Source organism: Pectobacterium nicotianae, assembly GCF_023272715.1.
Lineage (GTDB): Bacteria > Pseudomonadota > Gammaproteobacteria > Enterobacterales > Enterobacteriaceae > Pectobacterium > Pectobacterium brasiliense.
In genome coordinates this window covers 4,383,037-4,439,745 of record NZ_CP096821.1, presented here as the reverse complement: position 1 = coordinate 4,439,745, position 56,709 = coordinate 4,383,037, and the positions used below count along the sequence as shown (strand labels likewise).

The window sequence follows — 56,709 nt, the reverse complement described above, 5'->3', positions numbered from 1 at the left end:
GGCGGCACCGAACGCAATTAACATCCCAATCAGGTAGTTAAGCATTGAGCCCCCTTGCACAATCGCCAGTCCCGGAAAACCGGTCAGCCCGACGGCCGTCATATTGACGTGATTGAAAACCACCCATGCGCCACCGAGTGCACCGCCTGCCAGCGCCGCCAGGAACGGTTTAATGAAACGCAGGTTGATACCAAATATCGCTGCTTCCGTGATGCCTAGCAGACAAGAAAGCCCGGCGGGAACGGCAATCGCCCGGGTTTTGGCATCGCGCGTTTTGAAGTACACCGCCAGACACGCGCCGCCCTGCGCCACGTTCGCCATCGCCCAAATTGGCAGCAGGAAGTTGACGCCGATATTCGGGTTGCCAAGCAGTCCAGCTTCAATGGCATGGAAGCTGTGATGGACGCCAGTGATCACGATGACGGAGTAGAGGCCGCCGAACAGCAAACCGGCTAGCCAGCCAGCGTGCGTAATCAATGTGCTGAGAACCAAAGAAATGCCATCGCCCAGCGCACGTCCAGCCGGACCAATGAGCAGCATGGCGACAAAGCCGGAAATGATGACGGTCAGGAACGGCGTGACGATGATGTCCAGCGCATCCGGTACGATCTTACGCAGGCGTTTTTCCACGATGCTCATGAACCAGACGGCCAGCAGGACCGGAAACACGGTGCCCTGATAGCCGATCATGGCGATGTCCATGCCGAAGAAATGCATGGTCTGGAAACCACCGGCGACGCCCCAGGCGTTGGTCAACGCTGGATGGGTTAGGATACCGCCCAGCGTCGCACCCAGATAAGGGTTGCCGCCGAATTCCCGTGCGGCGGTAAAGCCGATCAGAACCGGCAGGATAATAAATGCCGCGGAGCTGAACATATCCAGCATGACAAAGATCGCGCTGCTGGAATCGACCCAACCGTAGGTCTTGATCATGCCGAGCAGCCCCATCAACAGACCGGATGCGATAATCGCCGGCATGATAGGGACGAAGATGTTCGACAGCAGGCGCGCCAGACGTTGCAGCGGGTTCAGTTTTTTCGCGGCAATCGAGGCGGCTTCGGATTTGCTCGATTCACTGATGCCTGCCGCTTTAATGAACTCGGCATACACCTTGTTAACTAGCCCTGTGCCGAAAATGATCTGCATTTGTCCGGCGTTCTGGAAGCAGCCTTTCACGCCATCGACGTTCTCGATCGCTTTCTTGTCAGCCAGACTGTCATCATTCAGCACCAGACGCAGGCGAGTCGCACAGTGAGCAGCACTGGCGATGTTCTCTTTCCCGCCGAGAAGGGGGATGAGCGCGGCGGCAGTAGCGTTGATATCCATGTTATTCCTCTTCTTTCTATAGGATATGCGGTTTCTTTGGCGTCGATTAGCGCATCATCGACGCCAGATTCAGGCAATGATTAGAACCAGGTTTCCATCTGGATACCGAAGTTCCATTCGCCGCCTGCTTTAAAGCCGGTGGAGCCAAACGTATCTTCACTGGAGTAGTTATCCAGTCGTTTATCCCAGTCCATGTAGCTGGCAAACACGCGCAGTTCAGGGCGGCTAAAGAAGTTGCCGATATCGCCAACCTTGAACGTTGGTGCGAAGGTCAGCTTGTAGAAGCCGCCGCTAACCTGATTCAGGCTGCGATAACCGCGTGGATCGAGGTCCATGTATTGATAGCTGCCTTCATAGGCCAGTGCAAAGTTTTCGGTGATTTCCTGAATCAGGCGCGCATTAAACGTCACCCATTCGTAGCTATCACCGCTGACGTAACGGTCTTTGCTGGTTTGCGCCAGAATGGATGGCGCGAAGCTCCAGGTCTTGTTCAGCGCGGTGGTACCGTAGGTCGCAAAGCGCCAGGTGTTAGCATCGTTAGTCAGGTTGCCATCGGCACCGATATTTTTCACTTCGCCACCCAGACCGTGACCGTAGAGGATCGCGGTTTTCGATGTCCCGTCGCGCAAGCCGTAGAAGCTGTCGCCGTGGTAAGCCACCATCGCGTGATAGCCTTTGTCGCCCGCATTGGTGTTAGTAACGACGGTGTTATCGCGGCTGGTACCCGTGTTTTCTTTTACGTCGTTGTTCTTCGCGGTTAATCCACTCAGCATGAACTGGAATGGCCCGACGTAGTTGTTCGCGGTAAAGACGTAGTTTTTAATGTCGTTATCCAGCGAGGTAATCTCGCCGAGGCTGCGGCCATACAGCGAGAAGTTACTCTTGGCGCTATCCGCCCATTTCACGTCATAGATCCCGCCGCCGGTGCCCGCGAGGAAGACCACGTCGCTGTCCAGCCAATGAATATCGAAATTATCGCGATCGAAGCGTTTACCCGCCCACAGCGTGGTGTCCTTAAAGGCACCGGTGAAGGTTGGCAGTGAACCCAGCTCGACGAAGGCTTCACGGATGTTCAGGTCGCTGGTGGCCGCCGTCCAGTCGTTATAGCTGCGCTGGCCGTCCGCCATCATCACCTTGAAGCGGGTGGTTGCGCCGTTATCCAGCTTCTGTTTGTGCTCCAGTTTGATCTCGACGTAGGTGTCGTCTTCATTGCCTAAACGGCCAATATGTCCGCCAGTTTGACCCGCAGGGGACATGCCCGGCCCGATATCGGTTTTGGAACTGGTGGCAGAATCATTGATCGACAGGCCGGAACGCGCGTAGCCGTGGAATTCAAATCCATCAGCGAACGACTTCTGCTTGGCCAGCGCCGTTGTACGCTGTTCCACCTGCTGGGTTTTTTGTTCGGTTTGGGTCGTGCGGGTCGCTAACTGCTGGGTTTGCTTTTCAGCGGCATTGGCTCTGGCTTCGGCGGCCTGAGCGCGGGCTTCAGCCTGTTGCAGACGCTGTTCCATAGCGTTCAGGCGGGCTTCAATACTGTCGGTGTTGGCAGCGGAAACATAAAACGGGGAGGAAAGTAATAATCCTATCGTCACAGCAAGGTGGCTTGGCTTCATTTTTTCGTTCTCGTCGTGAAGGAGATTTATTGTTTTTGGATTTTTCGTGTTTAGCTAAATTGCTAAACCGGTTTTTCATGAGGAAAATAAAAGCCAAAAGAAGGGTTAGCAAGAAATTTCATTCACCCGATTCTGTAACTGTGATCCTGACTACAAAACCGGGCGGTAACCGTATCAAACGAGGGGATTAGGGCTTGGCTAGGGGCGTGCGTGCAACTGCTGAGCGTAGGGGAGTGCGGTCATTGCACCTTTCGCCGTGGTAGCCAGTGCGCCGCACCGCTGCGCCTGCTCGATAATTGGGTCCCAGCTGAGCGGCTGTGACAGGTCGTCATACTGCGCCAGACCGTGCAGCAAACCGGCGACGAAGGCATCCCCTGCACCGGTAGTATCGACGGGCGTTACCGACGGCGCGGTAAAGTGTTGTAGCCGGTGACGATCGTGCAGCCAGACACCTTCGCCGCCCAGCGTTACCAGCAAGAGTTGGGTAGGGTAGCGCTGTATAAATTGCTGAATCCCCGCTTCAACATCCGGTGTTGAACAGAGAAAGGCCAGTTCTTCACGCGATAGCTTCACCACGTCGGCCAGCATCAGCGCCTGTGTCAGACAGTCGCGCAGTTCCTGCTCGCTTTGCCAGAGGTCGTCACGGATATTTGGGTCAAAACTGACCCGTCCCTGCGCAGCTTTCACCTGCCGCATCGCCGCAAATGCGGTACTGCGCGAAGGTTCCTGTGAGAGTGCGATGGAACAGAGGTGCAGCCACTCTCTCTGGCTGAACACCGGCAGGTCTTCCGGCTGTAAAAACAAATCGGCACTCGGGCGCACCATGAACGTGAAGGTGCGTTCCCCTGTTTCATCGAGGCTCACGACCACGGTTGAGGTTCGGTGGAGCCTGTCGTGCGCCATATAGCGAGTATCAACGCTTTCCTGTTCCAGCACTGTTTTTAGAAAATGGCCAAAAACATCGTCACCGACACGACCAACAAAGGCACTGTTTCCCCCGAGTCTGGCAATGCCGACCGCCACATTGGCGGGCGCGCCGCCAGGGCATTTCAGATAGCGTTCCGTATCTTCCGGGATGAGATCGACAACCGCGTCGCCCATGACCCAAATTCTGTTTGCCATAACGTTACTCTTATCAATGATAATTAGACTGTTTGCTAAAATAGAAGAATCGGTTTAGCTAAGCAATACTCTTCACCGCAGAGACACATCCACATCAATAAAACGCACATTTCCACATCGCGTTGGCGAAAATTTATGCGATAGTCATCACGTTGCCACGGTCATCGGACTAAATAAACGGGCCTGTTATCCGATATCTATGGGGCGTGGCTGAATTAAGCCGCAAAAAGGACGAATGGAGAAGGATATGCATTACCCCACCTCTTTCCGGGTTTGCCCCGGTGCGTAATTACAACCTGCTTTGGGGAATATGGGCGATATGGGCTTTATTGGTTATCGTCTGGCTTATTGATATTTATAGCGAATTTCCCCTTCGATATTACGGTCAGGGAGTGGCAGCCGTACTCGCCGCAAGTGCCACGATCGCATTTTTCTACACTGTTAAAAGGAATAACACGATGTTTTCATTCGATAAAAACAAAAAAGACGCAAAAGAACCGCAAGAGCGCAGTGAAATAAACAGCTCTCCCGCTATCAGTCCATCGAACGAGTTGATTAATTCAGTGAACCCTGTGCGTGTGAAAAAAGACACCTTCATTTCTCAGGGCGCGCGCATGACGGGCTCTCTGGCCGTGGATGGCAACATTACCGTGGAAGGCCGGGTAGAAGGTGATGTGCAGTGTGATAACACGATTAAAGTGGAGCACACCGGTCAGGTAAACGGCGAAATGAAATCGCAACAGATCGTCATCAACGGTCGCGTTGAAGGACGCATAGCTGCCAGCGTTGTAGCCATTCTGGCGCAGGGAAAAGTATTCGGCGACATTTTCACCGATGAACTCTCCATCGAAAAAGGCGGTGTCTTCACCGGCCAATCCCACCCGCTGACCCCGCCAGCGCAAAGCCAGGAAAAACTGACCTACGTGGAAAAGAAAAAAGAGAAACCCGCCAAAGCCCCCGCAGAGCAAGAGAACGTCGTCGCGTTAGCGAGCAATGCGCCCACGGCGTGATATTGTCGGGAAAGGTCACTCTGACAGGTAAAGTCTATGGACAAGGAAGACATCATCGGCCGGCGCTACTTCCAGTATTGGGGAAAAGCAAAAAAATCGGCAGATGCGCTGGAAGGGGATGATTATCACCTGCTGCCTTATCACGGTTTGGATGTGGCAGCCTGTGGCTATTTCTTATTAAAGGGAAACTATTTTCAGGCTAACCATGTGCTGCGTGAACTGGCATCTGGTGATGATGATGTCGCCGCATGGTTTGCGTATTTTCTGGCCTGGCACGATATCGGAAAATTTGCCCGAGGTTTTCAGGGCAAATATGCCAACCCTGATTCCCCGTTAGTCCAGCATTCGGGGCAGTCCGGGAGAGACAGGCATGACGATCTGGGCTTCTGGCTATGGACGATGCGTGATGACATTCCCAATTTATTTCCTTTAGGGACGAAAAAGCCCACTTCGGTGGCGAAAAATACGCTGGAGATCTGGCTGAACATTGTTACCGGGCACCACGGCAAACCGGCGGCGGAATGCAAAGGCAGTCTGGCTTTTCATCGTGATGACTATCTGGCGGTAGAATATTACCTGCATGATCTGGAAACGTGCTTTCCCGACGCGTCTACGCTCCCTGCCTGCTTCGCTGACAAAGGCTGGCGAAACCGGCTGAAGCAGCAAAGCTGGGCGCTGGCTGGCTTGACGGTGCTGGCAGATTGGTTGGGCTCGCGCCAGCAAGATTTCTGCTATTGCAGCACGCCGATGCCACTCGAAACCTATTGGCGTGAACACGCGCTGCCGACGGCAGAAAGGGTCATCTCGCGTTTGCCACGAACGCCGTCTACCGCTCCTTTCCATTCTATCCAACAGCTCTTTCCGTTTATCCAGCGCCCAACGCCGCTGCAACAGCAGGCGCTGGAGGCTGATATTTCTGCTGACGGGCCGCAGCTTTTCATTCTGGAAGACGTGACTGGCGCGGGGAAAACAGAAGCTGCGATGGTACTGGCGCATCGGCTGATTGCGCAGCAAAAAGCGAGCGGTATTTATGTCGGCTTGCCGACGATGGCAACGGCGAATGCTATGTACCTGCGGCTTGCCAAGGCCTATCGCGCATTATATTCATCAGAGCACAGCCCTTCGCTGATGCTGGCGCACGGAGCGCGGCATATGTCGTCAGCCTTTATGCAATCGCTGTGGGAGGGCGACAGTCAGGGACAGACGCAGTACGACAAGAAGGAAAACGCCGCTAGCAAAGACTGCAACATCTGGTTTGCGGACTCGCGCAAGAAAGCGCTGCTGGCGGATATCGGCGTGGGGACGCTCGATCAGGCGCTGATGGCGGTGATGCCGTTTCGTCACCAGTCGCTGCGGGTGTTGGGGCTACAGAACAAGCTGCTGATTCTTGATGAAATACATGCGTATGACGCCTACATGAGCAAGCTAATCGAGCTGTTGATTGGCTTCCATGCGCAGCAGGGCGGTAGCGTGATTATCCTCACCGCGACGCTGCCGCTTAATCTGCGGGAAAAGCTGACGTGGGCGTTCGCGCAGGGGATAGCGTGTGAGGCTGTACAGCCTGACCCCGACGCGGCTTATCCGTGGATGACACAGTTAACGCGGGGGGGCCTGCGGGAAACGCTGTTGGATACGCGGGCGGAAGTGCGACGCGAGGTCAAGATTGGTTGGTTGACTGAACGGTTGCAGGGCATCGAACGTGTGAAGGTTGCCGTGGCGGCGGGGCAATCGATCTGTTGGATCAGGAATACGGTGGATGACGCCATCGCCGTGTATCGCCAACTCATTGAGGCGGGTATTGCAGAGGAAAATATGTTGCTGTTCCACAGTCGTTTTGCCTTTTGCGATCGCATGGCGATTGAGGAACAGGCGCTGACGTGGTTTGGCAAAGACAGTACGCCGGAGCAACGTGGTGGCAAAGTACTGATTGCCACGCAGGTGGTTGAGCAATCGCTGGATATTGATGTCGACAATATGATTAGCGACCTTGCGCCCATCGATTTGCTGATTCAGCGTGCAGGGCGGCTACAGCGGCATATCCGGTTTCTCGACGGGCGTCGTAAAACAGAGTCGGATACGGCGCCGCTAACGGATGAGCGCCCGGCTGCGGTGCTGCACATTATGGCTCCCGTCTGGCAACCAGAAGCGGAAGCCGACTGGCTAGGCGATGAACTGCGAAATAGCGGCTACGTTTACCCCGATCATGCTGCGCTGTGGCGTACGCAGGCGATATTACGCGAACACGGTGCGATAAAAATGCCGGAAGCGGCGCGACAGCTGATCAACAGCGTGTATGAAGAACAGATCGCGGTGCCTCCGGCCTTGGAAGCGATAGCCTGCACGGTTCTGGGGAAAAACTACGGCCAGCGTTCTTTCGCACTACAGTCTGCGCTGGCGTCGGTACACGGTTACTGTGCTCAATCCAGCGACTCTGGCTGGAGCGATGCGGTAGATATCTCCACCCGCATAGGAGAGGAAACGCTGGATCTGTATCTGGTGTGGAAACCGGAAAACGACGGCGAACTCCCGCAGCCTTACGCCACATCGGAAACCTTCGGCTGGGAGCAAAGCCGCGTGCAGGTGCGGGTAGACCAGTGGAAGAAGCGTAAAACCGGATTGCCCATATTGGAAGGTGAAGCACTGGAGCAATTTCGGCAGCAATTACACCGCCCACAGGCCGAAGTGCTGCTGCTGAATCGGGGTGAAACCCACGCGTTTTACAGTGAGCGGGTGGGATTGATGCTCAGTCAATAAATGTTTCAACAGGCACATTAAAGTAGCGAGAAAAGTCCTTAACTTGCTGTAATGTCATGGTTCGCTTACCGTTAATAATGTCAGAGATGACGCTTTGTGTTGCAATTTGCTTTAAATCTGACTGTTTCAGCCTTCTTTCTTCAATAAAAAAAGCTAAGGCTTCAGCCTGACTGACGTGGGGCACATCCCGATTTTTCTTTTCATATTCATAGACTCTGTCCGCGATTAGCTCTGCAAAAGTGGCTGGAATATCATTGACATCAGAAGAATGGAGGTAAAGTTGATTGATACACTCCATTCTTTCCTGAAGATCTTTATCGTCTTCAATAGGTTCCATACAGGCAGAGAGTAAAACAGACAGGCTGTTAAGCTGCTCAGAGGCTTCCTGAAGCAGAAGAGGTAAATTTTCGATGAGCCCGCTGATTCCTACAGAACGGTTAGAACCCAGAGATGTATTTCGCATAATTCACCTTTTTGCCTTCGTTTGAGCTTTCCACCACTTATCGTACTCGGCGTGAGAGCACACGTCTTTCACATACAAAGAACCCGTACTAGGGTTTAACCATGCTATGATTCTGCAATTGTTACCATGTATATCAAATACATATATATCAAGTGGTCCTTTGCGGCTTTCGTTTTCTAGCAATGTGAAAGGTATGCGATCGACATTCCAGCAAGATGTATTTCGCCATACATGACATAACTGTTCGTAGGACTCAAACCGCAGTGATGGCTTGTCAAAAACATCCAGCCATAACTTCAAACCAACTCTCCATTTCGCATGCTTTTTCATCGCATCGGTGATGGCCTTGGCTGAGATGACTCTCATTCTTGCTCCCTAATAATATCGCAAATTGCGATAATTGCAAAAATACGGCGCATTCGGTACCCCTGAGGGCGCGCTGTTAACATACAAAATATCCCTTTTTGCGGAATATCTTTTTCTGCTATTCCCTGTGTTTTTTGCCAATTAAATAGCGCTTGCTGAGTGAATCTGACAATCGCTTAACGATTGGCTGACGCCACGCATAGCGTGCCCGTTATCACTTTGAAGTCATTCGGATTCTCACCCCGGAAGCCGATATTTCGGCAGCGAAGCAACTATATCGCCAGATGTCGGAAGCAGGCAAACAGGAGTTTCCACTCTTATCGAACGAATTGGGGTTTTTGCGAGCAGTGCCGTAATTGGGGGGGTATCGGTTAGCTATTTGCAAGGAATATGCTGGTTTCGTGCGATGAAGTGGCTTAAGAATAGTGAAATAGCTGCGCACGAAACATTCACTACATCGACATACAGCAAACGAGTGCGAGTACAGTAGTATCCTCAGCCATAAACGTGAGCCATCTCTCTGGCGTCGCGGGCTGAATGCGTTAAAAAAGAGACTGTAGAACCAGCCGTAATCGGCTTGCCGCAGGGACGCGGCGTACACAGGAGGTACGATGTTTTCATTGATTGAAGAACCTTGGTTGCCCGCCGTCTTTGCGGATGGTCGGATGGGTAACATTTCCCCGCAGCAGCTCTCCGACGACAATATTATCGATCTTGCCTGGCTGCGTGCCGATTTGCAGGGGGCGGGCTATCAGCTTCTTATCGGCCTGCTGCAAACCGCCTATGCCCCCGTCGATGGCGATGGCTGGACCGAGGTCTGGGAAGAAGGACTTGGCTCCGACTTTTCTCAAGCGTTAGCCACGCTGGTACCGGCGATGCAGTTTGGCGTACAGAAGCCCGCGTTTATGCAGGATTTTGCCACGCTCGACAGCGATCCGACGCCAATTTCCGGCCTGTTGATCGATGCCCCCGGCGGCAACACGCTCAAGCTGAATAAAGATCACTTCATCAAGCGCGGCACGGTCAGCACTATGTGCCCACACTGTGCGGCAATGGCGCTGTTCACGCTGCAAACCAATGCGCCATCCGGCGGGCAAGGGCACCGCACCGGGATGCGCGGCGGTGGGCCAATCACTACGCTGCTTATGCCGGAAAAATCCGGTCTGCCGCTGTGGAAAAAGCTCTGGATGAACGTGGTGACGCAAGAGGTGATGCCCAAGGGCAAACCCGATGCCACGGTGTTCCCGTGGTTAGCGAATACGCCCACCAGCGATGGCACTCACCCGCCCGTGACGCCGGAAAATGCGCATCGGCTGCAAGCCTATTGGGGCATGCCGCGCCGTATTGAACTGGATTTCACCACGCTACAGACGGGTGAATGCGATCTGTGCGGCACGGAATCGACCACGCTGCTCACGCAGTATCGCACCAAGAACTACGGCATTCAGTACGACAGCTGGCGGCACCCGCTCACTCCCTATCGTCATGCGCTGAAAGGCGATGCCCCTTTTCTGTCGGTGAAAGGGCAACCGGGCGGGCTGGCGTATCGTGACTGGCTAGGATTGCTGGTGGCGGTGGAGGATAAAATCAATCACACGTATCCCGCTGCGGTCGTGCACCACAATGCCCAGCGAGATGAACTGCGTAGAGACTCTGGGCTGTGGTGTTTTGGCTACGATATGGACAACATGAAGGCGCGTTGCTGGTATGAGCACCATGTTCCGCAGTTGTTTGCCTCTGCCCGTTTTCGTGATGATCCTCTTGCGCTACGTGAATATAAAGACCATTTGCAACTGGCGGTGGAACTGGCGCGGGACAGTGCCACGCTGCTGCGTCAGATGATTAAAGAAGCCTGGTTTTCGCGCCCTAAGGACGCAAAAGGGGATTTCAGTGCCATTGATGTCGCGTTCTGGCAGGAAACGCAGCCTGATTTTATGCGGCTGTATCAGTCGCTGGCTCAGGGGAACTCCCCCGCTACGGCGCTGAAAACGTGGCAAAAGGCGCTCTATCGCTATCTGTTGGAGAACTACGATGCCCGCGTGTTTAGCAACCCAGACGAACACCGCGATCTGGTTAAGGCGGCGGGAACGCGGAAAAAGCTGAGTGCGTTTTTCTATAAGCAAAAAGCGTCAGAAACCATTAAACAAATGCAGGAGGCAGTGGATGGCAAACACGGCTGATTTTTTGGTCATCAACAAGGATGACGCAAAAAAGATTAGTGACTGGTTCGAGGCGCTACAAAATCGCCACAGCGCTGCGGGCAATGGCCGTGCGCGACGGGCAGAGCTGCGCCGTGCCACTCCGCCTTATGGCGTGCTGACCTGTCAGGGATATCACGATTTGGCCGGGAAGCTGGCGGCGCGGCTGGAAAAGGAACACCACATCGTGGCACTGGCGATTTTTGTTTCTGTCGCGGCACACGCGGCGAAAAACATGTTGAAGACCAGCTTCGCTGCCCAGCTAGGTGAAAAACAGGGCGGCGACCGTCCTTTTCTTTCCGCTTTGCGCTTTGAACGGCTCCAGCGGGCGCAAACGCCGGAAGAACTGTATCGCCAGCTTTTCCGTGCGGTGCAAATACGCGGTGAGGCAGGTGTAAACCTCCCTTCACTGGCGGACGGTATTTTCCTGTGGGTGGACGAGTGGCAGGCGCGGCAGGAAAACCGCGCGCCGGCGCTTCACCCTTTGCGACGCAACGCCGTGCGCTGGGCGTGCGAGTATGCGCAGGCGTCACAAAACATCACCGCCGATGAGCCAGACACGACAGCAATGTTAACGACAGAAACGTCAACGACAGCCTCAGACAAGGAATAACTGATGACCACTTTTATCCAGCTTCATTTTTTAACCGCTTATCCGTCTTCTAACCTGAACCGTGATGACGCGGGTCGTCCGAAAACCGCCATCGTTGGCGGCGTCGAGCGTTTGCGGGTGTCCTCGCAAAGCCTGAAACGTGCATGGCGTACCTCTGAGGTTTTTGAGTCCGCAATGGATGGCCATATCGGCACCCGCAGTCGTCGTATTGGGCGTGATATCTACACTGCGCTGATTGCCGGCGGTATGAGTGAAAAGCTGGCCGATGAGGCGGCGAAGAGCATTGCTGAGCAATTCGGTAAACCGAAAAAAGAAGAAAAAGGCAGTAAAGACCCGCTGGAAAAATACGATATCGAACAGCTTGCTCACTTCAGCGTGGGGGAAAGAGCGCTGATCGACCAACTGGTTGCTCGTCTGATCGCAGAATCACGGAAGCCGAATAGCGAAGAACTAAAGTTACTGCGTAAGGACGCCGCCAGCGTCGATATCGCGCTGTTTGGTCGGATGTTGGCCGCCGAGCCAGAATTCAATGTTGAAGCAGCCTGTCAGGTAGCACATGCGCTGGGTGTGAGTGCCGTCACCATCGAAGACGACTTCTTCACAGCGGTGGATGATCTGAATACGTCAGCCGACAGCGGATCGGCGCATATGGGCGAACAGAGCTTTGCCTCGGCGCTGTTCTATCACTATGTCTGTATTAACCGCGATCTGCTGCTGGAAAATCTGAATAACGATGAAGAGCTGGTGGCGCGTACCCTGCGTGCGCTGACGGAAACGGTGCTGACCGTATCGCCGGGCGGCAAGCAGAACAGCTTTGCCAGCCGGGCGCTGGCAACCTATGCGCTGGCAGAAAAGGGAAGCGATCAGCCGCGTACCTTGTCGGTCGCATTTTTCAAACCTATTCGCAGTGACGATCAGGTCAATGATGCCATCGATCTGCTGTGCCAGCAAAAGGCCAAATTTGACCGAGTGTACGCCTCTGGGGGCCGTGTTCCTTCCTATGAGCTGAACGTGGAAGCGACAAATGAGGGCGGATCGCTGCAAGGGTTACTGGATTTTATCAGCCAGTAGGAGCGTGATATGGATAACTATCTGGTCTTCCAGGTCTACGCCCCGCTGGTGTCGTGGGGAGAAGTGGCGGTGGGTGAAGTGCGCCATACCTCTACAGTGCCCAGTCGTTCGGCGTTGCTGGGGTTGCTGGCAGCGGCGTTGGGGATCCGGCGTGACGATCGGGCCGCGCTGACGGTTTTCAACCAGCATTACCACGTGGCGGTGCGGCCGCTTTCCGATCGTGAAACCTGGCTGAATGACTACCACACGGTGCAGATGCCGAAAGAAAACCGCAAAGTGCCGCGCTACACAAGACGTGATGAATTGCGGCCGGAGGCGGGGCAATCGCTCGAAACCATGCTGACCTCACGCGAATACCGCTGTGATGCCTATTACCACATCGCCATTAGTGCCACACCGGATGCACCTTACGCGTTAAGTGCACTGCGGGATGCGTTGCTATCGCCGGTGTTTACGCTCTATTTCGGGCGTAAAAGCTGTCCGCCTGCGCTGCCGCTGGCACCACACCTGTTTGCTGGCACGCTGGCTGAGGTGTGGCAGTTAGCAAAGCAGACACTAGCACTGAACGACCTCGCATTAGAGACGATCGGTCGTGCCGAAGGCGTGTGCTACTGGGAACAGGAAAACGACACGGGGCTAACGGCGCAATACCGCGTCTCACGGAACGATCAGCCCGCCGATCGACGGCGCTGGCAATTCACTTCCCGCGTGCAATATGCCGGTAGTGAAAAGGGAGAGGAATGATGTATTTTTCCAGAATAACGCTGAAAACCAATGCGTTGCCGCGTGTGATGGCGGAAAAGCGGCTGCACGCGGGGGGCTATGCCAGCCACCAGTGGCTCTGGCAGCTCTTCCCCGAGCATCTTCAGAGATCGTTCCTGTTCCGTGAAGAGGAACATGAGACCAAAAGTCTGTTTTACCTGCTCTCTGAACAGGCACCGCAGGCAGGCCATAACCTGTTTCAGGTGGAAACTAAACCGTATCAACCGCAGTGGCATAACGGCATGACGCTGGCGTTTTCGCTACGTGCTAACCCGGTGGTCACGCGGGACGGCAAGCGTAGCGATGTGTTGATGGATGCGCGTCATCAGGCGAAAGCTGCCGGGCTATCTGGTGTAGAACTGTGGCAGCATCAACAGCAGCGTGCTCATGACTGGCTGGTGCGTCAGGGGGAAAACGCGGGCTTTACGGTGTCGTCGTGTCAGGTCGATGGGTATCAACGTCATCGCCTGAACAAGCCAGGCCAGTCGGCGGCGATTATGTTCAGTAGCGTGGATTATGACGGGGTGCTCCACATTACAGATGCTGAACGCTTTGCGACAGCTGTCCGGCAGGGGTTAGGAAAAAGCAAAGCACTGGGATGCGGCTTGCTGCTATTGAAACGGGCGTAGCCTGCTCTGTTACAGGGAGAGTTGACGATGTATGTTCCGCTCAATCCGATCCCGCTCAAGGATCGGGTTTCACTCATCTTTCTGCAATACGGGCAGATTGATGTTATCGATGGTGCGTTTGTGCTGGTGGATAAAACCGGCGTGCGCACGCATATTCCCGTGGGGTCGGTTGCCTGCATCATGCTGGAGCCGGGTACGCGGGTTTCTCATGCGGCCGTGCGGCTGGCTGCGACGGTCGGGACGCTACTGGTGTGGGTCGGCGAAGCCGGTGTACGGCTGTATGCGTCTGGTCAGCCCGGCGGTGCGCGGTCGGACAAATTACTCTATCAGGCCAAGCTGGCGTTGGATGAGGAATTGCGCCTGAAAGTGGTGCGCAAAATGTTTGAGCTACGCTTTGGTGAACCTGCGCCAAGCCGCCGTTCGGTCGATCAGCTCAGGGGAATTGAAGGTGCCCGCGTGCGCCAAACGTATACGCTGTTGGCGCAGCAGTATGGCGTGAAATGGAATGGCCGACGTTACGATCCGAAAGACTGGGAACGAGGCGACAAGGTCAACCAGTGCATTAGCGCGGCAACGTCCTGCCTGTATGGTATTACGGAAGCTGCCGTGCTGGCGGCGGGCTATGCACCAGCAATCGGGTTTGTCCACAGCGGCAAACCGCTTTCTTTTGTCTACGACATTGCCGACATCATCAAATTCGAGGGGGTGGTGGCGAAAGCTTTTGAAATTGCAGCCCGCAACCCTGCCGAGCCGGATCGTGAAGTGCGGCTTGCCTGTCGTGATATTTTCCGCAGCCAGAAAACGCTGAGCAAACTAATTCCCTTGATTGAGGAAGTCTTGTCTGCGGGTGGCATTACGCCGCCGCTACCGCCGGACGATGCACAGCCGCCTGCAATTCCAGAGCCGAAACCGTTTGGTGACAGCGGCCACCGGGGGCAGGGTTAAATGAGCATGCTGGTGGTTGTGACGGAAAATGTCCCGCCGCGGTTGCGCGGCAGGCTGGCGGTGTGGCTATTGGAAGTCCGCGCGGGAGTGTATGTCGGTGATACGTCACAGCGGGTGAGAGAGATGGTCTGGCAGCAGATTATCGAACTGGCAGAACAGGGCAACGTTGTGATGGCGTGGGCGACGAATACGGAATCCGGTTTTGAGTTCCAAACCTGGGGCGAAAACCGCCGAATGCCGGTAGATCTGGATGGCCTGCGGTTAGTCTCTTTCTCACCTATTGAAAATCAATAAGTTAGCGATCTTTAACAACATGGAAAAATCGGTAGAATTTTTTATGCCGAAAAAAGTGTTATAAAACAACTCTCTACTTTTAGAGTGTTCCCCGCGCCAGCGGGGATAAACCGTGGATTGCCGGGATTTATCCTGCGGAGCTGGGGTGTTCCCCGCGCCAGCGGGGATAAACCGCCATCTACCTCTCAGGATGTTGGTGAGTTTGTGTGTTCCCCGCGCCAGCGGGGATAAACCGTTGCCGTTAGTTCCTTGGGTTAATCCTGAAAAGTGTTCCCCGCGCCAGCGGGGATAAACCGGACCGCATCATCCTTACTGATGATATTCCTGGCGTGTTCCCCGCGCCAGCGGGGATAAACCGCACAATGACTGGATTTGTGAATGCTTGCACATGTGTTCCCCGCGCCAGCGGGGATAAACCGTCGGGCTTACCACAATTTCGTTGCTTGCCTGTGTGTTCCCCGCGCCAGCGGGGATAAACCGGGTTAGCATCATACGATCCAATAGACAAAGATGTGTTCCCCGCGCCAGCGGGGATAAACCGAGTTTTCGGCCATAGTCCAGCGTTACGGCTGGGTGTTCCCCGCGCCAGCGGGGATAAACCGACCTACGGCATATACATCATTCTCAGCAGTAAGTGTTCCCCGCGCCAGCGGGGATAAACCGAAGTGATCGGCGTGCTGTCGGTCAATTGTCAGGTGTTCCCCGCGCCAGCGGGGATAAACCGGCTAATACGCCACGCTCAGAGCGTCGCCGTCTGTGTTCCCCGCGCCAGCGGGGATAAACCGACCTCAACCGTTGCGCCCGACAATTCAATGATGTGTTCCCCGCGCCAGCGGGGATAAACCGTCCACCTTAATCGACATGGCGAAAAAATCTAAGTGTTCCCCGCGCCAGCGGGGATAAACCGGCGAAAATATTCAAAAACAACAGCGTGGCCATGTGTTCCCCGCGCCAGCGGGGATAAACCGCGCACCCATGCGCCCTGATTTAGGTCGGCTTTGTGTTCCCCGCGCCAGCGGGGATAAACCGGGCAGATTGCGGAGGCTGCAAAAACGGTCCTTGTGTTCCCCGCGCGAGCAGGGATAAACCGCTGGGCGTTAATGACATCAAATCGACAACGAAGTGTTCCCCGCGCCAGCGGGGATAAACCGCATTGAATGTATTTGGTTTGTCTGGTGAATTGGTGTTCCCCGCGCCAGCGGGGATAAACCGGACTGCCAGTCTGACGATCCTCCGAGCCCAGCAGTGTTCCCCGCGCCAGCGGGGATAAACCGCGATCGATTGCTGATTACATCAACTCGCTGGAGTGTTCCCCGCGCCAGCGGGGATAAACCGGTAAAACGTCAGAAAAAACTGTTATTGCATCAGTGTTCCCCGCGCCAGCGGGGATAAACCGCATTGACCCCTTGTTATTCCCGCTTACCGGTTGTGTTCCCCGCGCTAGCGGGGATAAACCGTAAACACGAAAGTCATCGGGTAATTGCGTCGAGTGTTCCCCGCGCCAGCGGGGATAAACTGGGCTTATACCCCTTGTTGCATGTTGGTCTAAATATCCCCCGCACGGAACCAAATCCCGCTGCTGGCTGGCGCGATGGGGGATTGCGTGTCAGTATTAAAGCACGCCATTTTTGCACTCACCGTTACGGTGAGGCGCTATGCCAATGATTTTTGTCTTCCATACGTTACCGTAAGGAGGTGATATGAAAGTTGAAGCCGCAGAGTCGTCCGTCTTTGCCAGCCAGCAGGTGATGGCGAAGCGTTCGACAGAGCATGCAGAGAAAGCGGCGCTGTCCGAACAGCTTCAGTCTTATCAAGCGGGCAGCGGTGCCGTTCCTGTGGGTCAGACGACGCGGTATGATTTCACCCGCATTAGCCCTGCAGAGCTGTATGAAACGGGTGAAGGCCTTGTCAGCAGTGGGCGGTTGGGGCGTGAAGAGGGTTCCGCGCTGCTGGGTTTTGTCTCGTCGCCGAGAGCCGAAGGGGGAAGTATTCCGCCTTCCAATGTGTTCCAGCCGATTAATGTTTTCGACACCATTCAGCAAGGCGTCGCGGGCGCATCATCCCGTAGCGAAGTGCAAAATACTGAAAGCCTGCAGCGTGCCGCAGAGGCGCTGAACCGCTTTCAGGGACAGGTCTCCAGCATTAGCGTTTACGTTTAGCGTATTTCAGTGCGCCGTAGTCTGATGACGTCTCCCTATCCCCGCGTTTGCGGGGATAGTTGTTTTATACCGCGCTCAGCGTGGGGTTCGAGCTTTGATTTCCGTCAGCAGCGTGATTAGCGCCTGCACGTTATCGTCCTGCGTGCGCCAGGATGACACGCTGATGCGCAGTGCCGGACGTCCTTGCCAAACGGTACCACCAAACCATGCCTTGCCCGACGCCTGCAACGCGTCTCGTATCGCCGTCGTTTGGCTGTCAGTTTCTCCCCGCAGCAGAACCTGATTAAGCACAACCCGATTCAGTATCTCAAAACCCGCATGGCGCAGGCCGTCGGCGATGAAGGTTGCCTGTCGGCAGTGTCGTTCGACCATCTCCGCCACGCCGTCGCGCCCCAGCGTACGCAGTGCCGCCCACACCGGAATGCCGCGCGGCCGGCGGGAGAACTCGAGCGTCAGGTTCTTCTGCGCATCTCGCGCCGCACTGGAATAGACGGCATCCGCGTTCATCGCTTCCGCCAGCACGTCCGCATCGCGGCAAATCGCCATCGCACAATCGTAGGGTGTGTTCAGCCATTTATGCGCGTCGGTTGTCCAGCTATCGGCCAGCTCGATGCCGTCGGTGAGCGCCGTGTGGGACGAGGCTCTGGCCCACAGCCCGAAGGCACCATCAACGTGAACCCAGGCACCCGCTGCTTTCGCGACGGGAATGATCTGCGCAAAGTCATCGAACTCGCCTGTGTTGACCTCGCCCGCCTGCAAACAAAGAATCGTGCGGTCGTCCAGCGAAGGAAGCTGCGCTACGTCGATCTGCCCAAACGCGTTCACGGGCGCGATACGTAAATGGCGTAGCCCAAAGCCGAGTACGCGTAGCGCTTTCTTCACGGTGATGTGCGTCAGTTCCGAAATCACGACCTTAATTTCAGGTGCGCTGTTCAGTCCATCGTTGTCAAAATCCCAGCCTTGTTTTGCCAGTAGAGCACGACGTGCGGCGGCCAGACAGGAAAGTGTGCAGGCGGTGGCGCTGGTGCCGAAACCCACGGCGCTGTTTTTGGGCAAGTTCAGCGCATCGAGTACCCAGCGACTGGCGAGGCGTTCCAGCGTGGCGGATACCGGCGAGTTATCAAAGGTGGAGGCGCACTGATCCCAGGCGATCATTAATCGCTCGGAAGCGGCGGCGACCGGCAATGAAGCACCGATAACAAAGCCGAAATAGTTTGGGCCATTGGAGGCGGTGGTGGCCGGTGAGCCGACCTCATCCAGCAGCGTCAGCGTGCTTTCGGGCGAGAAGCCCTGTTGCGGCAGCGCTTCATCAAAACGTGCCAGCGCGGCGAGGGCAGCGGCATCGGGGAAAACCCGACGCTGTACAGTCTCAGACAGATAGCGTCGGCCGCGCTCGTCGGCATCAGCCAGTAACGTCAGTTCGCTCATGCTTTTTCTCTTATCAATAGGATGGTGTGTTTATCCAGTAGCGTTGTTCTGCTATCACGATGGCGTGGAGGCGGCCGGTGACGGCGCTGAGGTGTGCAGCGTCACTTTCCAGAAAAGCAGCGCCGTCAGGCTGACGGCTGCGCCAAGGAGGCACACGCCTGACCAGCCCGCAGCGTCATACGCCGCTGTCGTTGCCATCGCGCCAAGTCCGCTGCCGATGCTATAAAACAACATATAACAGCCAACCAGACGACTGTGCGCATCGGGATGCGTCTTGAAAATCATGCTTTGGTTGGTGACGTGAATGGCCTGTCCGCCCAGATCGAGAACGATAATGCCGACCACCAGCGCGAAGAGAGAATAGGGCGCTAACCACAGCGGTAGCCACGATGTCAGCAGCAATAACAGGGCGATGCCGCTGACCCACTGTTCGCGGCCTTTATCAGCCAATGAGCCCGCTTTTACCGCCGCTAGTGCGCCGAGAATCCCCACCAGACCAAACGCACCGATAACCGTATGAGAAAAGAAATACGGTTCGCGACTCAGCGGCAGAACCAGTGCGCTCCAGAAAATGCTCAGGGCAGCAAACATCAGTAAAGCGATGGTGCCGCGTATTTGCAACACCCGTTCTTGACGCAGCAGGGTCAGCATAGAAAGCAGTAGCGTGGAATAGCGTGGGCGCTGCCGGGCAAGCGGCTGATGCGGCAGTGTGCGCCATAACAGCACAGCAAGCAGAAGCATGAGCAGCGCGGAGAAAAAGTATACGCTGCGCCAGCCTGCGACATCGGCGATGAAGCCGGATAGCACGCGCGCCAGCAACAGCCCAATCACCACGCCGCCCTGTGCCGCACCCACCACGCGCCCACGCTCCTGCGGTGCGGCAGCCGTTGCGGCATAAGCAATCAGCCCCTGAGTCATTGCCGTACCGAGCATGCCCACGGCCAGCATGCCGATCAATAGAGCGAGGGGCGTGGTGGATAGCCCAACGGCGATCAGCGCTACGATGAGCGCACCCAACTGGGCGAGCATCAAATAGCGTCGATTGAGGATATCACCCAGCGGCACGAGCAGAATTAAGGCCAGCGCACAGCCAAGCTGTGTTGCGGTCATCACGCCACCAACGGCGGCGATACTGATGTGAAAATCTACCGATAGTGCATCCAACAGCGGCTGTGCGTAATACACATTGGCGACGCTGAGGGCGCTGGCACAGGCAAACAGCAAAACTAACGCGCGCGGCAATGTCGTCTGCGTGCTGTAAAGATCGCCTTCGGTAACGGATGACGTGGTATGAATAGGGCTTGTTTTCATCGTATTGGCTTTCATGGCTCAATTTGGTTTCAAAATAAAACCACTTGAAGCATAAATACTCTGGTTTTATTCTGCAACCAAAAACGTGCGGTCAGTTTTCCGCCTGTGGGTAAGGCAGGCAGGATGAACAGGAAAAAGGGGAGTAAGTATTCATGGTGAAGCGCAAAAGTCTGAAAGAGGATGCGTGTCCCGTCGCCCGTGCGCTGGATGTGGTTGGCGATCGCTGGGCGTTGCTGATTATCCGCGATGCCTTCGACAATCGCCGCCGTTTCGGCGATTTTCAGCGTAGTTTGGGCGTTGCCAAAAATATTCTTATCGATCGTCTGCGCACCCTGGTTGAGGAAGGTATTTTGTCCGTTCAGCCCGTTTCCGAAGGCTCGGCCTATCAGGAATATATCCTGACGCCAAAAGGCGAACAGCTATTCCCGCTCGTTGTGGCGCTACGCCAGTGGGGGGAACAGCAGCTGTTTGCAGAGGGAGAACCTCACTCCCTGCTATTGGATAAACACACTGGCCAGCCTCTGCAAACCATGCTGCCGCATTCTGCGGAAGGGCAGTTAGTGGTCGGGCAGGATACGTTCGTTCAGAAAGTGGATTGAGGCAGCGTAATGCAGAAAAAACTGAGAGAAACAGGTAGCGATCTTGAGGCAATCTCCCGCTATTTGAAGAAGTTGCACGTACTGACGTTATGCGTAGGTGAAAATTCGGAATTATGGTGTGCGAGTTGCTTCTATACTTATGACGATCAACAGATAGCCTTCTATCTAATGACGGAGTTGCAGACGCGCCACGGAGAAATAATGGCAAGGCTGCCGCAGGTGGCCGGTACGGTGAGCGGTCAGCCGAAGAGCGTCATGCTGATTAAGGGCGTGCAGTTTCGGGCGCAGGCGGTGCAGTTGGACGGGGGTGACGCGCAGCAGGCCAGAGCGCGATACAACGCGCGTTTCCCTATTGCCCGGGCATCGCAAGCGCCGATTTGGCGGCTCGATCTGACAGAAATCAAAATGACGGACAATACGTTGGGCTTTGGTAAGAAGCGCCACTGGCAGCGCTAACGTTTGTCATAACTAACATTTTCCATACATAACAATTTTCCATACATAACAACAGCAACGTAAAAAGATGGGATAGTGAAAGACGCTGAGCAAGGGGGAAAACCGATGAGCCGAGTACTGTTATTAGGTGCAACGGGGTTAGTGGGGCACGAGTTGTTAGAGCTGTTGAAAGCCAATAATCGGGTAGAGACGATCTATGCGCCGACCCGTAAGCCGCTGGCACCGTCAGAGAAAGTGGTCAATCCGCACGATCCCGATCTCTCTGCCGCGCTGGCGCAATTGACCGATCCTGTCGATATCGCGTTTTGCTGTCTGGGATCGACGCTCAAGACGGCAGGCAGTAAGCAGGCGTTCCGTTATGTGGATTACACGCTGGTGGTGGAAGGATCAAAGGTAGCGCTGGCGCTAGGCGCGACGCACCTGTTAGTCGTCAGTTCGCTGAGCGCGAGTGCGACGTCGCCTTTCTTCTATTCGCGCGTGAAGGGAGAAGCGGAAAAATCGCTGCGTCAGCAAGGCTGGCAGCATCTGACACTGGCACAGCCGTCGATGCTGCTGGGGGAAAGAGAAGATAGTCGTCCGCTAGAAAGTCTGGCCGCGCCGCTGTTTCGCCTGTTCCCGGCAAAATGGCGAGCCATTGAAGGGAAAACGGTCGCGCAGGCGTTGTTGAATCAGGCGTTCTCACCCGAGCCCAAAGCGCGGGTCACTGTGCTCGAATCCGATCAATTACGTTCACTGGGTAAGCAGCAGGCGCTTCAGTAACCTCTTGTCGATCAACGCAGACGGTGGACAACCTGATTGCTGCTGCCGCGCCAGATCAGTGCGGGATCTTTCAGATCTTGCACAAACTTTCCATCGACTAACACGTTGATGAGATCGACCACCTGCTGTTGCTCCGGTGTCAGTTCCGCCAGCACGTAGCCCGTCCAGACCCAGATATCTTTGCCGGCGCATTCCGCGCGTATCCGTTCGACCAGCCGCAGGATGTCAGGCACATTCCGTGGGTGAAGCGGATCGCCGCCAGACAGCGAAATGCCCTGCCGTGGGATCGCCGTATCCTGGAGATCGGCGATGATCCGATCTTCCTGTTCCTGTGTAAACGGCTGACCTGAGTTGAGTCGCCAGGTACTTTTGTTGTAGCACCCCACACACTCATGTACACAGCCAGCGACAAACAGCGTGCAGCGGGTGCCGGGGCCGTTGACGACATCAATGGGATAATACTGGTGGTAATTCATACGGTAGAGCCCATGTTGTAAAGCGGGCGCGTGTTGACTGTGCCGCGAAAGGTGGGCCGCATCGCTGCGGCCCGGAAGGGATTATCCCAGTTGGCCGTTACCTAAGTGCTTGATTCGACGCTTCACTTCTTCCTGCTTACCGGCGTTGAACGGGCGTGCATCCGGGCTGCCGAGGTAGCCGCATACGCGGCGCGTGACGGAAACGCGGGCCGAATCGTGATTGCCACATTTCGGGCAGGTGAAGCCTTTGCTGGTGCACTCGAATTCACCGGTGAAGCCACACTCATAGCATTCGTCGATCGGCGTGTTGGTGCCGTAGTAAGGCACGCGGCTGTAGCTGTAATCCCACACGTCTTCCAGCGCTTTGAGGTTGTGTTGCAGGTTCGGGTATTCGCCGTAGCAAATGAACCCCCCGTTAGCCAGCGGCGGATAGGGTAGCTCGAAGTCGATTTTCTGGTAAGGGTTCACCTTCTTCTCCACATCGAGGTGGAAGCTGTTGGTGTAATACCCTTTGTCCGTCACGCCCTGCACGACGCCAAACTCGGCGGTATCCAGACGGCAGAAGCGGTCACACAGGTTTTCGCTCGGCGTGCTGTACAGGCTGAAGCCGTAACCCGTTTCGTCTTTCCACTGCTCGGTGGCGGCTTTCAGGCGAGTGATAACGGCCACGGCTTTAGCACGTAGTGCTTCGTCATCAAACACGTGCGTTTGGCTACCGAAGAGGGCGTTAATCGTTTCATGCAGGCCGATGTAACCCAGTGAAATCGAGGCGCGTCCGTTCTTGAAGATATCCGCAATGCTGTCGTCTGCTTTTAAGCGCACGCCGCACGCGCCTTCCATATACAGGATTGGCGCGACGCGAGCTTTCACACTTTCCAGCCGCGCAATGCGCGTCATCAGCGCTTTCTTCGCCAGTGCCAGACGCTGATCGAGCAGCGTCCAGAAGCGGTCTTCATTGCCTTCGGCTTCCAGCGCAATACGCGGCAGGTTCAGGCTGATCACACCTAAGTTATTGCGGCCGTCGTGAATCTGCTGGCCGTTTTCTTCATAAACGCCGAGGAAGCTGCGGCAGCCCATTGGCGTTTTGAACGAACCGGTGACGTTGACGACCTGATCGTAGTTCAGAATATCCGGATACATGCGCTTGCTGGCGCACTCCAGCGCGAGCTGTTTGATATCGTAATTCGGATCGCCCGCTTTGTGGTTCAGACCGTCGCGAATCGCAAAGACCAGTTTTGGGAAGACCGCTGTTTTGTGGTTTTTACCCAGCCCGGCAATACGGTTGCGCAGAATCGATTCCTGAATCAGACGCGATTCCCAGCTGATGCCGAGCCCGAAGCCAAAGGTCACGAACGGCGTCTGGCCGTTAGCGGTGTGCAGCGTGTTGACCTCATATTCCAGTGACTGGAAGGCGTCGTAGCACTCTTTTTGCGTGCGGGTTAAGGCATAGTTTTCCGCATCTGGAATCTGCCACTCTTCCGCCACGGCTTTATGTTTCGCATGGCTGGCGGTGACGAACGGCGCCAGAATCTCATCAATACGGTTAATCGTGGTGCCGCCATAAATGTGGCTGGCGACCTGCGCGATAATCTGCGCGGTGACGGCGGTAGCCGTGGAGATCGACTTCGGTGGTTCAATCTCCGCGTTGCCCATTTTGAAGCCGTTGGTCAGCATGCCGTTCAGGTCGATCAGCATGCAGTTGAACATCGGGAAAAACGGCGAGTAGTCGAGGTCGTGATAGTGAATCTCACCGCGCTCGTGTGCCAGTACCACATCACGCGGCAGGATGTACTGTTTGGCGTAATGCTTGGCGACAATACCGGCCAGCAGGTCGCGCTGGGTGGGAATCACTTTACTGTCTTTGTTGGCGTTCTCGTTCAGCAGCGCCATGTTGCTCTGCTCGACCAGACCGCGAATTTCCTGATTCAGGCGACCGTGGCGTTCACGCGCAATATCGCGGTCATGGCGGTATTCGATGTAGGTACGCGCCAGTTTTTTGTAATTGCCGGACATCAGCAGGTTTTCGACCGCGTCCTGAATCTCGCGGATATCTACGCGCGATTTATCCTGCATTTGTTGAGCGACCGCACAGGCCACAGTTGCACAGTAGTCTGCATCATTGACACCGGCTGCATGTGCCGCGCGTTCGACCGCCTCTTTGATTCGCACTTCATCAAAAGGCACCTGGCAACCGTCCCGTTTAATCACTACTGGTTTCACGTTTTCTTCCTCTGGAAAGGTTATCCACAGGCGAAAACCGTAACTGACAAGGGTTACAGAGGGCTGTGGATGACACTGTGGATAAACACTATATGTAGTTCATGTTTACAGGATAGGCACTATATATTGAAATTGCGTAGGGGTGTTTGCGCTTTTATCGCTGTAAAATTGATGTAGAGCAAAGAAATCCTCATGTCGCGGGGAATTTGAGCCTGAACAAAAAATAGGCAAAAAAGGCGATGAGAATGGGAAGGCTTGCTACGCGCGGCTTGGCGGAAATTTGTTTGTTTTTTGACCGTGATGTGTGCTGCGAATGTCAATAATGTTGTTGTGGTGAAAGAAAGAACAGAAAAAAAGCGCACCGGTTACCGTGCGCTTTTTGGGGATATTGCGGTGATATTTAGCGACGAACGGCGATCGCTTCGATCTCGATCTTCACGTCTTTTGGCAGGCGTGCGACTTCAACGCAAGAGCGAGCTGGGAACGGTGCGCTATGTTCGTTGAAGAAGGCTTCATACGCGGTGTTGACCAGCGCGAAATCGTGCAGGTCTTTCACAAATACGGTCATTTTCACGATATCGGAAACTTTCAGGCCAGCGGCTTCTACGATCGCCTGAACGTTTTCCAGTGACTGACGCGTCTGAGCGGTGATGTTATCTGCCACCAGACCGCTTTTCGGGTGCACGGGGATCTGGCCGGACGTGAAGATCATGCTGCCAAGGTCGACGCCCTGAACATAAGGGCCGATGGCGGCTGGGGCGTGCTCAGTGCTGATAATGCGTGACATGGTATCTCCTTGATGGGGGCGTAAAAGGAACGCGGACGCCGCCATTATTCAAAAAAGCCCCGCGACAGGCAATGTCCATCGCGGGGCAACACAGAAAACTAGCGATCTTGCAGTACCGCCTGACGCTCAAATTCTTTCTCGCAGTACTTACATTTGAGGTGAACGTCGCCGTCGCGCTGCTTCACGCTGAATGACGATGAAACCGGTTCGCTGCGGCTGATGCAGTTGCTGTTCGGGCAAGTGAGCACGCCAGTAATGTGGTCTGGCAGTGTCGGCACCAGCTTGCGCACGACGTCATAATCATCGATCTGATTGACGGTCGCCTGTGGTGCGTAGATTGCCAGCTGATTCGCCTGCTGTTCGGTCAGGAAGACGTTCTCTATCTTGATCAGATCTTTGCGCCCAAGATGGTTGGACGGCAAGTTCAGGCCGATGGTGATGCGCTGGTCTGTCGCGGTCAGTTTAAACAGCGTCAGCAGCTTAAAACCCACCTGTGCGGGAATGTGGTCGATCACCGTGCCACGTTTGATCGCTTCAACCTGTAATTTATTATCGTGTGTCATGATGGCTTCTTCCTCTTACAGAACCAGTTCGCGATTCAGGACCAGCGCCAGCAGCGCCTGACGGGCGTAAATACCGTTGCCTGCCTGCTGGAAATAATAGGCGTAAGGCGTGGCATCCACATCAATGGTGATCTCATCAACGCGCGGTAGCGGGTGCAGTACTTTCAAATTCGGGCGAGCGCTGTGCAGATCGTCGGCGCGCAGGATAAACTGGGATTTGATATTGATGTATTCGGACGGATCCAGACGCTCTTTCTGCACGCGCGTCATGTACAGAATATCCAGCTCGCCGGCGACGTCGTCGATGCTGTTGTGCAGGCTGTAAGCAATATTCTTCTCTTTCAGCATGCTCAGAATGTAGTCCGGCATCGCCAGCGCATCTGGGGCGATGAAGTAGAAGCGGTTGCCTTCAAACTTCGCCAGCGCCTGCGTGAGTGAATGCACCGTGCGGCCATATTTCAAATCACCGACCATCGCGATATTGATGTTATTCAGTCGGCCCTGCGTTTCCTGAATGGTGAACAAATCGAGCAGCGTCTGCGTCGGGTGTTGGTTCGCGCCGTCGCCAGCGTTCAGAATCGGAATACCGCCGGAGAACTCGGTCGCAAGGCGGGAAGCGCCTTCCTGCGGGTGACGCATTACGATGGCATCCACGTATTGGCTGATGACGGAAATGGTGTCGGCCAGCGTTTCGCCCTTTTTCCCCAGCGATGTGTTGTTGCTGTCAGCGAAACCGACGACGGAGGCACCGAGGCGATGCATCGCGGTTTCAAAGGATAAACGCGTCCGGGTGGAGGCCTCGAAGAAGCAACTGGCAATCACTTTATGTTTCAACAACTCAGGCTGAGGATTGGCTTTCAGGCTGGCGGCGACACGCAGCGTCAGCTCCAAATCTTCCCGGCTGAGGTCGTTAATCGAAATAATATGTTTTTGATAGAGCGGATTGACCATGTTGTCTTTCTCCTAACGTGTACACAGGAAATGTCGTATCTGGTTGCCCGGATTGTGGGCCAAAAAAAAGCCCCTCATTGAGGGGCTTTCTTCATTGAATAATTGAGCAACGGAAAGGAAAACGCTAGCTGGCTGCCGGATGGCAGTTGTGGTTGAGAACCAACATAAGCAGCGGATTTTTTGGTGTAACGGTGCATGACCCCTCCCAGCAAACTGTCGGGAATTATACGCGCCGACTAGGCTATTTCAAGCAGAAAACGTGGTTTTTTACGCATCGCAATCGGTTGCGGGTCGCGTGCTGTATGCATAACGTGCGTGAGTGGGAGAAGGTCAATGGGGAAGAGTGGTGGGCAGTTCACTTTTTCGTATTAACACGCTGGCGGGCGTCACATTTGGAGAGTATAAGGATTGTAAAACAGAGTTTCATTTTTATATCAACGAGGGTTTTTATGATTACTGGCAACGTCCACCACCTTGAACTGGTTCCTTATCTGCCTGCCAAACTGCGCGAAGCGATTGAATACGTGAAGCAAAACATTACGGCAGACACGCCGCTGGGCAAGCATGATATCGAAGGCAACAGTGTGTTTGTGCTGATCTCCAACGATAGCACCGATCTGCTGGAAAAACGCCGCGCCGAGTATCACGCTAAATATCTGGACATTCAGATCGTGCTGTCTGGTGTGGAAGGGATGACGTTCAGTAACCTGCCTGCGGGCAAGCCGGACACCGACTGGCTGGCAGATAAAGACATTGCTTTCCTGCCTGCGGGCGAGCAGGAAAAACAGTTTGTGATGCAGGAAGGGGATTTTGTCGTCTTCTTCCCAGGCGAAGTGCATAAACCGCTGTGTGCCGTTGGTGAACCGGCACACGTACGCAAAGCCGTAGTGAAAATCGACGCGTCACTGGTGGTGTAAACCGCTGGAAAGCCTATCCCTCCCCGCGCTGGGGAGGGAAGTAAACCTTATTCCTGTACCAGCGTGGCGACCATCACCGCTTTGATGGTGTGCATGCGGTTTTCTGCCTGATCGAACACGATGCTGTGCGCGGATTCAAAGACCTCATCCGTGACTTCCATTCCACCGTGCAGACCATATTGCTCCGCCATTTGTTGGCCCATCGTCGTCTGATCGTCGTGGAACGCAGGCAGACAGTGCAGGAACTTCACCTGCGGATTACCCGTTGCGGCGATCATTGCCATGTTCACCTGATAGGGTTTCAGCAGCGCGATACGCTCTTTCCAGGTCTCTTTCGGTTCCCCCATAGAAACCCAGACATCGGTATAAATGAAATCTGCGCCCGCGACGCCCGCGGCGATATCTTCCGTCAGCGTAATGCTGCCACCGGTTTGTTCTGCCGCCGCCTGACACTCAGCCACCAGACCGTCATCCGGCCAGCAGGCTTTTGGCGCAACGAGGCGTAAATCCAGCCCGGTCAGCGCTGCCGCTTCCAGCATGGTGTTGCCCATGTTGTTGCGCGCATCGCCAACATAGACGAGCGTCATCTCTGACAGCGGTTTACCCGGCAAATGTTCCTGCATCGTCAGCAGATCCGCCAGCAACTGCGTAGGGTGGAATTCATTCGTCAGCCCGTTCCAGACCGGAACGCCCGCGTATTGCGCCAGCGTTTCGACAATTTGCTGGCCGTAGCCGCGATATTGAATGCCGTCGTACATTCTTCCCAGTACGCGCGCAGTATCCTTGATGGATTCTTTATGGCCGATTTGGCTGCCGCTTGGGCCGAGGTAGGTCACTTGCGCGCCCTGATCGTATGCAGCAACTTCGAAAGAGCAGCGAGTACGAGTCGAATCTTTTTCGAAGATGAGTGCGATGTTTTTACCTTGCAGGCGGCGGGCTTCTGTCCCGTTTTTTTTGTCGGCTTTCAGTTTCGTTGACAGGGCTAAAAGATTGGCAATTTCTGCGGGTGTAAAATCCATTAACCTTAAAAAGTGACGCTTATAGAACGGTTGCATGATGTACCTCTCCATGTGGCTCAACACTATCCCCGTCATACTTCAAGCTGCATGTGCGTTGGCTTCTCTTACTCACCCCAGTCACTTACTGATGTAAGCTCCTGAGGATTCGCGCGATTGCCGCCTTCCTGCAACTCGAATTATCTAGGGTATATCTATTGGATTAAAAGCTACTCATTGAATTAAAATTCACTTTATATGTGTAATTATTCAAATTCAAGTGGTGATATCAAACTTTGTGGTGGAGCAAGCCGCAGGGCTGTGGGACAATAAGTCATATTACGTCGTTTAATGAGGACTGAGGCATGGCAAACCGCGAATTACTGGAAGAGCAACGGGAAGAGACACGCCTGATCATTGAAGAACTGCTGGATGATGGCAGCGATCCTGACGCGCTCTATACCATTGAACACCATTTCTCTGCTGAGAAGTTTGAAGTGTTGGAAAAAGTCGCTGTAGAAGCCTTCAAGTTGGGTTATGAAGTGACGGATGCGGAAGAACTGGAAGTGGAAGATGGCGTGTTGCTGATGTGCTGCGATGCTATCAGTGAAGTTGCGCTGAAGGCGGAGATAATCGACGCGCAGGTAGAACAACTGCTGGCGCTGGCAGAACGCCACGGCGTGAATTACGACGGTTGGGGCACCTACTTCGAAGATCCAGATGGTGAAGGCGAAGAAGACGGGGATGATGAAGATTTTTATGATGAAGATGATGACGGCAAGCGCCACTAATTATTGAGTCATTAACTCGAAAGAATACGCCTCACTGAAAACGCCGCCGGAACCCCTGCGGCGTTTTTTATTCGGTATGACAGCGCGTGATTACTGCATCTTAAGCTGATTACAGTGCCTTCAACATCGTCACTTCACAGTCGGTGTGGCCCGTGTTACCCATTGAGTGGGGAATCAGCTCGAAGCCCAGTGACTCATACAGTCGGATCGCGCTGGTCAGGTGGCCGGTTGTTTCCAGATAGCAGCGGCGAAAGCCGTGCTGACGCGCAAAATCAAGCGCCTGTATCGCCAACTGACGTGCCAGCCCTTTTCCCCGCACGACGGGTAGGAAATACATTTTCTGTAATTCACACACATCTTCTTCACCTGCGACCAGCGGAGCAATGCCGCCACCGCCAACCACGCGGCCTTCATATTCAACCACCCAGTAGGCGCTTTTCGGCTGGCTATAGAGGGCAAACAGCGCGTCCAAATTAGGATCGGAAACGGTGTAGCCTTTATCAGCCGTCAAACCAAATTCAGCAGAAACCTGGCGGATGACCTGAGCGATAGCGGCATCGTCTCGCGCAGTGATTGGGCGTACCTGAAGATTGGCGGAGGTCGCGGTTGTCATAATACGTACTCTTGCTCTTACGGTTTACGAGGGGAATGATCCTGGCCGATTGTAATACCATTTCAGACCACATTGATGCAACGTCTATGCCCGTTCTTCCTGCTGTTCTTCGCGTGGTATCTGCGGTGATTTTTATGCCATATCCACACTAACGCGCCAGCATTTTCTACTGTTAAAGCCATAATATGACGCTCTGGAGCTTGAATTATCTAAGATATAAGTAAAATTTCCTGCAATCTCTTAAGATATAAATATTTAGGTCGCGCTATTCCTTACGATTTATAAGACTACTCAGTTGTTTAATTACTGTTAACTTTTATTGTTGTCGTTAACAAGACATGCTTAAATAAGCCGCTTTTTGTATGCCAATAACGTGTCTAATGAAACGTTTATGAGGCTTATTTCTTTTAGGATGAAAGGTCTATGACTATCAATACTTCAGAAAATAGCGCGCAGCATCGCGTGCAGTTTCATGGTAAGGCTGGGGAATATTTTGCAATTTGGCTGGTGAATGGATTATTAACAATAATCACCTTAGGTATTTATTCTGCCTGGGCGACAGTGCGCCGCCGCCGTTATTTTTACGGCAACACGGAAATTAACGGTGACCGTTTTGATTACCACGCACAGCCCATTCAGATCCTCAAAGGACGTTTGCTGGTTATAGCCGGTATTGTTCTGTTTTATATCGTATTAGCGATGTCACCGACGTTAGGAACTATTCTCGCATTGGCATTTGCGGCATTGATTCCGATTATCGTGATCCGCAACTGGCGTTATGACGCTATTATGTCGAGCTATCGTGGTATTCGCTTTAACTATCACTGCCAGACGGGGCGTGCGTATTGGGTGTTGCTGCTTTGTCCTATCCTGCTGCTGCTGGCGTTTTATGCTGTTTTAGCGGTTGCGATGTTCATTGGTATGCGGAGCGATAGCCCGATTATCATTACACTCATCGTGCTGGCGCTGGTGGTTCCTGGGTTTGCTGCGGTCAATGGCATCATGAAAATGATGCAGCTTGATTTCTATGTTAATAACATGTTCTTCGGCAAAACGGCGTTTAAAGCGGAGTTGACGAAAGCGGCATTTATTAAATTCGCCCTGATTAGCCTGCTGATTTTTGTTCCTTTCTTGATCGCCGCGCTGTCATTCATGGGGTCGTTCATTTTTACGCTGTATCAGATTATTATGATGGGCGCAGATTCGGACACCATTGCCATGATGCTGCTGAGCAACGTCTTCAATATGGTCATGATGTTCGTTGTGGCGCTGCTGGGTGTGCTGGTTTCCAGCAGTTATCTGGTGGTCGCACAGCGTAATTATCTGTTTAATCAGACGTCGCTGAATGGCGGTGTGAAATTGCACTCTTCCATGCAAACCATGTCTTACATGGGGCTGCTGATAACCAATAGCCTGATCACTATTTTCTCTTTGGGTTGGGCTGCACCGGTGGCAGAGATTCGTCACGCACGCTATATTGCGAATGCGACAGCGGTTGAAGGCGATCTGGCACTGCTGCATGTTCAGGCTCATCAGGACACAGCAAACAGCGCACTGGCCGAAGAAGCCGTGCAGGCGCTCGATTTGGGTGTCGGTCTCTAAGGCAGGAATATGAATATTGAGGGGCATTATCAATACCCCGGATTGGCGGCCCGCGTGGCCGCTTCTCTTCATTTAACGGACAACGGTTCGATGATGGTGTTGAACACCGGGTCATCGAATACGACATTTGCATTAGAGCAGGTCACGGTTTCCGATGCGCTGGGCTCGATTCCTCTAACGCTCACCTTTCCTGACGGTGGTCGCTTTGTTCCTGCCGACGATCCCACTTTTCGCACGTGGTATTCCGCACGACATCGCCCGGGACTTGTCCATCGTCTGGAACGCCATAAGCGTGGCGTCATTCTCACGCTACTCGCCACAATCTTGCTCGTCATAAACTACGTTTACGTGGTACTGCCGTGGGCAAGCTCCGCGCTGGCGCTACGGATGCCTAGCGCTATCGAACAGCAACTGGGGCAAAATACGCTAAAGCTGTTACGGCACAGTGATTTTAAGCCTTCTGAACTGCCTGTTGAGCGCCAGCAGGCGATGCAAACGCTGTTTCAACAGGTTATGCCCGCGGACATGCGGGAAGACAAAACGCCACTGCGTCTGGAGATCATGTCTGCGCCTATCGGGCCGAATGCTTTTATGCTGGCAGATGGCACGCTGATTATCAGTGACGATCTGGTGAAGCTGGCGAAAAATGACAACGAGTTGGCCGCGGTGATGCTGCATGAAATGGGACACCACGCCTATCGCCATCCAATGCGCATGGTGGTGCGTTCATCGCTGGTATCGCTGACGTTCATGTGGATGACGGGAGATGTCAGCGGCGTCGGGGATACCTTGTTGCAGTCTGCCGCTTTTATCAACGAGATGCAGTTTTCTCGCGATATGGAACGGGAAGCCGACGCATGGGCAATAGCCGAAATGCAGCAGCAAGGGCGTTCGCTTCAGTCGATGCAGGCAATGTATCGGGCCTTGATCGCTAACGACCGCAGTCAGGATGAAATTGATTCGCTGGATTTACCTGACTGGCTGAGTACGCACCCGGATATGGATGAGCGGCTGAAAGCCATTGAAAGCGAGATGAATAAGCACTAATCCTCAGTTCTCGATTCTCACCTCCGATCTAACCCTGCCTTATGTCGATCGTGTGCGGTGTCACCGCACACGATCTCCTTCTGACGAGATATTTGAGCAAAAAAAGCGCGCTTTGTTGTTTTTATAAACGCGAATGCCGAGTGAAAAGCATGAACTGCGTAGCCGGACGATTAACAGGAATACGTTAAATATCATCCTATTAAAAACTATCTGTAGAATCTCTCGCGATAAATAAAAAAACCAGACAATAATCTCTTTTTATTATTAGTTCGCTTATGTTTATTGGGATTTTTCCTAATAGACATTAAAATCGCGGCTTCACGACTTCATGATTACCGAAGAGTTATTTATGATTAATCGAATTCTATCAGGGGTGGTGGGCGCATTTCTGTTAATGCTGTCACCATTAACGCATGCACAGGCCAATTTCCCAGAGCCCAAAGAAGGCGACTGGATTGCGCCAGAATTTACCTTCAACAGCGGCGAAAAATTAAAAGATCTGCGTATTCACTACTACACGATCGGTGATAAAACCAAGCCCGCTGTCTTACTGCTGCATGGAACGAACCAGCCGATTAAATCACTGCTAGCCAATGGCTTTGGCGGAGAACTGTTCGGGCCGGGTCAGGCGCTGGATAGCAGTAAATACTTTATTATCATGCCGGAGAGCATCGGTTCTGGAAAATCGTCCAAACCGTCAGACGGCTTACGGATGAAATTCCCGCAGTACGATTATAACGATATGGTGCAGGCACAATATCGCTTAATCAAAGAAGGGCTGGGCATTAACCACCTGCGTCTGGTGATGGGATATTCCATGGGCGGCATGCAAACCTGGCTCTGGGGTGAAAAATACCCAGACATGATGGATGCGCTGGTTCCAATGGCATCGCTGCCAAACGAGCTGTCGGGTCGTAACTGGATGATGCGCCGCATTTTGATTGAATCCATCAAGAACGACCCAACGTGGAATAACGGTGATTACACGCAGCAGCCGCCAACGCTGAAAACAGCCAGCATTATGTTCAGTATCGCCACCACTGGCGGCACGCTCGCGTATCAGAGCAAAGCACCGACGCGCGCACAGGCGGACAAACTGGTCGAAGATCGCCTTGCGGCTCCGTCAACCAGCGATGCGAATGACTTTATTTATATCTGGGGCTCGTCTGCAAATTATAACGCGGCACCGGAACTGAATAAAATTAAGGCACCTGTGCTAGTGATTAACTCTGCGGATGATGAGCGTAATCCTATTGAAACAGGCATCCTGGATAATGAGCTTAAGAAAATTAAGCAGGCGACATTGTTCCTTATTCCCGCCAGCAAAGATACCAGTGGGCATGGCACTATGATGTCGGCGAAGTTTTATAAAGATGAGCTACAACGTTTCTTAGAAAAGAATCCGTCTCAGAAAAATAATAAAAAATAAATACTCATGACCGGCAGAAAATCTCTTTCTGTCGGTCATCGTTTGCTTGTTACCTTTCTTTATTTTATTACGGTTTTATAACGAATTTATTTCAGTTCGTGGGAATTCACACGTCTGGAAAATGAATAATGACTATTACGTAAATAACGGAACGGCTCTGCTCTGGAGCTCATCCTTTCTTATTTTAGGCCACAGGGATAATTTATGTTTCGTAAGATAAAGATCCGTACTGCACTCAGCATGATGGTGTTTTCGTTAGCGGCGTTACTGCTTTTCGTCGGCGTGTTAGGGTTGGTTGCCGTTCAGTCAGGGAATAAATCATTTGCTCGCGTCGATATGGAAGTGCTGCCAGGGCTGGTTGCGCTGAATGACAGCTCAGAACTGCTGTTGCGTGGTCGGTTGGATTTGCGTCTGTACGAATCATTAATGGGGAAAGGGGATGTCGAGGCAGCTAAAGTCGCGCTAGGACGCGCCAGAGGCAAGGTCGATGGTGCCAGTGAAAAGTGGCAGGAATACCTGAAATACCCGCAGTCCGAAGCAGAAAAAGTCATTTCTTCGGATATGGCCGAGAAACGCAATACGCTGATGCAGGAGTTTATCGATCCGGCATTTGCGGCGCTTAACGCAGGGAATCTGGATGAATATCGCCAGCGCGCCGGGAAATCGACAGTGCTGTATGCCGCGTTTGATAAATCCTCTAAAGCGCTGGTTGCCTTCAAGCTGAAGAGCATTGATGAAGCCTACGCGGATTCCAATGGGCGTGTGCAACTGATGGAAACTATCCTGTACGGTGCGATCGCCTGTGCGCTGCTGCTGGCGGCGTTGGCCTGGTCTGTGATGACCAATATGATCGTGAAACCGTTGAATCAGGCGATTTCCGTCTTTGACCGCATCGCCGAAGGCGACCTGCGGGCGCAGATTGATAGCAGCGGAAAAAATGAAATCGCGCACCTGTTTGCTGCGGTTCAACGTATGCGCGACGGGCTGGAAAACATGGTGCGCGTGGTGCGTAACGGAACCGATGCGATCAGCGTCGGTGTTGAGGAAATTGCCTCCGGCAACATCGATCTCTCCAGCCGTACCGAACAACAGGCGGCCTCGCTGGATGAAACCGCGTCAAGCATGGAACAGATCATGTCGACGGTGAAAAACAACGAAGACAACACGCGTAAAGCCAACGATCTGGCGCTGAAAGCCTCTAATTCCGCGTCTCGCGGTGGGAATGTTGTCTCCGAAGTGGTGGATACCATGCGTTCCATCAAGCAGAGTTCTGCCAAGATCTCCGACATTGTTGGTGTAATCGACGGTATTGCCTTCCAGACCAACCTGCTGGCGTTGAACGCTGCGGTAGAATCTGCGCGTGCGGGTCAATACGGTAAAGGTTTTGCTGTGGTGGCTTCCGAAGTGCGGATGCTGGCTGCGCGCAGTGCGACGGCAGCGAAAGAAATTGGCACCATGATCGATGATTCTCTCAGCCGTATTGAAAAAGGCGCGGGTCTGGTTGAAGTCGCCGGTAACACCATGGACGAAGTGCTGATGGATGTGAAAAAAGTGGTCGATATCATGGATGAAATCACGCTGGCTTCCAGCGAGCAGAGCCGCGGCATTTCGCAGATCAATATTGCCATCAATCAGATGGATGGTGTGACCCAGCAGAATGCGTCCTTGGTATCCGAAGTGGCGACCTCGGCGAATTCACTTCAGGAGCAGGTTGTTAATCTGCAACAGTCCGTTTCCCGTTTCCAGATCGCAAGGGAAAACATGGAAATGGGCAACGTGCTGCCCGGTTTGCGCCGAAACATTGCGCTGGCCGATGCCCGCTAATCGTTAACCGATCCCCATCGCCTGTTTTCGCTCATGCTGGTTGGCCAGCGAAGACAGGCGATTCATGTACGCACTCATCAATCCATAAATGGTGTTGAAGCGATAAACGGCACGGGAACCGTCAACGTTAACCAGACGCCGTTATCCGCCTGATAAAAAACGAACCCCTGCTGATGCATTTCCCGCGCCTTTATTGTTAATACCACGGGCTTGCCGTGCCGTTGGCCGACGTTTATCGCTGTGGCTTCATCGGCAGACAAGTGCACATACTGACGTGAGCCAGAAAGCAAACCCTGCTGATTTATTGAGTCGACAAATCGGGTTGCTGTTCCATGGTAAAGAAAGTCGGGCGGTGTTTTAGGCTCGTAACGCAGATCGACCTGTGATGACGAGTGTCCTTGTGCTGCGCGGATTGATAACCCATCCGGTGAAATAGAAAAGCGCTTTTTATCACTGCTATCGACGACATCTTGAATCACTTCTCTGGTAAGAAGGCGTCCGTCTTTTGCCGCACCGCTAATCAGTTCCGCTATGTTTGCCCATCCTTCGCTGTTCAGCGTGAGCCCAATGGTTTCGGGCTTGTGCCGTAAAACGTAGCTCAGAAATTTGCTGACTTCAGCATGATTCGTGTTGCTCATTGTGTTCTCCATCCATGCATTTTGCGAAGCGAATAGATTGTAATTGAAATACTTTTTACGCGAATAAAAAGTAAAAAGCCTCGTTTTTCAACGAGGCTTTCGTACTTACCGTACTACCGCTAGAAAATCGGTGAGCGTTACAGCTCAGCGATGACTGTGTGCTGCTCCAGCAGTTTGGCTTTCGCTACGGCGTAACCGTCCAGCTTCTCACGCTCTTTGGCGACGACCGCTTCCGGTGCGCGTGCCACAAAGCCTTCGTTGGACAGCTTGCTTTCGATGCGCTCAATCTCTGCTTCGATTTTCGCTACTTCTTTCGTCAGACGATCCAGCTCTGCCGCTTTATCGATCAGGCCTGCCATCGGAATTAACAGCTCGGCACCATCAATGAGTTTAGTGACGGAAACCGGACCTTTATCGCCCGCAGGCAGCAGCGTAATGCTTTCCAGACGCGCCAGCGTTTGGATAAAGCTGCGGTTCTCTTCCACGCGACGCTGTGCTTCAGCAGTGACATCACGCAGTAAGACTTCCAGCGGCTTGCCCGGCGCGATGTTCATTTCCGCACGAATGTTACGCACGGCGATAATCGCCTGCTTAATCCACTCCAGATCGTTCAGCGCCAGCGTATCTTCCTGCGCGGCATCAAACTCAGGGAACGGCTGCAACATGATCGTGTCGGCGTTAATGCCTTTCAGCGCTTTAACGCGTAGCCAGATGGTTTCGGTAATGAACGGAATAATTGGATGTGCCAGACGCAGCAGCGCTTCCAGTACGGTAACCAGCGTGTGACGCGTACCGCGCAGTTCCGCTTCTGAACCGCCATTCATCACTGGTTTCGTCAGCTCCAGATACCAGTCACAGAACTGGTTCCAGGTGAATTCATACAGAATACCGGCAGCAATATCAAAGCGATAACCGTCCAATGCCTCACGGTAGGCTTTCACAGTACGGTTGAATTCTGCCAGAACCCAGCGGTCAGCCAGTGACAGCACTTTCTCGCCTGCGCCAAAACCGCAATCCTGATCTTCGGTGTTCATCAGCACAAAACGGCTGGCGTTCCACAGCTTGTTACAGAAGTTGCGGTAACCTTCCAGACGCTTCATGTCCCAGTTGATGTCGCGGCCGGTAGAGGCCAGCGCCGCCAGCGTGAAGCGCAGAGCGTCCGTACCGTGCGGCTCGATACCGTTCGGGAACTGTTTCTCGGTGCGCTTGCGGATTTTTTCCGCCAGCTGTGGCTGCATCATATTGCCGGTACGTTTTTCCAGCAGTGCTTCCAGCGAAATGCCGTCCACCATATCCAGCGGGTCGATCACGTTACCTTTGGATTTGGACATCTTCTGACCTTCATCATCACGGATCAGGCCGGTCATGTAGACGGTATGGAATGGCACCTGTGGTTTGCCGTCTTCATCTTTGATGAAGTGCATGGTCAGCATGATCATGCGGGCAATCCAGAAGAAGATGATGTCGAAGCCGCTGACCATCACGCTGCTTGGGTGGAACGCTTTCAGATCGGGCGTTTGCTCTGGCCAACCCAGCGTAGAGAACGTCCACAGCCCGGATGAGAACCAGGTATCCAGCACGTCTTCGTCCTGATTCAGAACGACATCGTCAGCGAGGTTGTTTTCACTGCGTACTTCCGCTTCGGTGCGACCCACATAGACGTTGCCATTGGCATCGTACCAGGCCGGAATGCGGTGACCCCACCACAGCTGACGGGAGATACACCAGTCCTGAATGTCGCGCATCCAGCTGAAGTACATGTTTTCGTACTGTTTTGGTACGAACTGGATGCGGCCATCTTCTACCGCTTCCACCGCCGGTTTAGCCAACACGGCAGCACGCACGTACCACTGGTCGGTCAGCATCGGCTCAATGACAACGCCGCCACGGTCGCCGTAAGGAACGGTCAGATCGTGCGCTTTGATCTCTTCCAGCAGGCCAAGCTCATCGAATGCGGCGACTAACGCTTTACGCGCGGCAAAACGCTCCAGACCCTGGAAGGCTTCTGGAATCTCGCTGCTGCAAGCGGTGCTGGCTTCGCCATTGGTATCAAAAACTTCAGCGCTCTGACGGATATCGCCGTCGAACGTCAGGATATTGACCATCGGCAACTGGTGGCGTTTACCGACTTCGTAGTCGTTGAAGTCGTGAGCTGGCGTGATCTTCACGCAGCCGGTGCCTTTTTCCATATCGGCATGTTCGTCGCCAACGATCGGAATACGACGGCCAATCAGTGGCAGGATCACCTCTTTGCCGATCAGATCTTTATAACGCGGATCTTCCGGGTTAACGGCGACGCCAGTATCACCCAGCACGGTTTCCGGGCGGGTAGTCGCGACGACCAGATAGTCTTTCCCGTCAGCGGTTTTCACGCCATCGGCCAGCGGATAGCGCAGGTGCCACATCGACCCTTTCACTTCGCGGTTTTCGACTTCCAGATCGGAAATTGCGGTGCGCAGTTTTGGATCCCAGTTCACCAGACGCTTGCCACGGTAAATCAGGTCTTCTTTATACAGACGGACGAAAACTTCTTTCACCGCGTTGGACAGGCCTTCATCCATGGTGAAGCGCTCGCGTTCCCAGTCAACGGAGTTGCCCAGACGGCGCATCTGATTGGTGATGTTGCCACCGGATTCGCCTTTCCACTGCCAGATTTTGTCGATGAACGCTTCGCGGCCGTAATCGTGGCGAGTTTTGCCTTCTTCTGCGGCGATCTTGCGCTCAACGACCATCTGCGTGGCGATACCAGCGTGGTCGGTACCTGCCTGCCACAGGGTATTTTTACCCTGCATACGCTGATAGCGAATCAACGTATCCATAATGGTTTGCTGGAAAGCGTGACCCATATGCAAGCTGCCGGTGACGTTGGGCGGCGGGATCATGATGCTGAAGCTTTCTTTACTCGTGTCGCCGTGCGGCTTGAAGTAGCCTTGCTTTTCCCAGTGTTCGTAGAGCGGCTGCTCGATATCTTGCGGGTTATATTTCGTTTCCATTATGCTCAAAATTCAGTGAGTTGGCGGCGTAGCCGTGGTCAATTGGAAGCCGACGCTGCGATAGGTTTTATAGCGGTCGCGCGCCAACTGTTTCAAGGATTCTTCGTAAGGGACAAAGTCTATCACTTCATGGAAAGCGGTGGCAAAATCTGCGAACTGCGGCAATAGGCTGATCAGCAGATCCCGTGGCGCGTTGCCACGCCGTTGCGGCCAGGCCAGTTCGACCGGCGCACCGTGGCGCGGCCCTTCGCCTGCCAGATTGTGCGGCACGAATGCGCTGGGATCGCGCTGCCACAGCGCCTCGTCCAGTCTGATGGCCTGCTGTTCGTCTTCACAGGCAATCAGCACGCGCTTTCCTGCTCGCCAACGTTCTGCCGCCAGATCGCATGCCAGTGCCTCATGGGCGCTGAGCTCACCGCTTTTGCTGTCGTGTTCGAGAAGATAGAACGTTGCGTTTTTCATTGTTTACACTATTGATTGCTAAGAGCCAGAAAGTGATAAGGGCCGGAAGTCCGGCCCATAAGACGGCAATTACTTTATAAGAATAAGGCAATCGCTGGCGCTGGTCATCGCCGTTGACGTGAAAGTCTTATTCTACGTCGTTCTGTCCGGCGCGGTTAAGCAGGAACTGTGATAACAGCGCGACCGGGCGACCCGTTGCGCCTTTGGCTTTACCAGAACGCCAGGCGGTGCCTGCGATATCCAGATGCGCCCAGCTGTACTTACGCGTAAAGCGCGACAGGAAGCAGCCTGCGGTAATCGCACCGCCTGGACGACCGCCAATATTCGCCATATCGGCAAAATTGGATTCCAACTGTTCCTGGAATTCGTCGGTCAGCGGCAGACGCCATGCGCGGTCGCCAGACTGCTCGGACGCGCTCAACAGCTCATGCGCCAGCGGATTGTGGTTCGCCATCAGCCCGGTGATGTGGTGCCCCAGCGCAATCACGCACGCGCCGGTCAGCGTTGCGACGTCAATCACCACGTCCGGCTCATAGCGCTCAACGTAGGTTAGCGTATCACACAAGACCAGACGGCCTTCCGCATCGGTGTTCAGTACTTCTACCGTTTGGCCGGACATCGTGGTCAGCACATCGCCCGGACGGTATGCGCGCCCATCGACCATGTTTTCACAACCCGCCAGCACGCCGATGATATTCAACGGCAGCGCCAGTTCGGCCGCCATGCGCATCACGCCGTAGACCGTGGCCGCGCCGCACATGTCGTACTTCATTTCGTCCATGCTGTCGGCAGGTTTGATGGAGATGCCGCCGGAATCGAACGTCAGCCCTTTACCTACCAGCACAATCGGGCGGGTTTCCGGGTTTGGATCGCCTTTATATTCGATCACGGACATCAGCGATTCATTCTGCGAGCCTTGGCCCACGGCCAGATAGGCATTCATGCCCAGCTCTTTCATCTGCTGCTCGCCAATCACGCGCGTGATGATGTTCTGGCTATAGGTATCGGCCAGTTGACGCGCTTGCGAAGCCAGATACGCGGCATTACAAATATTCGGCGGCATGTTGCCGAGGTCTTTCGCGGCTTTGATACCCGCAGCAATCGCCAGACCGTGCTGAATGGCACGCTCGCCGCTGGTCAGCTCACGGCGCGTCGGCACGTTGAAGACCATTTTGCGCAGCGGACGGCGCAGCTCGACCTTGTTGCTCTTAAGCTGATCGAAGGTGTACAGCGTCTCTTTTGCGGTTTCGACCGCCTGACGCACTTTCCAGTACGTGTTACGGCCTTTCACGTGCAGCTCGGTCAGGAAGCAGACCGCTTCCATCGAGCCGGTTTCGTTCAGAGCGTTGATCGTTTTCTGAATCACCTGTTTGTACTGGCGTTCATCAAGTTCGCGCTCTTTACCGCAACCAATCAGCAGAATGCGCTCGGAAAGAATGTTAGGTACATGGTGCAAAAGCAGTGATTGCCCCACTTTGCCTTCTAATTCACCACGGCGAAGCAACGCGCTGATATAGCCGTCGCTGATTTTATCGAGTTGTTCGGCAATAGGGGACAGACGACGCGGTTCAAACACGCCGACGACAATGCAGGCACTGCGTTGTTTTTCCGGGCTACCGCTTTTTACGCTGAACTCCATGTACTCTCCTGAATCTTAAAGACAACAGCGGGGGCAACGGCTAGAATGTGACACTCCGTAATACTTCCCGCCGTTGCGTTAACATAACCTGTGTTAATCTTAACGACGTAACGAACCTGTTTTAGTGACTAATAAGCAGGTTCTGATACAACAGCTCAAACGCAGTGTGTTGTAATACAGTTTTAGCTAAGAGGGCAGCCAAAAATGAGTATAAATGGCGCGTTAGCGAAGAAACTATCGATTTTCCTGCAAAAAGACAAGTTTTCACAGGCGTAATTAAGCGTGATCATCATTCGATATCTGGTACGGGAAACCTTTAAGAGTCAACTGGCCATCCTTTTCATTCTGTTACTGATTTTCTTTTGCCAGAAATTAGTACGGATACTGGGCGCCGCTGTTGATGGTGAAATCCCGACAAATTTGGTTATCTCCCTGTTGGGATTGGGCGTACCAGAAATGGTGCAGCTCATCCTGCCATTAAGTCTATTTCTTGGCGTATTGATGACGTTTGGCCGCCTCTATGCGGAAAGCGAGATCACCGTCATGCACGCCTGCGGGTTGGGCAAACGCGTGCTGTTGAAAGCCGCGCTGGCCCTGGCGGTGTTCACTGCCATCGTCGCCACTATTAACGTCATGTGGCTTAGTCCATGGTCGTCGCGGCATCAGGAAGAAGTGCTGGCGGAAGCGAAGGCCAACCCCGGCATGGCAACGCTGGTAGAAGGGCAGTTCCAGTCCGCACAGGGTGGCAACGCGGTGCTGTTTGTCGGCAATGTCAAAGGGTCAGAGTTTGAGCACGTCTTTCTGGCACAGCTGCGCCCCAGCGGTAACGCACGGCCTTCTGTCGTCGTCGCCGATCGCGGCCATATCAAGCAAAACGAAGATGGTGCGCAGGTCGTGACGTTGGATAACGGTTCGCGTTACGAAGGCACGGCGCTGCTGCGTGATTTTCGTATCACCGATTTCACCAACTATCAGGCCGTGATTGGTCACCAGAGCGTGACGCTAAATAATAGCGACGTGCAACAAATGGATATGAAGACCCTGTGGCATTCGGATGCACACGATGCGCGAGCGGAGTTCCACTGGCGGCTGACGTTGATTCTTTCGGTGCTGATCATGGCGCTGATGGTGGTGCCGCTGAGTGTGGTGAATCCACGTCAGGGCAGGGTACTGAGTATGCTGCCTGCGATGCTGCTGTACCTGATTTTCTTCCTGCTGCAAAGCTCGCTGCGTTCTAACGCCAGCAAAGGAAAAATCGATCCCATGATATGGGTCTGGCTGACCAACCTGATGTACTTCGGTATCGCGGTCATGCTTAACCTCTGGGATACCGTGCCGATGCGCAAAGTGCGCGCCCGCTTTAAGCCTCGTACCCTTAAAACACAAGGAGCGGCCTGATGTTTGGTGTATTAGACCGCTATATCGGCAAAACGATTTTTACCACCATCATGACGACGTTGTTCATGCTGGTGTCGCTCTCCGGCATCATCAAGTTTGTTGACCAGTTGCGTAAAGTCGGGCAGGGCGAGTATTCGGCGCTGGGCGCAGGGCTGTACACGCTGCTCAGCGTACCCAAAGATATTGAGATCTTCTTCCCGATGGCGGCGCTGCTGGGCGCGTTGCTCGGGCTGGGCCAGCTTGCAACCCGCAGCGAACTGGTGGTGATGCAGGCTTCTGGCTTTACCCGCTTGCAGATTGCGACTGCCGTGATGAAAACTGCGATCCCGCTGGTGCTGCTGACGATGGCGATTGGCGAGTGGGTGTCTCCGCAAGGGGAACAGATGGCACGCAACTACCGTTCTCAGATGATTTCCGGTGGGTCGATGATCTCTACGCAGGGCGGACTGTGGGCAAAAGACGGCAATGACTTTATCTATATCGAACGAGTGACGGGCGATAAAGAACTGTCTGGCGTCAACATCTACCACTTCGACGATAAGAACAAGCTGCTATCTGTGCGCTATGCGGCCTCCGCCGAGTTTGAAGATGACAGGAATGTCTGGAAGCTCTCGCAGGTTGATGAATCTGATTTGAGCGACGGTAAACAGATTGGTGGCAGCCAGACGTTCAGCGGAGAATGGAAAACCAACCTGACGCCGGATAAGCTCGGCGTGGTGGCGCTGGAGCCGGATGCGCTGTCGATCCGTGGGCTACACAATTATGCCAAATACCTGAAACAAAGCGGGCAAGAGTCGAACCGCTACCAACTGAACATGTGGAGCAAAATCTTTGCCCCGGTCTCAGTGGCGGTGATGATGCTCATGGCGGTCTCTTTCATCTTCGGCCCGCTGCGTAGCGTGTCGGCGGGTTCACGCATCGTGATAGGTATCAGCTTCGGCTTCCTCTTCTACCTGCTGAATGAGATTTTCCGCCCACTCAGCCTGGTCTATGGCATCCCGCCGATCCTGGGCGCGATCTTGCCGAGCTCGGTGTTTCTGTTCATCAGCGTAGCGCTGTTGCTAAAACGCCGATAGGACCCAGTCATTCCAAAAAAGCGCCGAGCGGATAACCCTTGGCGCTTTTTTATTGGTCGTGACAAATTGCCCTCGGCAACGCCCCTTACCACTTTATATTAAGGTGAAGCGGGCATAACGCGTTGCTAAAGATGATTTTTTCAGCACTTAACCGAACGCAGAGTGGATTAACGTTGCGCGTGGGCCGTCAAACGGTATAATGCACCCGTTTTCCGCATACTACTTCTGTGCCGAAGTGGCGAAATCGGTAGACGCAGTTGATTCAAAATCAACCGCCGCAAGGTGTGCCGGTTCGAGTCCGGCCTTCGGCACCATTTGATAGTTCGAGAACGTCCGTAACAGTCCGTAAGTTACTAAAAAGAAAGCCGAAAGGCTTTTTTTTTGTCCTCAAGAGTCCGAGCACATCCGTTGCAATCCAGACCCCACAGGGGGCATAATTGGGGGCATCCCCACTTCGATTAGAAATGTGCCCCCAAAATGAAGCTCAACGCCCGCCAAGTCGAGACTGCCAAGCCAAAAGATAAAACTTATAAGATGGCGGACGGTGGCGGCCTGTATCTTGAGATCACCCCACGCGGATCGAAATACTGGCGCATGAAGTACCGCCGCCCAATCGATAAGAAAGAAGACAGGTTAGCTTTTGGCGTATGGCCGACGGTTACCCTTGCTGATGCTCGCGCTAAACGTGATGAAGCCAAAAAATTGCTGGTTCAGGGCATTGATCCTAAAGCCGAGCAAAAAGAAATACAGGCAGAATCTGAGGGGGCATATACCTTCGAAACGGTCGCCCGTCAGTGGCACGCTAGTAACAAGCGCTGGGGGGATTACCATCGTGCGCGGGTTATCCGGTATTTGGAAATGTATATTTTCCCCGAAATCGGTGCATCGGATATCCGTAAGCTGAAAACCAGCCACCTTCTGGCACCGATCAAAGCCGTGGATGCATCGGGCAAGCATGACGTCGCTCAACGGCTGCAACAGCGTATTACGGCGATTATGCGTTACGCTGTCCAGAATGATTACATTGAGTCTAATCCGGCTGGCGATATGGCCGGGGCGCTAACTACGACTAAAGCCCGTCACTATCCCGCTTTACCTTCCGTCCGCTTCCCTGAATTTCTTTCACGTCTGGCGGCCTACCGTGGCCGGTTACTTACCCGTTGTGCGGTGGAGTTAATGCTGCTGACGTTCGTCCGTTCCAGTGAACTGCGTTTCGCTCGGTGGCGTGAGTTTGATTTTGATAGCGCAGAATGGCGTATTCCCGCACAACGAGAAGAAATTGAAGGTGTGAGATATTCCTATCGTGGCATGAAAATGAAAGAAGAGCATGTTGTGCCGCTGAGCAATCAGGCGCTTGCTGTACTGGAAAAATTACGAGCCTTGAGCGGTGATAATCCCCGGCTTTTCCCCAGCGATCACAACCCTGAAAAGGTGATGAGCGAAAACACGGTCAATAGTGCGTTGCGTACCATGGGTTATGACACCAAGACAGAAGTGTGCGGCCACGGTTTCAGAACGATGGCGCGTGGTGCGCTGGGTGAGTCTGGCTTGTGGAGTGATGACGCGATAGAACGCCAGCTAAGCCACTCTGAACGCAATAATGTACGTGCGGCATATATTCACACGTCTGAGTATCTTGACGAGCGCCGGTTGATGGTGCAATGGTGGGCTGATTATTTGGATGCTAATAAATTTACGTACATCAAATCTTTTGATTTCGCTCGATTAAAAAAGTACTAAATCTCACATAAGTTGGTACAGAATAAAATTTGCCGCAAATCTATTTTTATTATAAATAATTGATTTTTTTATTTGTTTGTGTTAATGGTGTTTGAATTTCCGAATACTCATTCATTTCAAATTGGCGATTTTATGGAAATATCAAAAAATAAAGTATGGGAAGCCAAGGAATGGGAAGCTCACGTCAATGATCTTCTCCGCCTTAAGTTTGGAGAAGAAAATTATATTCCTATCCCTGACTTTCATAATGGTGATGCAGGAATTGAAGGATATTGCACACAAGGATATGCTTTTCAGTCTTATTGCCCTGATGAAGCATGCGCGGTTGATAAGTTATATGAAAAACAAAGAGACAAAATGACAGCGGATGTCGGAAAGTTCGTTTCAGATAAAAATGGATATTTAAATAAAATACTACAAAATACAAAAATAAGACGTTGGATTTTAGTAGTGCCGAGGCATTTATCTAAACAATTGAATGTGCATGCAACAAATAAAGAAACTGATGTTTTAGCTGCCAACTTACCTTATGTTGATAATAATGATTTTAAAGTGTTAATTTGGGATAGAGACAATTTCAAGAAAGAAGAAGACGAATTAATTAGTAGCGGATTAAGATTATTAAGAATAGAACTTCCTCAAGTTGATATAAGTGATATCGATCATCTTAAAGATAATAGCAGCGAGTTTGGGGATAATATATCAAGGAAACTTAGGAAGATAAAGGATAACGAAAGCCAAGTTAAAAATGCATCAACGCTCTTATTAAGAAATATTGTTATGTATAAAAACGTCATGAGCGATCTAAAGGATAACTATCCAATTTTACATGAGAAAATAACAAATGGTATTTTGGATCGTGAGCAAGATTTGTCATTAGCATTTTTTGACTCTGAAATTTTGACTCCAATTCAGCAAATTGAATTTTTAAATAATAAACTCAAAGAATCTAGCCGTCTTCATCAAGATAATCTAAAATGTATTTCGACGGGAGTAGTTGGTGATTGGCTAATGCGTTGTAATTTGGATTTTTAATCATGGATATTTTAAAAGAAATTCCTGAAAAGATGACATTTAGCTCAACTGGGTCTCCAGTTGAGCCAGAATTAAGACCAATTTGGAGAATATCCTTGCTAACTATTATTCTTAACAAACTCTGTAGAGGTTCCTCAGCGAGTTTGAAAAAAATGCAAGTTTTATATTCTTTGATATCATCCTCTGATAAAAGATTACGATACTTTTCTGATGGGGCCTGTGCGGATATTAATATTCGCTTTGATCCGCTTTTAGATAAGGCAATTTCATTGGGGTTGGCTGAAGGGGTATTTTCTCTAGACACAGCAAAGAGTGTTGTTCTTACTAATAAAGGGACGCTTTTGTCTAACAAAATTTATAAAGATTCAACGTTGTTTGTGTTTGAGAAGGAATTTATTGAAAACTATACTAGATCCGAGTTTTCCGATAAGAAGATCGATCAGATATTATATAAAGGAATTATATGAGCAAGCTAAAAATTGAACGCTTAATAATTAGGACAAGTACAAGTGATGGTATTTATGGGGCAGACCTGAAGTTTGATTATGGACTAAACATCATAAGCGCTGAGAACTCCTCTGGTAAATCAACCTGTATTCAATCAATAATATATGCATTAGGATTAGAAGGTATTTTGGGGCCGTCTAGAAACAATCCTTTAAAATCTGCTTTAACAACTAAATTAAGGGATTATCATGATAATGAAGTTCTAGTTAATGAATCGAAGATATATCTACAAATTGCTAATGAAAATGAAAAAACAATTACCATATTAAGGAAAAGTAATAGTAATGCTTCAAAAATAGTCACTGTCTATGATTGTGAGTTTGACAGGATTAACACACAAAATTTCACTGATTTTTTTCTAAAAGATCCAGGCTCTGCACAGCGTGAAAAAGGTTTTCATTATTTTCTCTCTGATTATTTAGGGATAAGGCAACCACAAGTGATTAAATATGATGGAACTAAGTGTCCATTGTATATTGAATCAATTTTTACTGTTAATTACGTAGAGCAGACAAGAGGGTGGGGCGGCATACTGAACATTACTCCTACTTATTTTGGTATAAAGGATTTGTCACAAAATATACTTGAATATACTCTTAATCTAGATGTTCGTGAAATCAGAAGGAAACGAGAGATATATTTAGATGAAAAGAAAAATCAAGAAACTAAGTGGCTTAATACACTTTCAGACTTAGAGTCTAATGCAAAATCTTATGGTTTCTTTGTATCAACAAGAATACCTGAAAAAATTACAACAAAATCTGAAATCTATCAGGATAGTGATTTATATACACTAGATGATGATAATAATGAGATTTCATTACCACAGGATAAATCTAATCATGAAAAGGAATTAGAAGCTGTTAGAGAGCAGTTAAAGAATGATGATGATTCAACCGATGGAGAGTTAGATTTAATTCTTGATGACATGAGAGCAAATTTAGCAAATCATGAAAACGCACTCTCGCTATTAATCTCAGATATAGAGGCCAATAAACAATATATTATATCAATAAACAAAAGTCTTAATGATACTAAAGAAAGTTTGAGGAAATACAGAGATATTGAAAAATTGCAGTTATTAGGTTCACAGGAAGAGTTTGCTTTTGTTGAAGATAGCTGTCCAACTTGTGGTCAAGCTATAGAGAATACTTTGTTGCCAGCAACCTTGGATGGTAAAATATTAACCGTTGAGGATAATATAAAATATCTAGAGAAGACTTTTGCCGTATTTGATAGTTTAGCAAAAAGTGAAAAATTAAAGTTTGAAAAAAAAGAAGCAACATTAAAAGTAGCCAACGCTAGAGTTAGAGAATTACGTTATCAGATTAAGGAAATTCAGCGTAGTATTTTATCTCCTGTAAACTCAGGGCTTAGAGAGTTGATAAGAAAAGAAGTAAAGCTGGAAAAAGATATTGACGGTTTAAATTCACTTTTGAATTTTGAAATGGATAAAAAAAATACACTTCTTGCAGTTCTTTCCGATTGGCGGGAATGTAATAATAAATTGGCAGTTCTTCCGTACGATGGATTTACACAAAAAGATAAATTAAAGTTGAAGCTATTAAGGGATTCATTCAAGTCTAATTTACAAGACTTTGGATACAAAAGTACTCCAATTGAAGGTTTTGATTTATCGACAAACACATACAAACCCACTGTTGACGGTATAGATATTGGTTCTGAAGCATCTGCTAGTGATAATATTAGGGTGATTTGGTCATATTTATACTCATTATTGATGCTAGACTCCAACTCGAATGATATATCCACGAATCACTTAGGGTTGCTTGTTATGGATGAGCCAAGGCAGCAGGAGACCAAAGATGTTAGCTTCAAAACATTCATTAAAAAAGCGTCAGATTCGTATCTGGAAAAAAAACAGATCATAATGGGTACTAGCGAAAAATATTCTGATTTAATTGCTATGTTGGATGGCTTACATGTGAATATGTTACATTTTGAGAGTAATATAATTCGTAAGCAATAAATAGTCTCAATATTCTGAAATATAAACATATGAATGATTTAATAATGTATTGAAGTTCCATTGTCTGTACAATTAAGCGATATATATTATATTTTCGCTTAATTGTGCTTCTTTTGGGGGGTATTACATATATCTAAGGAGAAGTTCTACTCCTATGCGCATTACCATACATGAATGCCTCGTTGGCTATTGCAATTTTTTAAATTCATTTCTCACCAGCTTTAGCTGGCTATCGAGATATTTAAGTCATTTAAAGTTGGCGCGCAATGCTATCTCTTCCACTCTACCCCGTCGCGCGTACCCTCTCCCCGCCTGCCCGCTCTCACTAGATCATGCACTTTCCATGCATGGTACAAATTGCTCCAGAAGCCTTGTAGCAAGGGGAAACAGGCGTTTTTGAAGTCTCCTCATGCATGCAAATCCATGCACCGTATGCATGCACGGTCAAAAAATCGCTAGCCAGAGAAAAAAGCTCACAAAAAAGCCCGCGCAATGGCGGGCGACTTTCTGATGCTGACGGTAATGAAATTATAATCTGGCTAATTAATTCCGTAGGGCTGAGGCTGGGTAATCCTTATATTTTTTCTGCATAGCCGGTGATAACGGAATATCCGGCACCGGCAGATCGCGTCTATTCGATGGCTGAATAATTTCCTCTATCGATTCCAGTGTCCGAAAGGTTGCGGAGCATTCAATATTCCGGCACTGGTGATAACGCTGCTTGACGTTCTCCGATAACGGGCGACTGGTGCGGGCATGGGCGGCATGGCCACAGAACGGGCAAGACATCATTTAGCATTCTCCCGCTGTTCGCGTATAGCCTGACCTTTTTGCATCCGTTTGATTGGACTGGTCAGCAAGGCTTCACTGATATTCTGTAGGGGTGGGCTATACAGGCCGATTTCCTGCAACAGTGCCTCTTCTTTCATGTCAAATCGATAACTCTCCATCCGGCTTTCAAGTTGCTGAGTCACCTCCTGTAGCACAACCTGATTGGCGCTTGCCGTAAAGTTCACATGATCATAGACCTGCTCGTCGTGTGATTGCAGGGAAAGCGCATGAAGCCGTAAAGCCATGCTCCTGATAAGCGGTTCTACCGTTTCCATCGTTTTTTCCAGCTCGTAAGCGGCATAACTACGCATCAGGGAGCGGTGAGCATTTTGATAATCCAGCCCGCTTTTGGCAGCGGACAATTCAGCTTGTTCTTTGTCCAACTCTAACGAGGTCACCAGACTGTCATATTCTTTCGCCAGCTCTTTGTGGGATACCTGCTGTAAATGGAGTGACTTCAAATCGTCTGACATCTGGCCGCCTGCATCACGGAAGCGCTGCCGCCAGTCGTTTTCCAGTAACAGACTTTTTTCCTGTTCCACACGCTGCTGCTTTTGGGCATTTTCAATCGCGCTGATCACGTTCTGTAAAGCACTGTTATCTTTCTGATAGGCGGCCTTAGCATTGTTGTAGTAGTTACGTTGTTTGGTGATACGTTCATTCAGTATTGAAGCGGAAGTTTTAGTCATGGCCGTTGTCCTGTTTGGGTTATCTGGTAGCTATTGTGCAATTCACCACACAACCCCCGCTATCTGAGCCTGTCCTGCCATCGACCACACAAAACAATCTCACCTTTAGGCGGTTTGCCCGATTTAAAACCAACTCTTTTATAAAACTATTCACTACTCTTCACCTGAGAAAAAAGAATAGATAAATCAATAAATAAAGAAGTGAACAGTTGATAAAAAACTCTTCACCGAGTGTTCACACTGTTCACCCGGTTTTTTGAGCCTTTTTTCTGGCGAGCAGTTTTTACGATGTTATTTCCTATAAATAGCGCGGTGATTAATAGTCATAAACACGTAGACTTTTCTCAAATGAGAAACAAAGGAAAACTAAGAGAAACAATGACAATCCGGTGGCAAAAAAAGCCTGTTTTTTGCTCACCAATGGCACAACAGCCCCTTGTTGCTACCCCTGAAAATATTCACATAATAGCGAGCTACCAGAGCAATCCAGCGCCATCCGGCCAGAGCCGGGCGGACATAAACGAGGTAGCGTCACATGTTGTCAGCCACACCCCCAACACCCATTCCTGCTATGCCCCCGATGCCACAGCATCCGGCCAGAGAGCGTTTAATGCGCCTGCCGGAAGTGCTGCACGTTACCGGCATTTCCCGCTCGACGCTGTATGAACTGAGCAGCCGCAAAGCCTTTCCCGCCAACGTTTCGCTGGGTGGGAAAAGTGTCGCGTGGGTTGAGTCCGAAATTCATCACTGGGTGGCCGAGCGTATCGCCGCCCGCCAACAGGAGAACCACGCATGATCACCTTCACTATCGCCGGTCAGTCGGTCACGCTTGATGAACGGGAAGCCCTCAATCTGTGCGATCAACTGCTGCCCGCCATTCGCAACCCGGCCACCGTTGCCGCCCGTGAACAGCGTTTCGGTGCATTGCTGCTGAGCGTTGCACCGACGCCCGCCGCCTCTGATTCACCTCGGCGTTACTGCGCATCCCGTGCCGGTGATGCGCTGACCAACTGCTGAGGCTGTTCATGACTGCGCAATTTATCCGTTTCCCCGGCTTGCCTGCCGGGGCTTTTTGGCGTTATAGTTTCTCGGCTGTCGCAAAATCGACAGCCGGGCGTAGGAACCCGTGTTACTTCAAGGCGACACCAGACGCGCCATGCGTCTTTTTTTATGTCGTGGTCTTAGCACACCTGCATGCTATTCGGCAGCATTTACGCCGTAACTGCATCCAAATTATGGTGGCTCAGGCGGGGCAGCCTTCGGGCTGGCCGGTTCCCTTGAAGGCCGGTATTCCTACCCCCGTCTGGGCTACCACCCATGAGTGTAGGAACTCCGGTGGTAGCGATAACCGTTACTTCAAGGAGACTGCCACATGGCTACGACCCTCACCCCGTCACACCCGCAATTTACCTTTCTGTTTCTGGCCGTGCGCCGCGCCGAATTACGCGCCTTACCGCACCGTGAAGCCGTTATCGCCCCGGATGAAATCAGCGCCCGCCGTTTACTGGCGCGTGACTATGTGCTGTCTTTTGCTGGCCGTCTGCCTGCTCAGGGGGTTAGCCATGTTTGATTCTACCCCGCTGACCCTTGATGAAATCGCCGACCAGTGCCGCGCTCTGACGCATGCCGTGATTGAGCTGGATAACCCGGTAGCCAAAGAAGTGCTGACGTTTGTACTGGCTGAACGGCTGGAGCTGCTGGCCGTGACGCTGCAAAGCCCGGAAGTGCCGGAAACCGAGAACGGGGTGAGCGCATGAATAGCTTAGCCGCCCGTCTCAATAATCAGGATACCTATCCCATTCCCCACGCTGACTACCTGCGCCTGTCTCATGCGCACCGCGTTGGTGTGATGTTTCTCGATATGCTGGACGCTCAGCAATGCGGCATGACCGCCGCCAAACCCAATACGTTACCGGCCGATGATATGGCCGCACTGGTGGCGCTGCTGACTGACCAGATAGGCCACGTCATGACCCACTGTGAAGCCCACCTTTTCACCGCACGGGAGACAGCACAATGAACAGCAATAATCAGTCCTGTATTCCGCTGGAAGTGCGTACTGCCGTGTACCGCCGCGCTGTGGCACAGGCCTATCTGGATAACTGCCGGGAAACCGGCATTGCCCTGAACTGCAACCTGACCGAACTGGAAATTGCCATTGCGCTGGAGCTGGAGGGCGCACATGTGCGTGAGCACGGTATCGCTACCGGGATGGAAATCGCCTGCGCCATGCTGGGCGATATGGTGCAACCCACGTTACTGACTGATAAACCCCGGTTAACCGCGCTGGGGCACATCATCATGGGGGAGCTGTGCCAGTGTGCGACAGCGACGACCCCAACTACCACACTGCATTAAGGGGCAACGTATGGCACACCTTACCGTGACACAGACCGTGAAACGCGCCAGCGGCCACTGGCCGCAACTGCTCCCGGCAGTGGGTATCCGCGTTGATGCCACCGGGCAGCATACCGCCTGCCCGATGTGCGAGGGCAAAGACCGTTTCCGCTTCGATAACAAAGAAGGGCGCGGCACATGGTTCTGTAACCAGTGCGGCGCAGGTGACGGCCTGAATCTGGTGGAAAAAGCCCTGAAACTGACGCCGACAGAAGCCGCCCTGAAAGTGGGCGCGTGGCTGGGCGACCTGCCGGACAGCCCGGCAGCGTCAACACCAGACGACGCAGACAGCGAGGCCGCCCGGCAACGGGCGGCGGTTCAGGCACAGGCAAAACTGAAAGAGGCGGTGACGCAATCCGGTAACGCGTATCTCAGCGCCAAAGGCTGGCCGGATATCGCCGTGCCAACCTTACAGGGTAAGCCGCTGCGCGTAGGCGGTATCACCTATCAGCCCGGTGATGTACTGGTGCCGCTGACTACACCGGACGGTGAAGTAGTGAATCTCCAGCTTATCAATGCACAGGGCGACAAGCGCACGTTAAAAGGCGGGCAGGTCAAAGGCGCTTTTCACGCGTTCAGCGGCAAGCAGGCCAGCGTTATCTGGCTGGCTGAGGGCTACGCCACCGGCTTAACGCTGCATCAGTTAACCGGTGATGCGGTGTATGTCGCGCTCAGTGCGAACAACCTGCCGTCCCTTGCCCGTGAGCTGAAAACCCGCTACCCGGCGGTCACGCTGCTGATAGCCGCTGACCGGGACGAGAACGGCACCGGCCAGACCAAAGCGGAACAGGCTGCCGCTGCCGTCAATGGCCGTGTCGCACTGCCGCCGGTGTTTGGTGACTGGAATGACGTCTATCTTGCCGAGGGTGCCGACGCCACCCGGCAGCATCTGAACGCGTTTACTCAACCTGAATCGGTCAGCCCGTTTGCGTCGCTGGGTGAGGCTGAATTCAAGGCCATGAGCGCCAGCGAGAAAGCGGAGAAGATACGCGAGCATTACCGCGATACGCTGGCGATTGACGCGTTCGGGGAAACCTTCTTCCAGTATCATAACGGCGCGTGGAAAGTGTTGCCCTACCGCCTGTTAAGCCGGGATATCGCGGCGCTGTTTCAGAAGATACACGCCCCCTTTACCGCGTCCGGGATTGGCAGCGTGTTAGATACCCTGAAACTGATTATCCCGATGCAGGAGAAGCCCCAACGCCGGTTAATCGGTTTTCGTAACGGGGTGTTTGATACCGTCAGCGGTGAATTTAAACCGCACCGCCGGGAGCACTGGCTGAATACCGTCAATGATGTGGATTACACGCCGTTTAAGGCCGGGGAAAATCTTGCCGACAATGCCCCGCACTTCTGGCGCTGGCTGACCCGTGCCGCCGGGAACAGCGCGGATAAGCAGGAGCGTATTCTGGCCGCGCTGTTTATGGTGCTGGCGAACTGCTACGACTGGCAACTGTTTCTTGAAGTCACCGGCCCCGGCGGCAGCGGAAAAAGTATTCTGGCAGAAATTGCCACCATGCTGGCCGGGGAGGACAACACCACAGCGGCCACCATCAACACCATTGAATCATCCCGTGAACGCTCGTCGATTATCGGCTTCTCATTAATCGTCCTGCCTGACCAGGAAAAATGGAGCGGTGACGGTGCAGGCATTAAAGCCATTACCGGCGGCGATGCGGTGATGGTTGACCCGAAATACCGTGACGCCTATTCCACCCGTATTCCGGCGGTGATTCTGGCCGTGAACAACTCGCCGATGCGCTTTAGCGACCGCAGCGGCGGCGTGTCCCGTCGCCGGGTGATTATCCACTTCGATGAAACCATCCCGGCCAGCGAACGCGACCCCAAGCTGAAAGAGAAAATCCGCGCAGAGCTGGCGGTGATTGTGCGTCACCTGATGAAACGTTTTGCCGACCCAAACGCTGCCCGAACGCTGTTACAGGCACAGCAACACTCCGCCGAAGCACTGGAAATCAAGCGGCAGGCTGACCCGCTGGTTGATTTTTGCGGTTACCTGCTGGCACACAGTGACACCACCGGGTTGTATATGGGCAACGCCAACATCACGCCGCGTAATCCGCGTAAATACCTGTACCACGCTTACCTGTCTTTTATGGAGTCACACGGCCACCAGAAGCCCATCAGCCTGACGGCCTTTGGTAAGGTGCTGCCTAACATGATGTCGGAATACGGGCAGACATACCTCAAAGGGCGAACCAATCAGGGCATACAGACTAACCTTGAGCTGAAAGACGAATCAGACGCCGACTGGCTGCCAAAATGTGAGATTGCGAGGTAAAGATACCAAATACGACGAAACCGGCTCCGGCCGGTTTTTTTGCGTCAAGATACCTCAAAGAGTGATGAGTTACTCATCACCTGTTCACCAACTCATCACCCATTAATCCATTGATTAGTAAAAATAAAAATCCGTAGTGAAGAGAGTGAACAGTTTTGTGTAAAATCTTTTTATTTGGTTTCACGTTTATACCATAGCGTTGCTGCTTTTTTGATTAAGTGCTAAATTCAGTATCAAATATCATACTTAAAAGGGGCTAGTTATGTCCGTACAACCTATTCTTGCCAATGCTGCTGTGAGTATTAGCGACTTTAAAAAATCGCCCAATGCCGCGCTGAAAGAAGCTAACGGCGAGCCTGTAGCCGTGTTAACCAATGGCCGTATCTCTGGCTATTATGTTTCCCCGGAAACATGGGAAGCGCTGGCCGACTATCAGGAAGATATCGAACTTGCCAAAATTGCCCGTTCCCGGATGAAGGGGAAACGTGTGAAGGTCGATCTGGATGAGTTATAAGCTGGAGTTTGAAGAGCACGCGCTGAAAGAATTTAAGAAGCTGGGTGCACCCGTGCGGGAGCAGTTCACCAAAAAACTGAAAGAGATTTTACAAAATCCCCACGTTCCCGCCAACCGGCTTCACGGAATGGCTGACTGCTACAAAATCAAACTTCGTTCCGCTGGCTATCGGTTAGTGTATCAAGTGCTTGAGCATGAGATCGTGGTACTGGTTTTAGCTGTGGGCAAACGGGAACGCTCAGAGGTTTATAAAGCAGCCAAAGACCGATTATAAGATCGGGCTCGACTATCTTGTTGTGCAACCTATCTATCCAGTGATGAGTAATTCGTCACGTGTTCACCAACTCATCACGCACTAATACATTGATTAATAAAAATAAAAAACCGTAGTGAAGAGAGTGAACA

54 protein-coding genes, 1 tRNA gene, 1 pseudogene and 1 CRISPR repeat array (1 of these 57 only partly in view) are annotated in these 56,709 nt (G+C 52.3%); of the genes and pseudogenes, 36 read left to right on the top strand and 20 right to left on the bottom strand.

Going from position 1 to position 56,709, the window contains the following annotated elements; all coding sequences use genetic code 11:
* The 3 genes from MYB54_RS19715 to cscK all read right to left on the bottom strand — a co-directional run.
* Positions 1–1,326 carry the 5' portion of a sucrose-specific PTS transporter subunit IIBC gene (locus MYB54_RS19715; protein ID WP_014913919.1) on the bottom strand. Its footprint begins 45 nt before the window's first position, so the window shows 1,326 of its 1,371 coding nt (coding positions 1–1,326); the start codon lies at positions 1,324–1,326; its stop codon lies beyond the left edge, outside the window.
* Positions 1,327–1,406: 80 nt separating this feature from the next.
* On the bottom strand, positions 1,407–2,942 hold the full coding sequence (locus MYB54_RS19710) for a carbohydrate porin (RefSeq protein WP_039462746.1): 1,536 nt from the start codon (positions 2,940–2,942) through the stop codon (positions 1,407–1,409).
* A gap of 198 nt (positions 2,943–3,140) precedes the next feature.
* On the bottom strand, positions 3,141–4,064 hold the full coding sequence (gene cscK, locus MYB54_RS19705) for a fructokinase (RefSeq protein WP_119871067.1): 924 nt from the start codon (positions 4,062–4,064) through the stop codon (positions 3,141–3,143).
* A gap of 458 nt (positions 4,065–4,522) precedes the next feature.
* On the opposite strand from cscK, the gene MYB54_RS19700 reads away from it, so the two are divergent.
* Positions 4,523–5,074, top strand: coding sequence for a bactofilin family protein (locus MYB54_RS19700; protein ID WP_039282723.1), 552 nt, complete (start codon positions 4,523–4,525; stop codon positions 5,072–5,074).
* A gap of 36 nt (positions 5,075–5,110) precedes the next feature.
* Positions 5,111–7,828, top strand: coding sequence for a CRISPR-associated helicase Cas3' (gene cas3, locus MYB54_RS19695; RefSeq protein WP_248721262.1), 2,718 nt, complete (start codon positions 5,111–5,113; stop codon positions 7,826–7,828).
* Here the strand turns inward: cas3 and MYB54_RS19690 are convergent.
* The gene (locus MYB54_RS19690; RefSeq protein WP_248721261.1) at positions 7,818–8,291 is read right to left on the bottom strand and encodes a helix-turn-helix domain-containing protein; all 474 of its coding nucleotides are present in this window, start codon (positions 8,289–8,291) and stop codon (positions 7,818–7,820) included. The two genes, cas3 and MYB54_RS19690, sit on opposite strands and share 11 nt — an antisense overlap.
* Positions 8,292–8,294: 3 nt before the next feature.
* A complete protein-coding gene (locus MYB54_RS22125) occupies positions 8,295–8,621 on the bottom strand; it encodes a type II toxin-antitoxin system HigB family toxin (protein WP_371928300.1) in 327 nt (108 codons plus the stop codon).
* A 647-nt stretch (positions 8,622–9,268) separates the two neighbouring features.
* Here MYB54_RS22125 and casA point away from each other — a divergent pair.
* The 8 genes from casA to MYB54_RS19650 all read left to right on the top strand — a co-directional run bounded on the left by casA (position 9,269) and on the right by MYB54_RS19650 (position 17,328).
* Positions 9,269–10,837, top strand: a complete 1,569-nt coding sequence (gene casA, locus MYB54_RS19685; protein WP_248721260.1) for a type I-E CRISPR-associated protein Cse1/CasA — start codon at positions 9,269–9,271, stop codon at positions 10,835–10,837.
* Positions 10,821–11,468, top strand: coding sequence for a type I-E CRISPR-associated protein Cse2/CasB (gene casB, locus MYB54_RS19680; protein WP_014913927.1), 648 nt, complete (start codon positions 10,821–10,823; stop codon positions 11,466–11,468). Before casA ends, casB begins: the two co-directional genes overlap by 17 nt.
* A gap of 3 nt (positions 11,469–11,471) precedes the next feature.
* Positions 11,472–12,539, top strand: a complete 1,068-nt coding sequence (gene cas7e, locus MYB54_RS19675; protein WP_014913928.1) for a type I-E CRISPR-associated protein Cas7/Cse4/CasC — start codon at positions 11,472–11,474, stop codon at positions 12,537–12,539.
* 9 nt (positions 12,540–12,548) lie between these two features.
* On the top strand, positions 12,549–13,283 hold the full coding sequence (gene cas5e / locus MYB54_RS19670; RefSeq protein ID WP_248721259.1) for a type I-E CRISPR-associated protein Cas5/CasD: 735 nt from the start codon (positions 12,549–12,551) through the stop codon (positions 13,281–13,283).
* Complete coding sequence (cas6e, locus tag MYB54_RS19665; protein ID WP_248721989.1) at positions 13,283–13,930, top strand: type I-E CRISPR-associated protein Cas6/Cse3/CasE; 648 nt, start codon at positions 13,283–13,285, stop codon at positions 13,928–13,930. The genes cas5e and cas6e overlap by 1 nt, the downstream gene beginning before the upstream one ends.
* Before the next feature lie 27 nt (positions 13,931–13,957).
* Positions 13,958–14,875, top strand: coding sequence for a type I-E CRISPR-associated endonuclease Cas1e (gene cas1e / locus MYB54_RS19660; protein WP_012822191.1), 918 nt, complete (start codon positions 13,958–13,960; stop codon positions 14,873–14,875).
* On the top strand, positions 14,876–15,169 hold the full coding sequence (cas2e, locus tag MYB54_RS19655; RefSeq protein WP_005973730.1) for a type I-E CRISPR-associated endoribonuclease Cas2e: 294 nt from the start codon (positions 14,876–14,878) through the stop codon (positions 15,167–15,169).
* A gap of 84 nt (positions 15,170–15,253) precedes the next feature.
* Positions 15,254–16,687: direct repeats of the CRISPR family, unit length 29 nt; unit sequence GTGTTCCCCGCGCCAGCGGGGATAAACCG.
* Between the two features lie 182 nt (positions 16,688–16,869).
* On the top strand, positions 16,870–17,328 hold the full coding sequence (locus MYB54_RS19650; RefSeq protein ID WP_248721258.1) for a hypothetical protein: 459 nt from the start codon (positions 16,870–16,872) through the stop codon (positions 17,326–17,328).
* Positions 17,329–17,403: 75 nt separating this feature from the next.
* Here MYB54_RS19650 and MYB54_RS19645 read toward each other — a convergent pair whose 3' ends face one another.
* Positions 17,404–18,756: a pyridoxal phosphate-dependent decarboxylase family protein gene (locus MYB54_RS19645; protein ID WP_248721257.1), complete on the bottom strand. Its 1,353-nt coding sequence runs from the start codon at positions 18,754–18,756 to the stop codon at positions 17,404–17,406.
* Between the two features lie 54 nt (positions 18,757–18,810).
* The gene (locus tag MYB54_RS19640; RefSeq protein WP_014913934.1) at positions 18,811–20,067 is read right to left on the bottom strand and encodes an MFS transporter; all 1,257 of its coding nucleotides are present in this window, start codon (positions 20,065–20,067) and stop codon (positions 18,811–18,813) included.
* A gap of 152 nt (positions 20,068–20,219) precedes the next feature.
* Between MYB54_RS19640 and MYB54_RS19635 the strand changes: the two genes are divergently transcribed.
* The 3 genes from MYB54_RS19635 to MYB54_RS19625 all read left to right on the top strand — a co-directional run bounded on the left by MYB54_RS19635 (position 20,220) and on the right by MYB54_RS19625 (position 21,881).
* Complete coding sequence (locus MYB54_RS19635; RefSeq protein ID WP_248721256.1) at positions 20,220–20,666, top strand: winged helix-turn-helix transcriptional regulator; 447 nt, start codon at positions 20,220–20,222, stop codon at positions 20,664–20,666.
* Positions 20,667–20,675: 9 nt separating this feature from the next.
* Positions 20,676–21,122, top strand: a complete 447-nt coding sequence (locus MYB54_RS19630; protein ID WP_248721255.1) for a YhbP family protein — start codon at positions 20,676–20,678, stop codon at positions 21,120–21,122.
* A 105-nt stretch (positions 21,123–21,227) separates the two neighbouring features.
* Positions 21,228–21,881 (top strand): Rossmann-fold NAD(P)-binding domain-containing protein, encoded by a 654-nt coding sequence (locus tag MYB54_RS19625; protein ID WP_014913937.1) that lies wholly within the window; start codon positions 21,228–21,230, stop codon positions 21,879–21,881.
* 11 nt (positions 21,882–21,892) lie between these two features.
* Here MYB54_RS19625 and nrdG read toward each other — a convergent pair whose 3' ends face one another.
* The 5 genes from nrdG to pyrB form a co-directional block, all read right to left on the bottom strand.
* Complete coding sequence (gene nrdG, locus MYB54_RS19620; RefSeq protein ID WP_248721254.1) at positions 21,893–22,357, bottom strand: anaerobic ribonucleoside-triphosphate reductase-activating protein; 465 nt, start codon at positions 22,355–22,357, stop codon at positions 21,893–21,895.
* Between the two features lie 81 nt (positions 22,358–22,438).
* Positions 22,439–24,577 carry an anaerobic ribonucleoside-triphosphate reductase gene (gene nrdD / locus MYB54_RS19615; RefSeq protein ID WP_039462771.1) on the bottom strand — a complete coding sequence of 713 codons (2,139 nt, stop codon included), beginning with the start codon at positions 24,575–24,577 and terminating at the stop codon, positions 22,439–22,441.
* Positions 24,578–24,977: 400 nt separating this feature from the next.
* Entirely contained in the window at positions 24,978–25,364 is a 387-nt protein-coding gene (gene ridA, locus MYB54_RS19610) for a 2-iminobutanoate/2-iminopropanoate deaminase (protein ID WP_014913940.1), read from the bottom strand.
* A gap of 98 nt (positions 25,365–25,462) precedes the next feature.
* The gene (gene pyrI / locus MYB54_RS19605) at positions 25,463–25,927 is read right to left on the bottom strand and encodes an aspartate carbamoyltransferase regulatory subunit (protein ID WP_010284552.1); all 465 of its coding nucleotides are present in this window, start codon (positions 25,925–25,927) and stop codon (positions 25,463–25,465) included.
* Positions 25,928–25,942: 15 nt separating this feature from the next.
* Positions 25,943–26,878 (bottom strand): aspartate carbamoyltransferase, encoded by a 936-nt coding sequence (pyrB, locus tag MYB54_RS19600; protein ID WP_248721253.1) that lies wholly within the window; start codon positions 26,876–26,878, stop codon positions 25,943–25,945.
* Positions 26,879–27,327: 449 nt separating this feature from the next.
* On the opposite strand from pyrB, the gene MYB54_RS19595 reads away from it, so the two are divergent.
* Complete coding sequence (locus tag MYB54_RS19595; RefSeq protein ID WP_010298260.1) at positions 27,328–27,795, top strand: NanQ anomerase/TabA/YiaL family protein; 468 nt, start codon at positions 27,328–27,330, stop codon at positions 27,793–27,795.
* A 47-nt stretch (positions 27,796–27,842) separates the two neighbouring features.
* On the opposite strand, the gene argF is transcribed toward MYB54_RS19595, so the two are convergent.
* A complete protein-coding gene (gene argF, locus MYB54_RS19590) occupies positions 27,843–28,850 on the bottom strand; it encodes an ornithine carbamoyltransferase (RefSeq protein WP_014913943.1) in 1,008 nt (335 codons plus the stop codon).
* Between the two features lie 305 nt (positions 28,851–29,155).
* On the opposite strand from argF, the gene rraB reads away from it, so the two are divergent.
* On the top strand, positions 29,156–29,581 hold the full coding sequence (gene rraB, locus MYB54_RS19585) for a ribonuclease E inhibitor RraB (protein ID WP_010284584.1): 426 nt from the start codon (positions 29,156–29,158) through the stop codon (positions 29,579–29,581).
* A 109-nt stretch (positions 29,582–29,690) separates the two neighbouring features.
* Here rraB and MYB54_RS19580 read toward each other — a convergent pair whose 3' ends face one another.
* A complete protein-coding gene (locus tag MYB54_RS19580; RefSeq protein WP_039510102.1) occupies positions 29,691–30,194 on the bottom strand; it encodes a GNAT family N-acetyltransferase in 504 nt (167 codons plus the stop codon).
* Between the two features lie 423 nt (positions 30,195–30,617).
* Between MYB54_RS19580 and MYB54_RS19575 the strand changes: the two genes are divergently transcribed.
* The 4 genes from MYB54_RS19575 (at position 30,618) to MYB54_RS19560 (ending at position 36,096) form a co-directional block, all read left to right on the top strand.
* The gene (locus MYB54_RS19575; RefSeq protein ID WP_014913945.1) at positions 30,618–31,796 is read left to right on the top strand and encodes a YjgN family protein; all 1,179 of its coding nucleotides are present in this window, start codon (positions 30,618–30,620) and stop codon (positions 31,794–31,796) included.
* 9 nt (positions 31,797–31,805) lie between these two features.
* Positions 31,806–32,843 (top strand): M48 family metallopeptidase, encoded by a 1,038-nt coding sequence (locus tag MYB54_RS19570; protein WP_119871072.1) that lies wholly within the window; start codon positions 31,806–31,808, stop codon positions 32,841–32,843.
* Between the two features lie 349 nt (positions 32,844–33,192).
* Positions 33,193–34,272 (top strand): alpha/beta fold hydrolase, encoded by a 1,080-nt coding sequence (locus tag MYB54_RS19565; RefSeq protein ID WP_014913947.1) that lies wholly within the window; start codon positions 33,193–33,195, stop codon positions 34,270–34,272.
* Positions 34,273–34,476: 204 nt separating this feature from the next.
* Entirely contained in the window at positions 34,477–36,096 is a 1,620-nt protein-coding gene (locus tag MYB54_RS19560; protein ID WP_248721252.1) for a methyl-accepting chemotaxis protein, read from the top strand.
* Between the two features lie 77 nt (positions 36,097–36,173).
* Here the strand turns inward: MYB54_RS19560 and MYB54_RS19555 are convergent, their stop codons facing one another.
* The 4 genes from MYB54_RS19555 to pepA form a co-directional block, all read right to left on the bottom strand.
* Positions 36,174–36,734, bottom strand: coding sequence for an RNA 2'-phosphotransferase (locus MYB54_RS19555; RefSeq protein WP_248721251.1), 561 nt, complete (start codon positions 36,732–36,734; stop codon positions 36,174–36,176).
* A gap of 137 nt (positions 36,735–36,871) precedes the next feature.
* A complete protein-coding gene (locus tag MYB54_RS19550; protein WP_205595054.1) occupies positions 36,872–39,727 on the bottom strand; it encodes a valine--tRNA ligase in 2,856 nt (951 codons plus the stop codon).
* A gap of 12 nt (positions 39,728–39,739) precedes the next feature.
* The gene (locus MYB54_RS19545) at positions 39,740–40,189 is read right to left on the bottom strand and encodes a DNA polymerase III subunit chi (RefSeq protein WP_014913951.1); all 450 of its coding nucleotides are present in this window, start codon (positions 40,187–40,189) and stop codon (positions 39,740–39,742) included.
* Positions 40,190–40,316: 127 nt separating this feature from the next.
* Positions 40,317–41,828, bottom strand: a complete 1,512-nt coding sequence (pepA, locus tag MYB54_RS19540) for a leucyl aminopeptidase (protein WP_010284628.1) — start codon at positions 41,826–41,828, stop codon at positions 40,317–40,319.
* A gap of 282 nt (positions 41,829–42,110) precedes the next feature.
* On the opposite strand from pepA, the gene lptF reads away from it, so the two are divergent.
* The 7 genes from lptF to MYB54_RS19505 all read left to right on the top strand — a co-directional run bounded on the left by lptF (position 42,111) and on the right by MYB54_RS19505 (position 49,574).
* Positions 42,111–43,226 (top strand): LPS export ABC transporter permease LptF, encoded by a 1,116-nt coding sequence (lptF, locus tag MYB54_RS19535; protein WP_014913952.1) that lies wholly within the window; start codon positions 42,111–42,113, stop codon positions 43,224–43,226.
* Complete coding sequence (gene lptG / locus MYB54_RS19530) at positions 43,226–44,302, top strand: LPS export ABC transporter permease LptG (protein ID WP_010284634.1); 1,077 nt, start codon at positions 43,226–43,228, stop codon at positions 44,300–44,302. Before lptF ends, lptG begins: the two co-directional genes overlap by 1 nt.
* 229 nt (positions 44,303–44,531) lie before the next feature.
* Positions 44,532–44,616: transfer RNA gene (locus MYB54_RS19525), tRNA-Leu, on the top strand.
* Positions 44,617–44,779: 163 nt separating this feature from the next.
* Positions 44,780–46,042 carry a tyrosine-type recombinase/integrase gene (locus MYB54_RS19520; protein WP_248721250.1) on the top strand — a complete coding sequence of 421 codons (1,263 nt, stop codon included), beginning with the start codon at positions 44,780–44,782 and terminating at the stop codon, positions 46,040–46,042.
* A gap of 132 nt (positions 46,043–46,174) precedes the next feature.
* Positions 46,175–47,077, top strand: coding sequence for a hypothetical protein (locus MYB54_RS19515; protein ID WP_225582658.1), 903 nt, complete (start codon positions 46,175–46,177; stop codon positions 47,075–47,077).
* 2 nt (positions 47,078–47,079) lie between these two features.
* The gene (locus MYB54_RS19510) at positions 47,080–47,544 is read left to right on the top strand and encodes a hypothetical protein (RefSeq protein ID WP_248721249.1); all 465 of its coding nucleotides are present in this window, start codon (positions 47,080–47,082) and stop codon (positions 47,542–47,544) included.
* Positions 47,541–49,574 (top strand): hypothetical protein, encoded by a 2,034-nt coding sequence (locus MYB54_RS19505; RefSeq protein ID WP_248721248.1) that lies wholly within the window; start codon positions 47,541–47,543, stop codon positions 49,572–49,574. Before MYB54_RS19510 ends, MYB54_RS19505 begins: the two co-directional genes overlap by 4 nt.
* 543 nt (positions 49,575–50,117) lie before the next feature.
* On the opposite strand, the gene MYB54_RS19500 is transcribed toward MYB54_RS19505, so the two are convergent.
* Positions 50,118–50,366 (bottom strand): ogr/Delta-like zinc finger family protein, encoded by a 249-nt coding sequence (locus tag MYB54_RS19500; protein WP_072061664.1) that lies wholly within the window; start codon positions 50,364–50,366, stop codon positions 50,118–50,120.
* Positions 50,363–51,094, bottom strand: coding sequence for a capsid size-determining scaffold Sid (sid, locus tag MYB54_RS19495; protein ID WP_248721247.1), 732 nt, complete (start codon positions 51,092–51,094; stop codon positions 50,363–50,365). The genes MYB54_RS19500 and sid overlap by 4 nt, the downstream gene beginning before the upstream one ends.
* Positions 51,095–51,629: 535 nt before the next feature.
* On the opposite strand from sid, the gene MYB54_RS19490 reads away from it, so the two are divergent.
* The 10 genes and pseudogenes from MYB54_RS19490 to MYB54_RS19445 all read left to right on the top strand — a co-directional run bounded on the left by MYB54_RS19490 (position 51,630) and on the right by MYB54_RS19445 (position 56,578).
* Positions 51,630–51,890, top strand: a complete 261-nt coding sequence (locus tag MYB54_RS19490; protein ID WP_248721246.1) for a helix-turn-helix transcriptional regulator — start codon at positions 51,630–51,632, stop codon at positions 51,888–51,890.
* On the top strand, positions 51,887–52,111 hold the full coding sequence (locus tag MYB54_RS19485; RefSeq protein ID WP_248721245.1) for a hypothetical protein: 225 nt from the start codon (positions 51,887–51,889) through the stop codon (positions 52,109–52,111). Before MYB54_RS19490 ends, MYB54_RS19485 begins: the two co-directional genes overlap by 4 nt.
* A gap of 8 nt (positions 52,112–52,119) precedes the next feature.
* Positions 52,120–52,422 (top strand): annotated as a pseudogene (locus tag MYB54_RS19480) (ash family protein); the annotation flags it as partial.
* A gap of 44 nt (positions 52,423–52,466) precedes the next feature.
* Complete coding sequence (locus MYB54_RS19475; RefSeq protein ID WP_039294701.1) at positions 52,467–52,664, top strand: host cell division inhibitor Icd-like protein; 198 nt, start codon at positions 52,467–52,469, stop codon at positions 52,662–52,664.
* Positions 52,657–52,851, top strand: coding sequence for a hypothetical protein (locus MYB54_RS19470; protein WP_248721988.1), 195 nt, complete (start codon positions 52,657–52,659; stop codon positions 52,849–52,851). Before MYB54_RS19475 ends, MYB54_RS19470 begins: the two co-directional genes overlap by 8 nt.
* Entirely contained in the window at positions 52,848–53,114 is a 267-nt protein-coding gene (locus MYB54_RS19465) for a hypothetical protein (protein ID WP_010310714.1), read from the top strand. The genes MYB54_RS19470 and MYB54_RS19465 overlap by 4 nt, the downstream gene beginning before the upstream one ends.
* On the top strand, positions 53,111–53,452 hold the full coding sequence (locus MYB54_RS19460) for a DUF5375 family protein (RefSeq protein WP_248721244.1): 342 nt from the start codon (positions 53,111–53,113) through the stop codon (positions 53,450–53,452). The genes MYB54_RS19465 and MYB54_RS19460 overlap by 4 nt, the downstream gene beginning before the upstream one ends.
* Before the next feature lie 10 nt (positions 53,453–53,462).
* Positions 53,463–55,790 carry a phage/plasmid primase, P4 family gene (locus tag MYB54_RS19455; RefSeq protein ID WP_248721243.1) on the top strand — a complete coding sequence of 776 codons (2,328 nt, stop codon included), beginning with the start codon at positions 53,463–53,465 and terminating at the stop codon, positions 55,788–55,790.
* A 262-nt stretch (positions 55,791–56,052) separates the two neighbouring features.
* Positions 56,053–56,304: a type II toxin-antitoxin system Phd/YefM family antitoxin gene (locus MYB54_RS19450; protein ID WP_005973616.1), complete on the top strand. Its 252-nt coding sequence runs from the start codon at positions 56,053–56,055 to the stop codon at positions 56,302–56,304.
* A complete protein-coding gene (locus tag MYB54_RS19445) occupies positions 56,294–56,578 on the top strand; it encodes a type II toxin-antitoxin system RelE family toxin (RefSeq protein ID WP_248721242.1) in 285 nt (94 codons plus the stop codon). The genes MYB54_RS19450 and MYB54_RS19445 overlap by 11 nt, the downstream gene beginning before the upstream one ends.
* Positions 56,579–56,709 lie beyond the last annotated feature (131 nt).

What these genes read in the sequence shown, in the direction of transcription:
- pepA (WP_010284628.1), bottom strand. Translation starts at nt 41,828, where the DNA reads ATGGAGTTCAGCGTAAAAAGCGGTAGCCCGGAAAAACAACGCAGTGCC.
- MYB54_RS19650 (WP_248721258.1), top strand. Translation starts at nt 16,870, where the DNA reads ATGAAAGTTGAAGCCGCAGAGTCGTCCGTCTTTGCCAGCCAGCAGGTG.
- MYB54_RS19460 (WP_248721244.1), top strand. Translation starts at nt 53,111, where the DNA reads ATGAACAGCAATAATCAGTCCTGTATTCCGCTGGAAGTGCGTACTGCC.
- lptG (WP_010284634.1), top strand. Translation starts at nt 43,226, where the DNA reads ATGTTTGGTGTATTAGACCGCTATATCGGCAAAACGATTTTTACCACC.
- MYB54_RS19490 (WP_248721246.1), top strand. Translation starts at nt 51,630, where the DNA reads ATGTTGTCAGCCACACCCCCAACACCCATTCCTGCTATGCCCCCGATG.
- MYB54_RS19545 (WP_014913951.1), bottom strand. Translation starts at nt 40,189, where the DNA reads ATGAAAAACGCAACGTTCTATCTTCTCGAACACGACAGCAAAAGCGGT.
- MYB54_RS19710 (WP_039462746.1), bottom strand. Translation starts at nt 2,942, where the DNA reads ATGAAGCCAAGCCACCTTGCTGTGACGATAGGATTATTACTTTCCTCC.
- MYB54_RS19465 (WP_010310714.1), top strand. Translation starts at nt 52,848, where the DNA reads ATGAATAGCTTAGCCGCCCGTCTCAATAATCAGGATACCTATCCCATT.
- pyrI (WP_010284552.1), bottom strand. Translation starts at nt 25,927, where the DNA reads ATGACACACGATAATAAATTACAGGTTGAAGCGATCAAACGTGGCACG.
- MYB54_RS22125 (WP_371928300.1), bottom strand. Translation starts at nt 8,621, where the DNA reads ATGAAAAAGCATGCGAAATGGAGAGTTGGTTTGAAGTTATGGCTGGAT.
- MYB54_RS19700 (WP_039282723.1), top strand. Translation starts at nt 4,523, where the DNA reads ATGTTTTCATTCGATAAAAACAAAAAAGACGCAAAAGAACCGCAAGAG.
- MYB54_RS19560 (WP_248721252.1), top strand. Translation starts at nt 34,477, where the DNA reads ATGTTTCGTAAGATAAAGATCCGTACTGCACTCAGCATGATGGTGTTT.
- ridA (WP_014913940.1), bottom strand. Translation starts at nt 25,364, where the DNA reads ATGTCACGCATTATCAGCACTGAGCACGCCCCAGCCGCCATCGGCCCT.
- MYB54_RS19625 (WP_014913937.1), top strand. Translation starts at nt 21,228, where the DNA reads ATGAGCCGAGTACTGTTATTAGGTGCAACGGGGTTAGTGGGGCACGAG.
- MYB54_RS19595 (WP_010298260.1), top strand. Translation starts at nt 27,328, where the DNA reads ATGATTACTGGCAACGTCCACCACCTTGAACTGGTTCCTTATCTGCCT.
- MYB54_RS19515 (WP_225582658.1), top strand. Translation starts at nt 46,175, where the DNA reads ATGGAAATATCAAAAAATAAAGTATGGGAAGCCAAGGAATGGGAAGCT.
- cas1e (WP_012822191.1), top strand. Translation starts at nt 13,958, where the DNA reads ATGTATGTTCCGCTCAATCCGATCCCGCTCAAGGATCGGGTTTCACTC.
- MYB54_RS19630 (WP_248721255.1), top strand. Translation starts at nt 20,676, where the DNA reads ATGCAGAAAAAACTGAGAGAAACAGGTAGCGATCTTGAGGCAATCTCC.
- MYB54_RS19505 (WP_248721248.1), top strand. Translation starts at nt 47,541, where the DNA reads ATGAGCAAGCTAAAAATTGAACGCTTAATAATTAGGACAAGTACAAGT.
- MYB54_RS19575 (WP_014913945.1), top strand. Translation starts at nt 30,618, where the DNA reads ATGACTATCAATACTTCAGAAAATAGCGCGCAGCATCGCGTGCAGTTT.
- pyrB (WP_248721253.1), bottom strand. Translation starts at nt 26,878, where the DNA reads ATGGTCAATCCGCTCTATCAAAAACATATTATTTCGATTAACGACCTC.
- cas2e (WP_005973730.1), top strand. Translation starts at nt 14,876, where the DNA reads ATGAGCATGCTGGTGGTTGTGACGGAAAATGTCCCGCCGCGGTTGCGC.
- MYB54_RS19555 (WP_248721251.1), bottom strand. Translation starts at nt 36,734, where the DNA reads ATGAGCAACACGAATCATGCTGAAGTCAGCAAATTTCTGAGCTACGTT.
- MYB54_RS19470 (WP_248721988.1), top strand. Translation starts at nt 52,657, where the DNA reads ATGTTTGATTCTACCCCGCTGACCCTTGATGAAATCGCCGACCAGTGC.
- MYB54_RS19640 (WP_014913934.1), bottom strand. Translation starts at nt 20,067, where the DNA reads ATGAAAACAAGCCCTATTCATACCACGTCATCCGTTACCGAAGGCGAT.
- cscK (WP_119871067.1), bottom strand. Translation starts at nt 4,064, where the DNA reads ATGGCAAACAGAATTTGGGTCATGGGCGACGCGGTTGTCGATCTCATC.
- MYB54_RS19550 (WP_205595054.1), bottom strand. Translation starts at nt 39,727, where the DNA reads ATGGAAACGAAATATAACCCGCAAGATATCGAGCAGCCGCTCTACGAA.
- MYB54_RS19520 (WP_248721250.1), top strand. Translation starts at nt 44,780, where the DNA reads ATGAAGCTCAACGCCCGCCAAGTCGAGACTGCCAAGCCAAAAGATAAA.
- argF (WP_014913943.1), bottom strand. Translation starts at nt 28,850, where the DNA reads ATGCAACCGTTCTATAAGCGTCACTTTTTAAGGTTAATGGATTTTACA.
- MYB54_RS19645 (WP_248721257.1), bottom strand. Translation starts at nt 18,756, where the DNA reads ATGAGCGAACTGACGTTACTGGCTGATGCCGACGAGCGCGGCCGACGC.
- MYB54_RS19510 (WP_248721249.1), top strand. Translation starts at nt 47,080, where the DNA reads ATGGATATTTTAAAAGAAATTCCTGAAAAGATGACATTTAGCTCAACT.
- MYB54_RS19635 (WP_248721256.1), top strand. Translation starts at nt 20,220, where the DNA reads ATGGTGAAGCGCAAAAGTCTGAAAGAGGATGCGTGTCCCGTCGCCCGT.
- MYB54_RS19690 (WP_248721261.1), bottom strand. Translation starts at nt 8,291, where the DNA reads ATGCGAAATACATCTCTGGGTTCTAACCGTTCTGTAGGAATCAGCGGG.
- MYB54_RS19580 (WP_039510102.1), bottom strand. Translation starts at nt 30,194, where the DNA reads ATGACAACCGCGACCTCCGCCAATCTTCAGGTACGCCCAATCACTGCG.
- cas6e (WP_248721989.1), top strand. Translation starts at nt 13,283, where the DNA reads ATGTATTTTTCCAGAATAACGCTGAAAACCAATGCGTTGCCGCGTGTG.
- MYB54_RS19500 (WP_072061664.1), bottom strand. Translation starts at nt 50,366, where the DNA reads ATGATGTCTTGCCCGTTCTGTGGCCATGCCGCCCATGCCCGCACCAGT.
- MYB54_RS19570 (WP_119871072.1), top strand. Translation starts at nt 31,806, where the DNA reads ATGAATATTGAGGGGCATTATCAATACCCCGGATTGGCGGCCCGCGTG.
- MYB54_RS19475 (WP_039294701.1), top strand. Translation starts at nt 52,467, where the DNA reads ATGGCTACGACCCTCACCCCGTCACACCCGCAATTTACCTTTCTGTTT.
- casB (WP_014913927.1), top strand. Translation starts at nt 10,821, where the DNA reads ATGGCAAACACGGCTGATTTTTTGGTCATCAACAAGGATGACGCAAAA.
- casA (WP_248721260.1), top strand. Translation starts at nt 9,269, where the DNA reads ATGTTTTCATTGATTGAAGAACCTTGGTTGCCCGCCGTCTTTGCGGAT.
- rraB (WP_010284584.1), top strand. Translation starts at nt 29,156, where the DNA reads ATGGCAAACCGCGAATTACTGGAAGAGCAACGGGAAGAGACACGCCTG.
- cas5e (WP_248721259.1), top strand. Translation starts at nt 12,549, where the DNA reads ATGGATAACTATCTGGTCTTCCAGGTCTACGCCCCGCTGGTGTCGTGG.
- MYB54_RS19445 (WP_248721242.1), top strand. Translation starts at nt 56,294, where the DNA reads ATGAGTTATAAGCTGGAGTTTGAAGAGCACGCGCTGAAAGAATTTAAG.
- MYB54_RS19450 (WP_005973616.1), top strand. Translation starts at nt 56,053, where the DNA reads ATGTCCGTACAACCTATTCTTGCCAATGCTGCTGTGAGTATTAGCGAC.
- nrdG (WP_248721254.1), bottom strand. Translation starts at nt 22,357, where the DNA reads ATGAATTACCACCAGTATTATCCCATTGATGTCGTCAACGGCCCCGGC.
- MYB54_RS19485 (WP_248721245.1), top strand. Translation starts at nt 51,887, where the DNA reads ATGATCACCTTCACTATCGCCGGTCAGTCGGTCACGCTTGATGAACGG.
- MYB54_RS19455 (WP_248721243.1), top strand. Translation starts at nt 53,463, where the DNA reads ATGGCACACCTTACCGTGACACAGACCGTGAAACGCGCCAGCGGCCAC.
- MYB54_RS19565 (WP_014913947.1), top strand. Translation starts at nt 33,193, where the DNA reads ATGATTAATCGAATTCTATCAGGGGTGGTGGGCGCATTTCTGTTAATG.
- cas7e (WP_014913928.1), top strand. Translation starts at nt 11,472, where the DNA reads ATGACCACTTTTATCCAGCTTCATTTTTTAACCGCTTATCCGTCTTCT.
- sid (WP_248721247.1), bottom strand. Translation starts at nt 51,094, where the DNA reads ATGACTAAAACTTCCGCTTCAATACTGAATGAACGTATCACCAAACAA.
- cas3 (WP_248721262.1), top strand. Translation starts at nt 5,111, where the DNA reads ATGGACAAGGAAGACATCATCGGCCGGCGCTACTTCCAGTATTGGGGA.